63 protein-coding genes (1 of these 63 running past the window's edge) are annotated in these 52544 nt (G+C 65.3%); 31 read left to right on the top strand and 32 right to left on the bottom strand.

Annotation, left to right across the window (positions count from 1 at the left end; translation table 11 throughout):
* Window positions 1–1167, top strand: the 3' portion of a protein-coding gene (gene lpdA, locus QZ186_RS06285) for a dihydrolipoyl dehydrogenase (RefSeq protein WP_010318101.1). The gene continues 276 nt to the left of window position 1, outside the view; the window shows 1167 of its 1443 coding nt (coding positions 277–1443); the start codon falls outside the window, past its left edge; its stop codon occupies window positions 1165–1167.
* Window positions 1168–1177: 10 nt separating this feature from the next.
* A complete protein-coding gene (trpC, locus tag QZ186_RS06280; protein WP_010318099.1) occupies window positions 1178–2062 on the top strand; it encodes an indole-3-glycerol phosphate synthase TrpC in 885 nt (294 codons plus the stop codon).
* Between the two features lie 77 nt (window positions 2063–2139).
* Here the strand turns inward: trpC and rpsD are convergent, their stop codons facing one another.
* Window positions 2140–2748, bottom strand: a complete 609-nt coding sequence (gene rpsD / locus QZ186_RS06275) for a 30S ribosomal protein S4 (RefSeq protein ID WP_010318097.1) — start codon at window positions 2746–2748, stop codon at window positions 2140–2142.
* Between the two features lie 131 nt (window positions 2749–2879).
* On the opposite strand from rpsD, the gene yidD reads away from it, so the two are divergent.
* The 3 genes from yidD (at window position 2880) to QZ186_RS06260 (ending at window position 4976) form a co-directional block, all read left to right on the top strand.
* On the top strand, window positions 2880–3107 hold the full coding sequence (gene yidD / locus QZ186_RS06270) for a membrane protein insertion efficiency factor YidD (RefSeq protein ID WP_010318096.1): 228 nt from the start codon (window positions 2880–2882) through the stop codon (window positions 3105–3107).
* A complete protein-coding gene (locus QZ186_RS06265; protein WP_296416183.1) occupies window positions 3107–3361 on the top strand; it encodes a glutaredoxin family protein in 255 nt (84 codons plus the stop codon). The genes yidD and QZ186_RS06265 overlap by 1 nt, the downstream gene beginning before the upstream one ends.
* 103 nt (window positions 3362–3464) lie before the next feature.
* Window positions 3465–4976, top strand: coding sequence for a UDP-N-acetylmuramoyl-L-alanyl-D-glutamate--2,6-diaminopimelate ligase (locus QZ186_RS06260; protein ID WP_296416182.1), 1512 nt, complete (start codon window positions 3465–3467; stop codon window positions 4974–4976).
* Here the strand turns inward: QZ186_RS06260 and QZ186_RS06255 are convergent.
* The 5 genes from QZ186_RS06255 to QZ186_RS06235 form a co-directional block, all read right to left on the bottom strand.
* A complete protein-coding gene (locus tag QZ186_RS06255) occupies window positions 4973–6139 on the bottom strand; it encodes an aminotransferase class V-fold PLP-dependent enzyme (RefSeq protein ID WP_296416181.1) in 1167 nt (388 codons plus the stop codon). The genes QZ186_RS06260 and QZ186_RS06255 overlap by 4 nt on opposite strands.
* A gap of 12 nt (window positions 6140–6151) precedes the next feature.
* On the bottom strand, window positions 6152–6319 hold the full coding sequence (locus tag QZ186_RS06250; RefSeq protein ID WP_296416180.1) for a hypothetical protein: 168 nt from the start codon (window positions 6317–6319) through the stop codon (window positions 6152–6154).
* A 9-nt stretch (window positions 6320–6328) separates the two neighbouring features.
* Entirely contained in the window at window positions 6329–6529 is a 201-nt protein-coding gene (locus QZ186_RS06245) for a hypothetical protein (protein WP_296416179.1), read from the bottom strand.
* 259 nt (window positions 6530–6788) lie between these two features.
* Window positions 6789–7019, bottom strand: a complete 231-nt coding sequence (locus tag QZ186_RS06240; RefSeq protein WP_010318088.1) for a hypothetical protein — start codon at window positions 7017–7019, stop codon at window positions 6789–6791.
* Between the two features lie 50 nt (window positions 7020–7069).
* Window positions 7070–7279: a hypothetical protein gene (locus tag QZ186_RS06235; RefSeq protein WP_010318087.1), complete on the bottom strand. Its 210-nt coding sequence runs from the start codon at window positions 7277–7279 to the stop codon at window positions 7070–7072.
* A 199-nt stretch (window positions 7280–7478) separates the two neighbouring features.
* Between QZ186_RS06235 and QZ186_RS06230 the strand changes: the two genes are divergently transcribed.
* A complete protein-coding gene (locus tag QZ186_RS06230) occupies window positions 7479–7640 on the top strand; it encodes a hypothetical protein (RefSeq protein ID WP_296416178.1) in 162 nt (53 codons plus the stop codon).
* Here the strand turns inward: QZ186_RS06230 and QZ186_RS06225 are convergent.
* From QZ186_RS06225 to sppA, 11 genes are all read right to left on the bottom strand, one after another.
* Complete coding sequence (locus tag QZ186_RS06225; protein ID WP_247479301.1) at window positions 7637–7861, bottom strand: RNA recognition motif-containing protein; 225 nt, start codon at window positions 7859–7861, stop codon at window positions 7637–7639. The two genes, QZ186_RS06230 and QZ186_RS06225, sit on opposite strands and share 4 nt — an antisense overlap.
* Before the next feature lie 16 nt (window positions 7862–7877).
* Entirely contained in the window at window positions 7878–8039 is a 162-nt protein-coding gene (locus QZ186_RS06220) for a hypothetical protein (protein WP_010318083.1), read from the bottom strand.
* Window positions 8040–8129: 90 nt separating this feature from the next.
* Window positions 8130–9617 carry an AAA family ATPase gene (locus QZ186_RS06215; RefSeq protein WP_010318082.1) on the bottom strand — a complete coding sequence of 496 codons (1488 nt, stop codon included), beginning with the start codon at window positions 9615–9617 and terminating at the stop codon, window positions 8130–8132.
* On the bottom strand, window positions 9614–10156 hold the full coding sequence (locus QZ186_RS06210) for a DUF177 domain-containing protein (RefSeq protein WP_296416177.1): 543 nt from the start codon (window positions 10154–10156) through the stop codon (window positions 9614–9616). Before QZ186_RS06210 ends, QZ186_RS06215 begins: the two co-directional genes overlap by 4 nt.
* Before the next feature lie 3 nt (window positions 10157–10159).
* Window positions 10160–11296, bottom strand: coding sequence for a membrane protein insertase YidC (gene yidC, locus QZ186_RS06205; RefSeq protein ID WP_010318079.1), 1137 nt, complete (start codon window positions 11294–11296; stop codon window positions 10160–10162).
* 41 nt (window positions 11297–11337) lie between these two features.
* Window positions 11338–11790: a PH domain-containing protein gene (locus tag QZ186_RS06200; protein WP_247479299.1), complete on the bottom strand. Its 453-nt coding sequence runs from the start codon at window positions 11788–11790 to the stop codon at window positions 11338–11340.
* On the bottom strand, window positions 11787–12167 hold the full coding sequence (rnpA, locus tag QZ186_RS06195; protein ID WP_296416176.1) for a ribonuclease P protein component: 381 nt from the start codon (window positions 12165–12167) through the stop codon (window positions 11787–11789). Before rnpA ends, QZ186_RS06200 begins: the two co-directional genes overlap by 4 nt.
* Window positions 12168–12240: 73 nt before the next feature.
* Complete coding sequence (gene rpmH / locus QZ186_RS06190; protein ID WP_071778002.1) at window positions 12241–12378, bottom strand: 50S ribosomal protein L34; 138 nt, start codon at window positions 12376–12378, stop codon at window positions 12241–12243.
* Between the two features lie 57 nt (window positions 12379–12435).
* On the bottom strand, window positions 12436–13023 hold the full coding sequence (locus QZ186_RS06185) for a DUF2808 domain-containing protein (protein WP_296416175.1): 588 nt from the start codon (window positions 13021–13023) through the stop codon (window positions 12436–12438).
* 138 nt (window positions 13024–13161) lie between these two features.
* On the bottom strand, window positions 13162–13533 hold the full coding sequence (gene aroH / locus QZ186_RS06180; protein WP_247479295.1) for a chorismate mutase: 372 nt from the start codon (window positions 13531–13533) through the stop codon (window positions 13162–13164).
* Complete coding sequence (gene sppA / locus QZ186_RS06175) at window positions 13530–14342, bottom strand: signal peptide peptidase SppA (protein WP_247479293.1); 813 nt, start codon at window positions 14340–14342, stop codon at window positions 13530–13532. The genes aroH and sppA overlap by 4 nt, the downstream gene beginning before the upstream one ends.
* Before the next feature lie 77 nt (window positions 14343–14419).
* On the opposite strand from sppA, the gene QZ186_RS06170 reads away from it, so the two are divergent.
* From QZ186_RS06170 to QZ186_RS06160, 3 genes are read left to right on the top strand one after another with little or no spacing between them, the layout of a single operon-like run.
* Window positions 14420–15355, top strand: coding sequence for a DMT family transporter (locus tag QZ186_RS06170; protein ID WP_296416185.1), 936 nt, complete (start codon window positions 14420–14422; stop codon window positions 15353–15355).
* Window positions 15352–16440, top strand: a complete 1089-nt coding sequence (locus QZ186_RS06165; protein ID WP_296416174.1) for a glycosyltransferase family 4 protein — start codon at window positions 15352–15354, stop codon at window positions 16438–16440. Before QZ186_RS06170 ends, QZ186_RS06165 begins: the two co-directional genes overlap by 4 nt.
* Window positions 16441–16466: 26 nt before the next feature.
* Entirely contained in the window at window positions 16467–18257 is a 1791-nt protein-coding gene (locus QZ186_RS06160) for a glycosyltransferase family 39 protein (protein WP_296416173.1), read from the top strand.
* Here the strand turns inward: QZ186_RS06160 and QZ186_RS06155 are convergent.
* Complete coding sequence (locus tag QZ186_RS06155) at window positions 18251–18811, bottom strand: DUF721 domain-containing protein (protein ID WP_296416172.1); 561 nt, start codon at window positions 18809–18811, stop codon at window positions 18251–18253. The two genes, QZ186_RS06160 and QZ186_RS06155, sit on opposite strands and share 7 nt — an antisense overlap.
* Before the next feature lie 76 nt (window positions 18812–18887).
* On the opposite strand from QZ186_RS06155, the gene QZ186_RS06150 reads away from it, so the two are divergent.
* From QZ186_RS06150 to QZ186_RS06130, 5 genes are read left to right on the top strand one after another with little or no spacing between them, the layout of a single operon-like run.
* On the top strand, window positions 18888–19655 hold the full coding sequence (locus QZ186_RS06150; protein WP_296416171.1) for a PspA/IM30 family protein: 768 nt from the start codon (window positions 18888–18890) through the stop codon (window positions 19653–19655).
* 24 nt (window positions 19656–19679) lie between these two features.
* Window positions 19680–20012, top strand: a complete 333-nt coding sequence (locus QZ186_RS06145; RefSeq protein ID WP_010318066.1) for a thioredoxin domain-containing protein — start codon at window positions 19680–19682, stop codon at window positions 20010–20012.
* Window positions 19999–21207: an aminotransferase class I/II-fold pyridoxal phosphate-dependent enzyme gene (locus tag QZ186_RS06140; RefSeq protein WP_296416170.1), complete on the top strand. Its 1209-nt coding sequence runs from the start codon at window positions 19999–20001 to the stop codon at window positions 21205–21207. Before QZ186_RS06145 ends, QZ186_RS06140 begins: the two co-directional genes overlap by 14 nt.
* Entirely contained in the window at window positions 21189–21935 is a 747-nt protein-coding gene (locus tag QZ186_RS06135) for a biotin--[acetyl-CoA-carboxylase] ligase (RefSeq protein WP_296416169.1), read from the top strand. Before QZ186_RS06140 ends, QZ186_RS06135 begins: the two co-directional genes overlap by 19 nt.
* A gap of 19 nt (window positions 21936–21954) precedes the next feature.
* Window positions 21955–22914 (top strand): M23 family metallopeptidase, encoded by a 960-nt coding sequence (locus QZ186_RS06130; RefSeq protein WP_247479283.1) that lies wholly within the window; start codon window positions 21955–21957, stop codon window positions 22912–22914.
* On the opposite strand, the gene QZ186_RS06125 is transcribed toward QZ186_RS06130, so the two are convergent.
* Both QZ186_RS06125 and QZ186_RS06120 read right to left on the bottom strand, forming a co-directional pair.
* A complete protein-coding gene (locus QZ186_RS06125; protein ID WP_010318062.1) occupies window positions 22911–23621 on the bottom strand; it encodes an ABC transporter ATP-binding protein in 711 nt (236 codons plus the stop codon). The genes QZ186_RS06130 and QZ186_RS06125 overlap by 4 nt on opposite strands.
* Window positions 23621–25204 (bottom strand): NAD(P)H-quinone oxidoreductase subunit N, encoded by a 1584-nt coding sequence (locus tag QZ186_RS06120; RefSeq protein ID WP_296416168.1) that lies wholly within the window; start codon window positions 25202–25204, stop codon window positions 23621–23623. Before QZ186_RS06120 ends, QZ186_RS06125 begins: the two co-directional genes overlap by 1 nt.
* A 117-nt stretch (window positions 25205–25321) precedes the next feature.
* Here QZ186_RS06120 and topA point away from each other — a divergent pair, with 117 nt between their 5' ends.
* From topA to QZ186_RS06095, 5 genes are read left to right on the top strand one after another with little or no spacing between them, the layout of a single operon-like run.
* Window positions 25322–28039 (top strand): type I DNA topoisomerase, encoded by a 2718-nt coding sequence (gene topA / locus QZ186_RS06115; protein WP_296416167.1) that lies wholly within the window; start codon window positions 25322–25324, stop codon window positions 28037–28039.
* Window positions 28039–28446: a hypothetical protein gene (locus QZ186_RS06110; RefSeq protein ID WP_296416166.1), complete on the top strand. Its 408-nt coding sequence runs from the start codon at window positions 28039–28041 to the stop codon at window positions 28444–28446. The genes topA and QZ186_RS06110 overlap by 1 nt, the downstream gene beginning before the upstream one ends.
* Window positions 28447–28460: 14 nt before the next feature.
* Window positions 28461–29099, top strand: coding sequence for a DUF2232 domain-containing protein (locus QZ186_RS06105; RefSeq protein WP_296416165.1), 639 nt, complete (start codon window positions 28461–28463; stop codon window positions 29097–29099).
* Entirely contained in the window at window positions 29096–30214 is a 1119-nt protein-coding gene (cobT, locus tag QZ186_RS06100; RefSeq protein ID WP_296416164.1) for a nicotinate mononucleotide-dependent phosphoribosyltransferase CobT, read from the top strand. Before QZ186_RS06105 ends, cobT begins: the two co-directional genes overlap by 4 nt.
* 9 nt (window positions 30215–30223) lie before the next feature.
* Entirely contained in the window at window positions 30224–31303 is a 1080-nt protein-coding gene (locus QZ186_RS06095; RefSeq protein ID WP_296416163.1) for a hypothetical protein, read from the top strand.
* On the opposite strand, the gene QZ186_RS06090 is transcribed toward QZ186_RS06095, so the two are convergent.
* Together QZ186_RS06090 and QZ186_RS06085 are read right to left on the bottom strand one after the other, a co-directional pair.
* The gene (locus tag QZ186_RS06090) at window positions 31300–32358 is read right to left on the bottom strand and encodes an aldo/keto reductase (protein WP_296416162.1); all 1059 of its coding nucleotides are present in this window, start codon (window positions 32356–32358) and stop codon (window positions 31300–31302) included. The two genes, QZ186_RS06095 and QZ186_RS06090, sit on opposite strands and share 4 nt — an antisense overlap.
* Before the next feature lie 52 nt (window positions 32359–32410).
* Complete coding sequence (locus QZ186_RS06085; protein WP_296416161.1) at window positions 32411–32932, bottom strand: bifunctional nuclease family protein; 522 nt, start codon at window positions 32930–32932, stop codon at window positions 32411–32413.
* A 55-nt stretch (window positions 32933–32987) separates the two neighbouring features.
* Between QZ186_RS06085 and QZ186_RS06080 the strand changes: the two genes are divergently transcribed.
* Entirely contained in the window at window positions 32988–33641 is a 654-nt protein-coding gene (locus QZ186_RS06080; protein WP_296416160.1) for a riboflavin synthase, read from the top strand.
* Between the two features lie 55 nt (window positions 33642–33696).
* Window positions 33697–34281, top strand: coding sequence for a DUF308 domain-containing protein (locus QZ186_RS06075; RefSeq protein ID WP_010318034.1), 585 nt, complete (start codon window positions 33697–33699; stop codon window positions 34279–34281).
* Between the two features lie 19 nt (window positions 34282–34300).
* Here the strand turns inward: QZ186_RS06075 and QZ186_RS06070 are convergent, their stop codons facing one another.
* The 4 genes from QZ186_RS06070 to QZ186_RS06055 form a co-directional block, all read right to left on the bottom strand.
* Entirely contained in the window at window positions 34301–34672 is a 372-nt protein-coding gene (locus QZ186_RS06070; protein WP_247479751.1) for an AbrB family transcriptional regulator, read from the bottom strand.
* Window positions 34673–34799: 127 nt separating this feature from the next.
* Window positions 34800–35402 carry a cytochrome c oxidase subunit 3 gene (locus QZ186_RS06065; RefSeq protein ID WP_010318030.1) on the bottom strand — a complete coding sequence of 201 codons (603 nt, stop codon included), beginning with the start codon at window positions 35400–35402 and terminating at the stop codon, window positions 34800–34802.
* Window positions 35403–35407: 5 nt separating this feature from the next.
* Window positions 35408–37084 carry a cytochrome c oxidase subunit I gene (gene ctaD, locus QZ186_RS06060; protein WP_296416159.1) on the bottom strand — a complete coding sequence of 559 codons (1677 nt, stop codon included), beginning with the start codon at window positions 37082–37084 and terminating at the stop codon, window positions 35408–35410.
* Window positions 37081–37920 carry a cytochrome c oxidase subunit II gene (locus QZ186_RS06055; protein ID WP_296416158.1) on the bottom strand — a complete coding sequence of 280 codons (840 nt, stop codon included), beginning with the start codon at window positions 37918–37920 and terminating at the stop codon, window positions 37081–37083. The genes ctaD and QZ186_RS06055 overlap by 4 nt, the downstream gene beginning before the upstream one ends.
* A 206-nt stretch (window positions 37921–38126) precedes the next feature.
* Between QZ186_RS06055 and QZ186_RS06050 the strand changes: the two genes are divergently transcribed.
* The 7 genes from QZ186_RS06050 (at window position 38127) to QZ186_RS06020 (ending at window position 43473) form a co-directional block, all read left to right on the top strand.
* Window positions 38127–39008 (top strand): COX15/CtaA family protein, encoded by an 882-nt coding sequence (locus tag QZ186_RS06050; protein ID WP_010318024.1) that lies wholly within the window; start codon window positions 38127–38129, stop codon window positions 39006–39008.
* Between the two features lie 4 nt (window positions 39009–39012).
* Window positions 39013–40017, top strand: coding sequence for a heme o synthase (locus QZ186_RS06045; protein WP_296416157.1), 1005 nt, complete (start codon window positions 39013–39015; stop codon window positions 40015–40017).
* A gap of 37 nt (window positions 40018–40054) precedes the next feature.
* Window positions 40055–41086: an ABC transporter ATP-binding protein gene (locus QZ186_RS06040; protein ID WP_247479258.1), complete on the top strand. Its 1032-nt coding sequence runs from the start codon at window positions 40055–40057 to the stop codon at window positions 41084–41086.
* A 51-nt stretch (window positions 41087–41137) separates the two neighbouring features.
* Window positions 41138–42004 carry an ABC transporter permease gene (locus tag QZ186_RS06035; RefSeq protein WP_029626413.1) on the top strand — a complete coding sequence of 289 codons (867 nt, stop codon included), beginning with the start codon at window positions 41138–41140 and terminating at the stop codon, window positions 42002–42004.
* Between the two features lie 18 nt (window positions 42005–42022).
* Complete coding sequence (locus QZ186_RS06030) at window positions 42023–42511, top strand: hypothetical protein (RefSeq protein ID WP_296416156.1); 489 nt, start codon at window positions 42023–42025, stop codon at window positions 42509–42511.
* Window positions 42501–43190 carry an N-acetylmannosamine-6-phosphate 2-epimerase gene (locus QZ186_RS06025; protein WP_296416155.1) on the top strand — a complete coding sequence of 230 codons (690 nt, stop codon included), beginning with the start codon at window positions 42501–42503 and terminating at the stop codon, window positions 43188–43190. The genes QZ186_RS06030 and QZ186_RS06025 overlap by 11 nt, the downstream gene beginning before the upstream one ends.
* A 91-nt stretch (window positions 43191–43281) precedes the next feature.
* A complete protein-coding gene (locus QZ186_RS06020; RefSeq protein ID WP_296416154.1) occupies window positions 43282–43473 on the top strand; it encodes a hypothetical protein in 192 nt (63 codons plus the stop codon).
* Between the two features lie 13 nt (window positions 43474–43486).
* On the opposite strand, the gene groL is transcribed toward QZ186_RS06020, so the two are convergent.
* Window positions 43487–45157 (bottom strand): chaperonin GroEL, encoded by a 1671-nt coding sequence (gene groL, locus QZ186_RS06015; protein ID WP_247479251.1) that lies wholly within the window; start codon window positions 45155–45157, stop codon window positions 43487–43489.
* 129 nt (window positions 45158–45286) lie between these two features.
* Here groL and QZ186_RS06010 point away from each other — a divergent pair, with 129 nt between their 5' ends.
* Window positions 45287–45511: a hypothetical protein gene (locus tag QZ186_RS06010; RefSeq protein WP_296416186.1), complete on the top strand. Its 225-nt coding sequence runs from the start codon at window positions 45287–45289 to the stop codon at window positions 45509–45511.
* Window positions 45512–45514: 3 nt separating this feature from the next.
* Here the strand turns inward: QZ186_RS06010 and fabG are convergent, their stop codons facing one another.
* From fabG to QZ186_RS05995, 3 genes are read right to left on the bottom strand one after another with little or no spacing between them, the layout of a single operon-like run.
* Window positions 45515–46267, bottom strand: a complete 753-nt coding sequence (gene fabG, locus QZ186_RS06005; RefSeq protein ID WP_247479248.1) for a 3-oxoacyl-[acyl-carrier-protein] reductase — start codon at window positions 46265–46267, stop codon at window positions 45515–45517.
* A gap of 26 nt (window positions 46268–46293) precedes the next feature.
* Window positions 46294–47418 (bottom strand): TrkA family potassium uptake protein, encoded by a 1125-nt coding sequence (locus QZ186_RS06000; protein ID WP_247479245.1) that lies wholly within the window; start codon window positions 47416–47418, stop codon window positions 46294–46296.
* A 5-nt stretch (window positions 47419–47423) separates the two neighbouring features.
* Window positions 47424–48257, bottom strand: coding sequence for a lipopolysaccharide heptosyltransferase family protein (locus QZ186_RS05995; protein WP_296416153.1), 834 nt, complete (start codon window positions 48255–48257; stop codon window positions 47424–47426).
* A 73-nt stretch (window positions 48258–48330) separates the two neighbouring features.
* On the opposite strand from QZ186_RS05995, the gene ispD reads away from it, so the two are divergent.
* Entirely contained in the window at window positions 48331–49008 is a 678-nt protein-coding gene (ispD, locus tag QZ186_RS05990) for a 2-C-methyl-D-erythritol 4-phosphate cytidylyltransferase (protein WP_296416152.1), read from the top strand.
* Here ispD and QZ186_RS05985 read toward each other — a convergent pair.
* Window positions 49005–49898 carry an LD-carboxypeptidase gene (locus QZ186_RS05985; protein WP_296416151.1) on the bottom strand — a complete coding sequence of 298 codons (894 nt, stop codon included), beginning with the start codon at window positions 49896–49898 and terminating at the stop codon, window positions 49005–49007. The two genes, ispD and QZ186_RS05985, sit on opposite strands and share 4 nt — an antisense overlap.
* A complete protein-coding gene (locus tag QZ186_RS05980; protein WP_296416150.1) occupies window positions 49895–50800 on the bottom strand; it encodes a 4-hydroxybenzoate polyprenyltransferase in 906 nt (301 codons plus the stop codon). Before QZ186_RS05980 ends, QZ186_RS05985 begins: the two co-directional genes overlap by 4 nt.
* A gap of 76 nt (window positions 50801–50876) precedes the next feature.
* On the opposite strand from QZ186_RS05980, the gene QZ186_RS05975 reads away from it, so the two are divergent.
* Complete coding sequence (locus QZ186_RS05975; protein ID WP_296416149.1) at window positions 50877–52469, top strand: Ppx/GppA phosphatase family protein; 1593 nt, start codon at window positions 50877–50879, stop codon at window positions 52467–52469.
* The last annotated feature ends 75 nt before the right edge of the window (window positions 52470–52544 follow it).

Genomic DNA, 52544 nt, shown 5'->3' with positions numbered 1-52544 from the left:
GCCAACCAGCTGGTGGCAACGATCCGCACCAATCTCACCAAAACCCTGGAGCGCGCTGGCGTCACGATCATCCGTGGCACGGGCCGCTTGGAAGGCCCCCAGAAGGTCGGCGTGCGCGAGATCAACGGCGTTGATCGGGTGCTGAGCGGCCGTGACGTGATCATCGCCACCGGCTCAGATCCCTTTGTTCCCCCGGGCATCGAAACCGATGGCCGCACGGTCTTCACCAGTGATGAGGCCGTGAACCTCGAGTGGCTGCCCCGCTGGCTGGCCATCGTCGGCAGCGGCTACATCGGCCTGGAGTTCGCTGACGTCTACACGGCCCTGGGCTGTGAGGTGACGATGATCGAAGCCCTGGATCGGGTGATGCCCACCTTCGATCCCGACATCGCCAAGATCGCCGCCCGCAACCTGATCGATGGCCGCGATATCGATGCGCGCTCCGGCGTGTTGGCCAAGTCGATCAAGCCCGGTGCTCCGGTGCAGATCGAGCTGGTGGACATGCAAACCCGCGAGCCCGTTGAGACTCTCGAGGTGGATGCGGTCCTGGTGGCCACCGGCCGGGTTCCCACTAGCAAGGAACTGAACCTTGAGGCCTGCGGCATCGAGACCAACCGCGGCTTCATCCCCGTGGATGACCAGCTGCGGGTTCTGGTGAACGGTGCTCCCGTGCCCCATCTCTGGGCAGTGGGCGATGTGACCGGAAAGATGATGCTGGCCCACACCGCAGCGGCCCAAGGCACGGTGGCCGTCGACAACATCTTGGGCCACCCCCGCACGATTGATTACCGCTCGATCCCTGCGGCGACCTTCACCCACCCCGAGATCAGCTCGGTGGGTCTGAGCGAAGCCGACGCCAAGGAGTTGGCGGCCAAGGAGGGCTTTGAACTGGGCTCGGTTCGCAGTTACTTCAAGGCCAACTCCAAGGCCCTGGCCGAGCTGGAGAGCGACGGCTTGATGAAGCTCCTGTTCAACAAGGCCACCGGTGAGGTGCTGGGCGCCCACATCTATGGACTGCATGCGGCCGATCTGATTCAGGAGATCGCCAACGCCGTGGCCCGCCGCCAGAGCGTGAAGCAACTGGCGAATGAGGTGCACACCCACCCGACCTTGAGCGAGGTGGTGGAAGTGGCCTACAAGCAGGCCGCCATGGCCATCGCCGCCTGAGGAGACGACCATGGAGATCCGCCGCAGGCCCCCGAACCCCAAGGTGAAGGTGGCCCACCTGGAGTACGCCGTTCCCCACGAGGAGGGTGAGCCCCGCAACATCCTCGAGAAGATCGTCTGGGAGAAGGACCGCGAAGTGGCGGCGGCCCGCGAGCGCGTCAGCCTCGAGCAACTCAAAAAACAGGTAGCCGATCTTCCAGCCCCCCGCGATTTTCTGGCGGCCCTGAAGGCCTCCTGCCGCAAGCCCGCGGTGATCGCTGAGGTGAAGAAAGCCAGCCCCAGCAAGGGCGTGATCCGCGAGAACTTCGACCCCGAGGCGATTGCCCAGGGCTATGCCGCTGGGGGCGCCAGCTGCCTGTCGGTGTTGACCGATAAGCCGTTCTTCCAGGGGGGCTTTGAGGTGCTGGTGCAGGTGCGTCAGGTGGTGGACCTGCCGCTGCTCTGCAAGGACTTCATCCTCACGCCCTATCAGCTCTATCAAGCCCGGGCGGCCGGGGCCGATGCGGCGCTACTGATCGCGGCGATCCTCACCGATCAAGACTTCGGTTACCTGCTCAAGGTGGCCAAGAGCCTGGGGCTGACGACCTTGGTGGAGGTGCATGACGCGGCTGAACTCGAGCGGGTGCTGGCCCTCGATGGTGTTGAGCTGATCGGCATCAACAACCGCGACCTCGCCACGTTCCACACCGATCTGGCGACGACCGAGCAGTTGATGGAGCGCTACGGCGAGCAACTGCGTGCCAAGGGCTGCCTGTTGGTCAGCGAATCGGGTCTCTTTAGCCGCGAGGATCTCGACCGCGTCCAGAGCGCCGGAGCGGATGCCGTTTTGGTGGGCGAATCGCTGATGCGCCAGGACGACGTCACCCAAGCGCTGGAGACCTTGATCGGGGGCTGAGGCCTGCTCCTAACAGGTCGGCATAAAAAAGCCCCCGCCGAAGCGGGGGCTGAGCTGTTGAAGGCGTCTGATCGGAATCAGACCTTGCGGGAGTAGTACTCCACCACCAGCAGTTCGTTGATTTCCAGAGCGACCCACTCGCGCTCGCACTTGCTGATCACCTTGGCGACCTGCTTGTTCTTGTCGAGCTCGAGGTGGGGCGGGATGTTGGCCAGGCCCGGGAATTCCAGGTTGGCTTCAGCCAGCTTCTTGCTCTGCTTGCGCTCGCGGATGGCGACCACATCACCGGCCTTGCACTGGTAGCTAGCGATGTCCACGACGCGGCCGTTCACGGTCACGTGGCCATGGTTCACCAGCTGACGGGCACCGGGGACGGTGGGGCCGAAGCCGAGGCGGAAGCAAACATTGTCGAGACGGTTCTCGAGCAGCTTCAGCAGGTTGGTTCCGGTGGAACCCTCCTGGGCGCGCGCTTTCTTCACGTAGCGCACGAGCTGACGCTCGGAGATGCCGTAGTTGAAGCGAAGCTTCTGCTTCTCTTCCAGACGGATGGCGTATTCGGAGCGCTTGCGACGGGCTTGGCCGTGCTGACCGGGGGGATAAGACCGCTTGGCGGACTTACGGGTGAGACCAGGAAGGTCTCCCAAGCGCCGCGTAATCCTCAGGCGAGGGCCGCGGTAGCGAGACATAGGTGCGGATGTTCAGGTTGATCCAGACATGGCTTGCCTGAGAGCATGGAGCTGTGGTCCAGGGACCCCACTCCGCTGCAAGGCTTAACGCCACGCCAGTTGTCGATCCTATCGCTCGGCCCGAAGCACCAATGAACAGCCTGCTTCAACGCCTGCTGCTGGCCCTGATCGGCTTCTATCGCCTGGCGATCTCGCCGCTGCTGGGCCCTCCCCGCTGCCGTTTCATCCCCAGTTGCAGCGCCTATGGCCTGGAGGCGATCGAGCGCCATGGCCCCTGGCGCGGCAGTTGGCTGACGATCAAGCGCCTGCTGCGCTGTCACCCCTGGACGCCCTGTGGGTGTGACCCGGTGCCCGATTGATGACAGCTCTGGTGCTGGTGACCCGTGTGGGCTGCTGCCTCTGCGAGGGGCTTGAGGAGAAGTTGCGTGCTGCTGGGGTGTCCTTCGAGGCGGTGGATGTCGATCGCGACCCCCAATTGCTGGCGCGCTTTGACCTGGAGGTGCCGGTGCTGCTGGATCGAAGTACTGGCGCAGAGAGGGTTTTGCCCCGCGTTTCACCGCGGCTGGGTGCGCCTCAGTTGGCCCTGTGGCTGACTCAACAGGGGGTTCAGTAGCCGGCCCGCCTGGGGTGTCTTGATTGAGGCTCACGGGACTGGTCTCAGCGGCGACGTTTTCAGCGCAGAACCGACTTAAAACAGCGGTAACGCGCGCCCACCCATGGCCCAACGGCTCCACTCCCTGCTGCGAGAGGTCGGGCTGGCTGTCCCCCCAGGGCTGGGCAATGGCGACGTGCAGGGGGTGAGCTGCGATTCGCGTCGTGTGGGCCCTGGGACTGTCTTTGTGGGGCTGCCCGGCGCCACGGTGGATGGGGGAACGTTTTGGCCTGAGGCACTTCAGTTGGGAGCGGCCCTGGCGGTGATTGGGCGCTCAGCAGCGGAGGCCAGGCCCCCGGCCGATGGTGATGCGGTGTTGGTGGTTTCCGATCCCGTCTCCCGTTGGGCCGGCCTGCTGGCGGCGGAGTTCTGGCAGCAACCCAGTCAACGCACGGCTTTGATCGGGGTCACGGGGACCAACGGCAAGACCACCACGACCTACCTGCTGGAGCACCTGGCCAGCGCTTGTGGTTACCCAGCTGCCCTGTTTGGCACCTTGATCAACCGCTGGCCCGGCCACAGCATCACGGCGCAGCACACCACGGCTTTCGCCGATGAGCTGCAGGCGCAGTTGGCCCTGGCGGCCGAATCCGGAGCGCGGATTGCGGCCATGGAGGTGAGCTCCCATGCCCTGGATCAACAGCGGATCAGTGGCTGCCGGTTTGCCGGGGCGATCTTCACGAACCTGACCCAGGACCACCTCGACTACCACCCCTCAATGGAGGCCTACTTCGAGGCCAAGGCCAAGTTGTTTGCAGCGCCCTTGCTGGCCCCTGAGGCCCGGGCCGTGGTCAATGTCGACGACCCCTGGGGCAAGCAATTGGCCGAGCGCCTGGGGGATCGCTGCTGGCGGGCCTCCTTGGAGCCGGACTCTGACGCCGATCTACGGATGGAGGCGCTGCAGATGGGTTCGCAGGGGGTCAGCGGAACTCTGATTACCCCGCTGGGTCGCGGAGCGTTCAGCTCGCCGTTGCTGGGCAAGTTCAACCTGATGAACCTGCTGGAGGCCGTTGGTGTCTTGCTGCAGCAGGGACTCCCCCTGGGGGCGATGTTGGAGGCCCTGGGCAGCTTCAAGGGCGTTCCCGGCCGGATGGAGCGGGTTCAGGTGGCCCGCGCGGACTGCGGCGACGCCGCTGCTCCGGCGGTGCTGGTGGATTACGCCCACACCCCCGACGGTTTGGAGAGTGCCCTGAAGGCCTGCCGCCCCTTTGTGGAAGGGCAGCTGATCTGTGTCTTTGGTTGCGGGGGAGATCGCGACCGAACCAAGCGTCCCCAGATGGCGGCGATCGCTGCCCGCTTGGCCGATCAGGTCTTGGTGACCTCCGATAACCCCCGCACCGAAGACCCCGAGCAAATCCTCAAGGATGTGCTGGCCGGGATCCCTGAGGGGACCCCAGTCCAAGTGGACGTGGATCGGGCCCAGTCCATCGCGGCGGCCATCGCCATGGCTGGTCCCAAGGATCTGGTCTTGATCGCCGGTAAGGGCCACGAGGACTATCAAATCCTGGGGACCAAGAAGGTCCATTTCGACGACCGCGAGGAGGCCGAGAAGGCGCTGCGCAGTCGACCCTGTTAGGGAAGCAGCTCACTCACGGCTGCGCTCAGGGCCTCGACTTCTGTGGGGAGGGTGCAGAGATGGGTGCAGGCCCTGAGGCAATCCGGTGAATCCAGCCGCCGGATCCAGAGCCCCGCTTGACCCAAGGCCTCAACCGCCTGCGCGGTCTCAACTCCCTCCAGGCGAAAGCTGACCAGACCAGCTGGCGGGGGTTCGCTCAAGAGGGTGCGGCAGCCGGGGAGCGCCTGCAGGTTTTGCCAGAGCTGGTGACTGCCCTGGCGAATCCTCTCGAGGCGTTCCGTCTCGCTGCCCTCTGCACTGAGCAACTCCAGGGATTGCCGCAGTCCACTGAAGAGGGGCACACAGGAGGTGGCGACCTCAAAACGTCGACCATCGCGGTGCCAGCTGCTGCCGGCACTGCTCTCCTGCTCGAGGCTGCGCCAACCGATCAAGGTGGGCTGGCCTTGATCTAAGAGCCTCTCGGAGAGGGCCACTCCCCCCAGGCCCTCTGGGCCGCAGCACCACTTGTGACCGGTGAAGGCGTAGATGTCGGCTGCCTGCGCCGCTTCGGCGACGGGAAGGCTGCCCATGGACTGGGCTGCGTCCACCAGCAGCCAGGGTTGTTGGGGGTGCGCCTGCAGGTGTTGGGCCACCGCAGCGATGGGCATCACGGAGCCGGTGTTCCAGAGCAGGTGGGAGAGGACCAGGAGCCGGGTTCTGGGCTTCAGGCAGGTCTGGAGCTGTTCCAGAACGGCTCCCTCAAGGGCCCGCTGGGCGGTGGACTGGCAGAGCTCCAGCACCGGCAGGGTGGCCAGGGTCAGGTTGTGGCGGCGGGCCAATTCTTGGCAGGCCGCGACCACGCCTGGGTGCTCGCAGTCACTGATCAGCAGCTCATCGCCCTCCTCCCAGGGCAAGCCCCAGAGGGGCAAGACGCATCCACTGGTGACGTTCTCTGTGAGGGCAATGCGATGGGGGCCGACCCCACACCAGCTCGCCAGGCTTCGGCGCAGGCGGCTGGTTTCCTGCTCGATGAAGGGCCAGACATCAGTTGTGAAGGGCCCCAGCTCCTGAATGGTGCGCCAACTGGCTGTGATGGCCTCGAGCGATGGGGTGGGCAGAGGCCCCTGACCGCCGTAGTTGAAGTAGGTCTTGTTGGCGAGGGCCGGGCAGAGGTCGCGAAACATTCGGTGTTCTCTTCAGTAGCCCAAGCTGCGGAGTCCGGGCCGGGGAGAGCCCATGCCAGATGCCGGCAGTCCGCTGCCGCCGCTGGGTGTCGGACGCGGTTGTTGCCTCGTTATCCAGACCAAGAGGCCAATGCCCACGATCAAGAGGATGAAACGGAAGGCCCGTCCGCTGGCTGTCATCCCATCAGCCTAGGCAGCCTGATCCCACTCCACGCCCGCGGTTTGTTGTCTGCGATGGAGGCGGAGGAGCCGGAAGCGCTCGCGGCTGCTGAACACCTGGTAGACGAGCTGCCCCTGCGTTCCCGGTGCGGGCTGGCAGTCCACCTCAGAGGGGAGAACCTCGGAGCGCAGCAGATCGCCGTTGTTGAACTGGTACCAGTAACTGCCCATGGCCCCGTTCCCGTTAGGGACGATCCAAGCCAAAGCCGCGGCGATGTCAAGGCCGATGGTTTCATCAGTATTTCTTCCCCTGGTCGAGTCCTGACTTCTGCTGGATAAGGGGGAGGAGCCGACCCCGTTCGATGAAACCCTCCGGTCTTCTGGGACTGACGCTTGGCGTTCTGGTGGCGTGTTTCTTTGTGCCGTCGTTCGCTCAAGTGTTGGTGTTGACCCTGCTCTGTTACCTGGCCTATGCGCGTTTCAGCCGGGTTTAAGCGGGCAGCTTCAACACCGCGATATTCATCCCCACGCCAGCGCTGATGCCGATCAGGTTGGAGAGGCCCAGCACACCGCTGAGGACGGCCCAGGTGGCCCAGAAGGTCCAGGTGGCGGCCAGGCAGAAAAACAACAGCGAGATCAACAGCGCTGGGATCCGCAGGGGATGCCCCACCGTCAGAAAACGAGCCAGGAACTCCGAGACCTTCCGGTAGATCTTGAACATGCGGCGGTTGGCCTGGTCTTTTGGGTTTTAACGGTTGCTGTGGGGGCTTGCTAGCGCCTGCGTTGGAGGCGTTGCCTCAGCCACGGCAATAGCAGGAAATCCATCAGCGCAAAGGTCAGCAGGCAGGGCAGGAAGCCGCGCTCGACGATGTGGCAGATCGGTCTGGTCGCATCAACCTGGCAAATCCACAACTTCCCGAGCCAATAGAGCGCAATCTTGATGGCGAAGTTGCGCCAGGAGCGAGCCGTTGGAGGTTGCATGGCGACCTAGGTGGGAGGCGTGATGCCCTGGGTGACGAAGTACACCGAGACGTACAAGCCAGCGAACACCAGTAAGAGTCCAATGACCACCAATCTCCCGTCCATGGCCGACCGTCCCCTGAGGGTTTGAACACTACTGGTGACAATCCCTTGTGGGCCGCCAACGTGCGAGCTCTAATGGCGCATCGGCATGCATTTGATGGACTTTGAGCCCACAACCGATGGTCTCGGTTACAAGGTTTGCCTGACCAAAGATGGCCATACGGCCTGCGCCTTTGTCAGCAGTGCGCATTTGATTGAAGACAAGCGCCGCCAGCTCGAGGCCTCGATCAAGGCCGATGCTGAGCGCAGCGCCCGCTAGGAGGATTTGCCTTCTTCGATCAGGTCCTTGAGCCAATGGGCCGCCACGGCCCTGGAGATCGAACGGCTGATCAGTAGGTCGCAGATCAATTCCCAGAGCGGTTCACGGCCGGTCTGGGCGTAGTCCTTGGCAAAGGCCAGGCGTTCCTGGGTGCTCCGGCAGGAACGCAGGGCATCGATCAGGCTTTCCCGCTGACTGGTTGAAAGCGTGTCTGCGGGCATGGCCTTGCGCTCGGGTCTAGAGGACCTGGCCCACCAGGACGGCTGCCAGGGCTGAGAACACCGTAATGCTGAGGGCGGTCAGGGGATTCTGTCCCTGGGCGACCGCGTAGCTGGTGATCACGCCGGCCCCAAGACCAGCAACCATCAGTTGTGTAGCCAGGGCGGGGCGTTGATCCATTGCCGCTTGGGTGCGTTCCGTGCAGCTTGGGCCTGTCTTCAAAAAGGGCGAGAGCGAACCGCGGACTTCTTTACCTGCAGTTGATCTTCTTTACCCGCCGCAATGTGTTGAAGCTGGGCGGGCCCTGCCGCTGCTGGCCCACTGTTGCAGTTGCTCCAATTGTTCACGGGCCGTGCGCGAGAGGGGTACGAGTTGTGCCGCGGCGCTGGTGAGGTCGGCCTCTGCGAATTCCCGGGATTCGCTGAAGGCCTGGTGCATCGCTTCAATCACCACCTGCTCGAGTTCTGCCCCAGAGAAACCCTGAGTGCGATCAACCACCACATCCAATGGAATGTGGTGTTGGGGACGTCGTCGGCGGAGTTGCAAATCGAGGATCGTTCGACGCTCTTGGGCATCGGGAAGATCCAAGAGGAAAATTTCATCGAACCGTCCCTTGCGCAGCAGCTCGGCGGGCAGTTTCTCCACCCCATTCGCCGTCGCCACCACGAAGACCGCCGTCGTTTTCTCCGCCATCCAGGTCAACAAACTCGCCAGTACCCGTTGGCTGGTGCCGCCATCGCTGCGGCCATCGGCACTGCCAAAGCCCTTGTCGATCTCATCAATCCAGAGCACGCACGGGGCCATGGCCTCGGCCCGTTGAATCATGTCCCTAGTGCGCGCTTCTGAGGCTCCCACCAGCCCGGCAAACAGCCGGCCGACATCCAAGCGGAGCAGCGGCATGCTCCAGCTGTGGGCAATGGCCTTGGCCGTCAGTGACTTGCCGGTGCCCTGCGGACCCACCAGTAGGACCCCGCGGGGAAGCGGCAGCCCGTAGCGGCGTGCCTCATCGCTGAAGGCCATGTGCCGTTGCTCGAGCCAGCGCTTCAGGGCATCCAACCCGCCGATATCAGCCGGTGTGGCTTCTGTTGGGCAGTACTCCAGCAGTTCGCTGCGGGCGATGGCCTGGCGCTTTTCTTCGAGCACCTCATCGAGGTCCGCGCTGCCGAGTTGTCCCCGACTGGCCAGGCCGCGGGCGGCCACCTGGCGGATCCGCTGCTCACTGAGCCCGCTGCAGCTGTGGGTGAGGAGCTCCAGAAGATCGGCGCCGATGGCCTGGCCGCTGGCCTGGGCAATGTTTCCCAGCAGGGCCTGGATCTCCTGTTGGTTGGGCAGAGGAAGGTCCAGCAGGGTGATGCATTCCTCGAGCTCCCGCGGCAGCTGCCATTCCGCCGCGGTGATCACCAGGGTTTGCGGCCGTTGGCGCAGGCTTGAGGCCAGGTTGCGCAGCTTGCGGCAGATGCTGCTGTCGTCGGCGTAGCGGTGAAAGTCGTGCAGCACCAGCAGGGCTGGCTGCTCAGCGGGGAGGGCGCTGAGGCTTTCCAGGGCTGCCAACGGATTGCGCGCGGCTTCTCCGTCCCGGCCGGGCCAGCCCTTGAGCCCACTGATGAAATCCCAGCGGGCCAGCGCTCGCTGATCGAGGCGCTTGGCGGCATCGCCCAAGAGGTTCGCGATCCTCTCCTCCTCCTGGCTGCGGATCCAGAGGATCGGCGTCCGGGCCCGGATCAAGAGATCAAGGTGATCTGCCCAGGCCTGGCTCATGGCTGCAGGTTCTTCAGGGCAGCCCAGCGGGGATCGACGGGCCCATCGCCCGGTTCTGTCTTCAGGTTGGGGCCAGGACACTCCGCGCCGCAGCGATTCACGACCGGCAGCTGGAGGTTGAGTTGCTCAAACACCCAGTGCTCTGGATCGAAATCCGCCCGGGGGTCCATGCTTTCGGTCAGTTCATCGGGATCGAGTTCCAGCACCTCGCTGCCGGCCTCCAGCACGGTCTCCAGATCCATCCCCTGCTCCCGGGCCTGCTCCCCCAGCCAAAGCACCTCGCGGGTTTGGAAGCTCAGGGGGTGGTTGAACTGCTGCAGGCAGCGGTCACAGCAGAGGGTGACGATGGTGTTGGCCTCGCCGTCCAGTTCGAGGACATTGCCGCGATGCACGGCGAGGAGATGGCCGCGCACCGGGGTCAGGCTGTCGAGTTCGCCGAGCCGTTGGTCGATGGTCCAGTGCTTGCCCTGCTCCAGCAGCTTGAGCTCCTGGAGCGGAACGGGAGTGAGGGGGTCACCGGTCTGGAGACGGTCGCCCATGCCCTATTTCTTGCCCTTCGGTTCGAACGGCATGCGGCTGCTACCCGTGACCGTGGCGGTCACCGTTTTGGCTTCGGCAGCCAATTGCTGATCGAGGATCGACTGCAGGTTGTCGGGCAGCGCCTCGCGGGTCAGCAGGAAGGTCTGAACCGCCTGGAAGACGTTGGCGATCACCATGTAGAGCAGAACCCCAGCGGGCAGGGGGAAGAACAGGAACATCCCGGTGATCATCACGGGGGTGATCTTGTTGGCCGTGGCCTGTTGGGGATTGGCGGGCATGCCCATCCCCGAGAGGATCTGACTCAGGAAGAGGGTGACGCCGAAACCGCCCACCAGGATCGCGATATCCCAGTTGATGGCGCCATCGGTGTAGAAGCCAACCTGTCCCAGGGCTTTGATGAAGAGGAAGCCGCTGCGGGCAGCCAATCCAGGGATCTTGGCTTCGACCGTGACATCACCTGGGGCGATGGCATGGATCGCGCCGTTTTGGTCCACGCTGACCAGGCCTTCGCCCTTGGTCACAGACCAGGTGGGGGCAAAGGCGGAACCGTTCTCGACGCCGCTGAGGACGGAGGCAAAGCTGGCGCCATCCTTGGTGTGCAGGCTGACGGTCTCGGTGTCACCCACTCCGAGCTTGGTTCCCTTCTCCAAGCTGGCGATCACGGGAACGTGATCGGTGCTGGTCACAAAAATGGAGTGGCTTGCACTGTTGAAGGGCTTGGGTTCAACAGCAGCGATCTGATCAGCCGGCAGGACCTTCAGATTGAGGGTGTAGGGAACATCGGCAAACGGTGATCCACGCAGGGTTGCGAACAGCGCAAACAGGATCGGCATCTGCACCAGCAGTGGCAGGCAGCCGGAGAGGGGGCTGCCGAACTCCTTCATCAAGGAGCCCAGTTCCTCCTGTTGCTTTTGCGGGTTGTTGGCGTATTTGGCCTTGATCTCAGCCTGGCGCTTTTGCATCACCGGCTGGGCGATCCGCATGCGGCGGGCATTGCGAATCGAGCCGGCGCTCAAGGGGAAGAGAGCCAGGCGAATCACCACCGTGAGGGCAATGATCGCGAGCCCGTAGCTCGGTACCAATCCGTAGAAGAAATCCAGGATTGGCAGCAGCAGGTTGTCGGAGATGTATCCGATCACGGCGTCGCTAACGGTGGGGTTGGGAGGTGTGAGTCAGTGTCTCAGGCGGCGGCGTCGCCACCGAATCCGGCGGTGCCAGAGCTCTTGGCGGCGGGACCGGATTTCAGCCGTGCCTCGATGAAGGCTTGGGCCTCGCGGTAGCGGGGTACCGCGCGCATCTCCAGCTTCATGCCATCGCTCAGGACGAGCACCATGTCACCCCAGAAGCCGAAGCCGCGGGAGACCGAACGAACCTCGCGAATCTGGCTGTAGACCACCTGGGTGCGGTCCCGGCCGAGCCAGCCGCCGGTGACTTCAACCCGGCGGCTGGTGATCCGGAAGCGCAGCCAGAGGGCGCGCACCAGGGCGCCCACGGCGAAGGGGATGCCGATCAGGGTGAGCCCGAACAGCAGGTTGGTGATCAGATCACCCTTGGCAGGCCCGCCTTCATAGAAGACCTCCTCATTGATGCTGGCCCCCGGGGCGACGGGAGCGGGTTGGGAGGCAGCGCTCATGGTCTCAGTCCTGCCTTGGCAAGGAGTTCGGAACATTCTCCCAGGAGGAGTTGCTCTTCCGTGTCCGCACTACCCGGTTTGAGCGAGATCAACAGCCAGATCCCCTCGCCTTGGTTCGCGATCAGTCGGCTGAGATGGCCATGCAGCAGACGACGCAACCGGTTGCGTTCCACGGAGCGTTTGCTGACCTTGCTGCTGACCACAACGCCGAGGCGGCAGCTCAAGGGGGTGTGGTCCCGTGGATCGGTTTTCAGCAGTTCGGGCTTGGCGGCCATGGTTCTGAGGACCATCCACTGGCCGTGGATCCGCCGACCCTTTTGGTAGATCCGATCAAACACAAAACGCCCCCTCAGCCTGTGTTCCCGAGAGAGCGCCATGGCTTGGGGCTACGCGGGGTTGGCTGAGGGGGCGTTGCTGCCCTCGCTCGTCGAGAGCAAGGGCTTCAGGGGATCAGACCGACAGACGGGCCCGGCCGCGCTTACGGCGGGAGCGGATCACGCGACGGCCGGTGTGGCTCCGCATGCGAACACGGAAACCGGACACCCGTTTGCGCTTACGGCTGGTTCCTTCAAGGGTGCGCTTGGTCATGGCTCCGGCTCGGCTGCGCCTTCAACGTCGATCGCCCAATTTATCAGCTGGGGTGACTCAGAAATCCGAGGTGGCGTCCACCTGGATCAGCCAGCTGCCCAGGTAACCCGAGATCGGCACGGCGCCTGGGGCCTGCGCCAGGGCGTTGAGCTGGAACATGCCTGCGCTGGGCGGATTGATCACCTGCATGTAGACGCCGATGGTCTTGCCGACGGGCACGGGGGTGTCCGGGAAGATCTCAATCGAGCGGCCATCGGTGGTGACCTCCACGGTCGCCGGAATGGTCTCTTCGCAGCGGGTGCGCTTGGTCATGCTGCCCGACTTCATGTAGCAGAGCTTGATCTTTTGCGGATCAATGGTCGTGTCGAAGCTCTGGGGGATCGAGATGGCCAGCTTCAAGATCGCGGTTTTGCGATCCTTCGGCTTGAGCAAAAAATAGTATTCAGCGCGCTGTTGACGAACGGTGTTCGTTGTGAAGTAGTAGAGCTTGCGGTAGTCCTTGGTGTTATCCCAGCGGAACTCCATGATGCTGGGCGTTCCCTGGGCCAGGGCTGCTTTGGGAGCCAGTCCAAGCTGGGCTCCGGCTAGTGCAGCTCCGCAGCCAAAGGCGGCGGCGAGCTTGATCGCTGTCTGTTTGAGGGACATTCGTTTCAAAGAGATCCGCTTGCGATTGATCATTGCGCCTGAAACTTGACCCGTTTGGCCCATTCTCAGGGGGGCAGGGGTTCAGGTCGGGGCCGGTGGGCGGCCAGGCAGCTGGCAGTTGTGACCAGATGCGACTCCCTAGGAGGCGGCGAGGTCGGGCCTGAGCCGTGCGGCCTCCCGCAGATAGGCATGGCGAGCGGGTCGCTCGAGCCAGACGTGGGCCAGGAGGCGAATGCAGCGCTCCAGATCACCGGCCACGGCCATTTGCTGGCAGTCGAGCAGGGCGACCCCATCCCAGCCTGCCCGGTGCCGTGCGATGGCCGCCGGGAAGCAGGCGTCCAGATCCGCGGTGACCGAGAAGGTCAGCGAAAGAATCTGAGCGCCTTCGAGGTTGTTGCGCTCCACCAGAGCGTCGAGCAGCTCGTTAACCGCCTCCTGAATGGCTTCACGGCTGTTGGCCGTCGCGGTGGTGGCGCCCCTCAGGGCGCGGAGCGATTGCTCAGGGCTCATGGGCGATGCAGCCAAAGGGGTTGGCCGCTGCTGCTCAGCTCCAGCTTGAGCCACTGCAGGGCCAGGGAGATCTGGGACCGTCCAGGGATGACCCCGGCGAAGCGCTTTTTCTCCTGCCCAAAGGTGATGGGCTTGGTTTTCTCCAGGTCCAACTCGGCCAGTTCACAGGCCAGGCGCCGGGCCTGTTCTTCATCGCCCAGGGCATCGACGAGACCCAGCTCTTGGGCTTGGGCACCGCTGAAGACGCGTCCATCGGCAAAGCGACGGACCTCGTCTTCGCTGAGTCCCCGGCCTTCGGCGACGGCGCTGACGAACTGCCCGTAACTGGAGTCGATCAACTCCTGCAGCACCTGCCGCTCGCCACTGCTGAGGGCCCGGTCCGGGGAGAGGATGTCCTTATAGAGGCCGCTTTTGACGGTTTCAAATTGGATGCCGATCCGCTCGAGCAGGCGCGAGAGGTTGTTGCCCCGCAGGATCACACCGATGGAGCCGGTGATGGAGCCCGGGTTGGCGACGATCTTGTCGGCGGCCACACCGATGTAGACGCCACCGGAGGCGGAGATGTTGCCGAAGCTGGCAATCACCTTGCACTGCTTCTCCCGCAGGCGCAGCAGGGCCGCATGAATCTCCTGGCTATCTCCCACGGTCCCGCCGGGGCTGTCGATGCGCAGCAGCAGGGCCGGGAATTCGCGTTTTTCGACCTCGCGCAGGGCCTTCAGCACCCGTTTGCGCGTGCCGGAGGCAATGGGCCCTTCAATGGCAATCCGCGCGAGTTTGCGGCGTGACTTGCGTCGCCAGGGCCAGGGCATCGAGTCGATCTGCAGTGGCTGGATCTTAAAAAGGAGCCTGTGGGCGATTGGAGCCGGTGAATCTGCGCTGGCTGGCCATGGTCCTCCCCTTCGCGCTTTGGGGAACCGCGATGGCGGCAATGCGGCCCCTGCTGGATGGGGCGGGCCCCCTCACCTTGGCTTGGATGCGGCTTCTGCCTGCGGGGCTGGTGGTCTTGCTGGCGGCCCAGGTCCTGGGTCGCTCCATGGCGGTCGATCGCCGCGATTGGTTTTGGTTTGCCCTGTTCGCCGTGGTGGATGCCACGGCCTTTCAGGGGTTGCTGGCGCGGGGCTTGGGCGGCACCGGCGCGGGCTTGGGCTCAGTCCTGATCGACTCCCAGCCGCTGCTGGTGGCCCTGCTGGCCCGCAGCCTGTTTGGCGAGGCGATCAATCCTGTGGGTTGGGTGGGCCTGCTGGTGGGCTTGCTCGGCATCCTCTGCCTCGGGCTGCCGGAATCCCTGCTGCGGCAGTGGTGGCTGATGGGCCCGGAGGTCTTCGGTGAGACCGCCTGGAGCCACGGTGAGCTCTGGATGTTGGCCGCGGCGTTGGCCATGGCCCTGGGGACGGTCTTGAGTCGCTATGCCTGCCGCCACAGCGATCCAGTGGCGGTCACCGGCTGGCACCTGGCCTTGGGGGCGCTGCCTCTTTTGGCGGGAGCAGCCCTGGAGCCGCTCTGGAACCCCGCAGCCCTGGGCCCCTGGCCGCAGTGGTCAGGCACCGGCTGGCTGCTGATGGCCTACGCCGCCCTCTTCGGCAGCGCCCTGGCCTACGGACTGTTCTTTTGGTTCGCCAACCACGGAGAGCTGACCAGTTTCACGGCGCTGACCTTTTTGACCCCCGTTTTCGCGCTGCTCTGCGGCGTGGCTCTGCTCGAGGAGAGCCTGAGTGCCTTGCAGTGGCTCGGCGCGGCCTTGGCCCTGTTGAGCGTGGTTTTGATCAACCGCCGCACCCAGTTGTGGCAACCGGACTCGATGGAGCAGGAGGTCACGCCATGAGCGCGCGCGCTTTGTCGATCCTGGTGGTGGCTCCTGCCCTGGGCCCGCTGGGCAGCGGCAAGGCGGGGGGCGTGGAGCTCACCTTGACCAGCTTGGTGAGTGGGCTGCTCGAGCGGGGCCATCAACTGACGGTCCTGGCGGCCGAGGGCTCCCGCTTGCCCCCGAGCTGCGATGGGGCCGCCCTGCTGGCTGAAGCAGGAGCGCCCCAGGAGAGTTGCCAGCACGCCCCAAGGGCTTCGGATGTGCTGATGCCAGCTGAGGGACTGCTGCCGAGGCTTTGGCAACGGGCCCTGCGGGAGCCCTGCGATCTGGTGCTGAACCTGGGCTACGACTGGCTCCCCTTTTGGCTGACCCCTCTGGTTGAGGTGCCGATCTTTCACCTGGTGAGCATGGGCTCGGTGAACCAAGCCATGGATGCGGCCATCGCCGAAGTGGCCCGCTGGGATCAACGCCGGCTGGCCTTCCACACCGCCACCCAGGCCGCTGATTTCGCCCTGCCGCAGCCCCCCGTTGTGGTCGGCAATGGCTTTGATCTCTCCGCCTATGACCTCTGCCTAGAACCCGAGCCCCTGTTGGGCTGGGTCGGCCGGGTGGCGCCTGAAAAAGGCTTGGAGGATGCGGCCGCCGCCGCGGCTCAGCTGGGGCAGCGCCTGGCCGTCTGGGGCCTGGTGGAGGACCCCGCTTACGCCCAGCGGGTTGAAGCCTCCGTTCCCCCGGGCACCCTGGATTGGCGGGGGTTTCTGCCCACGGCTGCCCTTCAGGCGCAATTGGGCCGCTGCCGGGCCTTGCTGAACACCCCGAAGTGGAATGAGGCCTACGGCAATGTTGTGGTCGAGGCCATGGCCTGCGGTGTGCCGGTTGTCGCCTACCGCAGGGGCGGACCTGGTGAATTGATTCAGCCCGGCCTCAATGGTTGGTTGGTGGAACCCGACCAGCCCCGCGCCTTGGCAGAGGCGCTGGAGAGGGTCGATCAGATCGATCGCCGTCAGTGCCGGCACTGGGTGGAGCGCCAGGCCTCCAGGGCCGTTTTGGCAGAACGGCTGGAGCAGTGGTTGGAAGCCGGCCTGATGGGGAAAGGGCGATAGGGTCGGGCCTGCTTCGATCCAGCAACGTGCGCAACCGCAAGCCCTGGTTGGTGCTGTTGCTGGTGGCGGTTGCCGGTCTGCTGCTGTTTGTTTGGCGGCTCGGCATGACGGGTCTGGTGGATGAGACCCCCCCGCTGTTTGCCGCGTCCGCCAAGGCCATGGCGGAGACCGGTGATTGGCTGACGCCGCGGGTCAACGGTTTGCCGCGCTACGACAAGCCGCCCCTGGTCTATTGGCTGATGGGGTTGGGCTATGCCCTGCCCGCTCAGGACCTCTGGAATCCCTTCGGCACCTGGGCCTCGCGGCTCCCATCAGCACTCAGTTCCATCGGTTTGATGCTGCTGATGGCCCTCACCCTGCTGCGCCGCCCCCAGGGCCAGCCTGATGGGGCCCAGCAGGCCGTCACGGCCATGGCGGCGGCCTTGGCCTTTGCCCTCTCGCCACTGGTCCTGCTCTGGAGCCGCATTTCGGTCAGTGATGCGCTCTTCAGTGGCTTGTTGTCGGCGGCACTGCTGCTGTTTTGGTGGCGCTACGCCGGCCTCTGCCGTTGGTGGGTTCCCTGGTTGGTGCTGGGTCTGGCCGTGCTGGCCAAGGGGCCCGTGGCGGTGGTCCTGGCGGGGCTGACTGCGCTGCTGTTTGCCCTGCTGCAGCGTGATCTCCCGGGTTTATGGGCCCTTTGGAGACCCTGGCGTGGCCTGGCCCTGACGGCGGCGGTGGCCTTGCCCTGGTACGTCCTTGAGCTGTTGGTGGAAGGGCAGCCCTACTGGGACAGCTTTTTCGGTTACCACAACCTTCAGCGCTTCACCGGCGTGGTCAACAACCACCTCCAGCCCTGGTGGTTTTTCTTCCCTGTGCTGGTGGTGGCATCGCTGCCCTTCACCCCCTTGCTGCTGGCTGGTCTGGTGGGGGCCCTGCGTCCCCAACCGGCCCCCCCCGAGCAGTCCCTGCAGCGCTTTGCGGCCTGCTGGCTGCTGGCGGTCTTTGTCTTTTTCACCGCAGCGGCCACCAAGCTCCCCAGCTACTGGATCCCCGCGACACCAGCCGCAGGGCTTTTGATTGCCTTGGCTGCGCAAAACCTGCGGCCGGGATGGCGCTCCGCGGTCCTAAGGGGGAGCACCTTGGCCCTGGTGGGGGTGCTGACGGCCGGTCTGGCCGCCGGGAACCTCTGGGTTCCCTTGATTAATGAGCCGGAGATGCCGACCTTGTCCTCGGCCCTGCTGGCCAGTGGAGCGCTGACGCGCGCCTCGCTCTGCTTTGGCGTGGGTGGGGTGGCGGCACTGCTGCTCTGGTGGGGCCCCTCCAGCGCCCGCAGGGGCTGGCTGCTGGTTCAGCAGTTGGGCATGGGGGCGTTTGTCGTGACCGCGCTGGTGCCCATGGTCGAGTTGGGGGACCGCCTACGTCAGCTCCCAATTCGCCGTATGGCCTCCCTGGCGCTGGAGCAGCAGCGGCCTCAGGAGCCCCTGGCGATGGTGGGCATCCTCAAACCGTCGCTGCACTACTACACCCAACAGGTGGTGGTCTACGAGGGGGTGCAGCCCAATGGCCCGCTGAACCTCAATGACCGTTTGGCCAAGGAACAGCGGCGCGGCCAGCAACCGTCTCCGGCGTCTCCAGGGGCCAGCGTTCTGGTGGTGATCGACGGCAATACCGCGACCTTGCCCCACTGGCGTGGGGTGCCGCACCAGCGCCTGGGAACGATCGGTCTCTACGAGCTTTGGCGAGTTCCCCGTCCAGCCCTGAACCAGTGGTCTAAGGACCTGGCGGAACGGGCGGGTTTGGCTCCGGATTGGCAGGAGCCCCGCCCCGAGCGCTACTGATCGGTCTCGCTGGGGGTGCCCATGGCGACCCCTTGATCCATCGTGTCCCGTTGGCAGAAGCTGCAGTGCCCCCAGCGCTGGAGTTCCCCGACGGGTGAGGGGCGTTTGCAGGTGGGACAGGACCCCATGCCAAAGACGTCCACACGGCTGGGGTGCTGCGCCCAAATCTCCTCCTCAAGGCCACTGCCCGCTGGGGGCAAGGGCGTGCTTTGGTGCTGCTGGAACTGCAGGTCCTTGACCGCAAATCCAGCGCCACGCAAGGCGCCGAGCAGTTGGTGCTTGTTAAAGCGAAGGGCCTGGAGCCATTGGGGGTGCTGGGCTCCCACCACAAGTCGTCCGCCCTGCAGGCGCAGCGGCCGGCAGTGGGGTGCGAGCTGGGGGCCGGCGATCCGCGGCCATGCCTGCCAGAGCCCCGCCAAGCTTCCCTCGTCCTTCCACTCCTTCTGCAGGCTGCTCAGGGAGTCCCCCAGCCCTTGAATCGGTGGCCTGGGCGGCGGCACCAAGAGGTTCACCTCCCCTTGGCGTCGCGTTTGGTTGCGGGGGGCGATGCCCATGGGGAGACCCTAGGGGAATTGGCGCTGTGCAGGGCGGCCTGCGCTGGTTAGTCTCGGCCTCAGCTCTGCTTGCTCCATGGGCTTTTTTGATCGCCTCGGCCGGTTGGTTCGTGCCAACGCCAACGCAGCCCTGAGTGCGGCTGAAGATCCCGTCAAGATCCTCGACCAATCGGTTGCGGACATGCAGGCCGATCTGGTCAAACTGCGCCAGGCCGTCGCCACGGCGATCGCCAGCCAGAAGCGGATTCAGAACCAGGCCGATCAGGCCGATGCCCAGGCCAAAACTTGGTACGAGCGTGCCGAGTTGGCCCTCAAAAAAGGCGAAGAGGACCTGGCCCGTGAGGCCCTGGGGCGCCGTAAGACCTGTCAGGACACCGCCACCGCACTGCAGGGCCAGCTGCAGAGCCAGTGCGGCCAGGTGGATCAGCTGAAGAAGAGCTTGGTGCAGCTCGAAAGCAAGATCGCCGAAGCCAAGACCAAAAAAGACATGCTCAAGGCGCGGGCCCAGGCGGCCAAAGCCCAGGAGCAGCTGCAGAGCGCCGTCGGCAGCCTCGGGACAAATTCCGCCATGGCTGCCTTCGAGAAGATGGAGGAGAAGGTCCAAGCCCTGGAGGCCCGCAGTCAGGCCGCCGCTGAACTGGCCGGTGCAGATCTGGAAAGCCAGTTCGCCGCCCTGGAGGGGGCACCTGAGGTCGATTCCGAGCTGGAGGCCCTGAAGGGCAAGCTCTCGGGTTCTTCCGATGCCCCGTCCCTGCCCGCCGGTGCTGAGGGGGTGCAGCCGGTCAAGGTGAGCGAGGTTGATACGGAGCTTGAAGAGCTCAGGCGTTCCATCGACAAGCTCTGAGCTCTCCATACAATCGCCAGACCCATGACAGCCGCCGTGTCCGTTCTTCAGCTCACCGATGCCAACTTCCAGGCCGAGGTGCTGGAGTGCTCGACCCCAGTGCTCGTCGACGTTTGGGCCACCTGGTGCGGCCCCTGCCGTCTGATGGCGCCGATGATGGATTGGGCGGCCCAGGAGTACGCCGGTCGTCTGACCGTGGGCAAGTTGGAGGCTGACCCCAACCCAGCGAGCCGCGATTTGATGCAGGTGCAGGGCCTGCCCGCTCTGGTGCTGTTTAAGGACGGCCAAGAGATCGCCCGCCACGAGGGCGCCATGGCGAAGCCCCAGCTCCAGGCTTTCTTGGATGCCCAGCTCTGATCCGTTCTCGATTTCCGAACGGGTTCGTGGGCTAGGTAGCGGCGTTTTTGCCCGCAATGACCAACGCAAGGTGGCCTATCGGGCCCGGTCAGAGGCCGGGCTGGCCCCCCTACTTGACCTGTCCTTGGGGTCAACCGATCTCCAACCACCGCCGGTGGCGATCGAGGCCATCCGCCAACGCCTCGGCCATCCCGACAGCGCTTCCTACTGCCTGCACGGCGCGACGGCCCCGCTCCGGGAAGCCGTCGCGGCCTGGGCCGAGCGGCGCTTTGGGGTGGCGGTGGACCCCGCCAGCGAGGTCCTGTTCCTGGTGGGATCCCAGGAAGGCACCGCCCACCTGCCCTTGGCGGTGCTCAATCCCGGCGATTCCGCGCTCCTGCTGGATCCCTTCTATCCCTCCCACCTGGGGGGGCTGCGCTTGGCATCCGCGCAGCCGCGCTTCCTGCGTCTGGAGCGGGAGCGGGGCTTTGCCCCCAACTTTGATCAGCTGAGCGCTGCGGAGTGGGATGCGCTCAAGTTGATGGTCCTGGGCTTTCCCCACAACCCAACGGCCACTACGGGAGAGCAGGGCTGGGTGGATGAAGCGGCCGCGCGGGCCGTTCGCCATGGCCTGGTCTTCGCCCACGACAACCCCTATGTCGATTTGGCCCTCGAGGGGGAGGCTCCGTCTCTGCTGCGCTCCCCCCATTGGCGCCAGTGCGGCATTGAGTTTTTCTCCTTCTCCAAAGGTTGGTGTCTGGGTGGATTCCGGATGGCCTTTGCGATTGGTGCTGCACCCCTGATCCAGGCCCTGCGCCAGCTCAAGGGGGTGGTGGATTTCAACCAGTCCTTAGCCCTGCAGGCGGGGGGGATTGCGGCCCTCGAGCAGGCGCCCGATTGGCCAGAGCGGCTCAAACCGGTGTACCGGGAGCGCCGCGACCGAATGATCGCGGCGTTGACGGCGGCCGGTTGGCCCGTGCAGCGCCCGTCGATGGCGCTCTACCTCTGGCTGGCCTTGCCTGAGCAGGCCCGCCAGCGCGGTTGGACCTCCGAGCAGTTCTGCGGCCAGTTGCTGGAGGCGACAGGCGTCTGCCTGACCCCCGGGAACGGCTTCGGGGAGGGGGGCGAGGGGTTCGCGCGCTTGGCCTTGGTCCATGACACGGCGGCCCTGGAGGCCGGCGCCCAGCGCATGGGGGCATGGCTGAGCAGCCTTTAAGCGCCGCGGCTCTGGCGCGGCAGTTGCGCCAAACCCCAGGGGACTATCCGCTGCCTTGGCGGATTCAGGTGCGGCCGATCTGCGCGAGCACGGAACGGGAGCTGGATCAGTGGCTCCGGCGTGATCCCATGGCTTCAGCCGCCCGCGTGGTGCTGGCTCGTCGCCAGGGATTTGGCCAGGGCCAGCAGGGACGCTCTTGGTCTTCTCCCGCCGGTGGGATCTGGTTGAGTGCCGCCTTGCCCTGGCCTTGCGAGGGGGATCGAGCGGCCTCCCTGGCCCTGGCGGTGGCCGTCGGTTTGGCCCTGCAGTTGGAGGGGCTGGGCTTGGCGCCGGCGATCAAATGGCCGAACGATCTGTTGGTCTCGGGCCGCAAGCTCTGTGGATTTTTGCCGCGCCTGGCCTGGCGTTCCGGCGCCGTTCGCCACGCCCGCATTGGTTTGGGCCTCAATGGCTCCAATGCCGTACCGATGGGGGCGATCAGCCTGGGACAACTGCTGGGCAGGCAGCAGCCGGCTGCCTTGGGGGCGCGCGTGCTGCGGGCCTTGGAATGGGCCGTGGCCGCGGCGGACCAGCCCGAGCTGGTGCGGCGGCAGGCCGAGCAACGCCTCTGGGACCCCGGTGGCGTTGAGCATGACGGCCAGCACTGGACGATCACGGGCCTCAGCCAGGACGGTGGTCTGCAGCTGCAGAACGGGTCCGGTTCGCTGGTGCTCAGGCGCCGTTTCTAGGGCTTCCTAGGATGCGGATGTGATGCGCCCTCCACGGCTCCGTTGGCTGCTGTTGACGCCGGTGCTTCTGGCTGGACCGGTGGCGTCTGAGCCCAGTGGACCACTGGAGCCGCCGCCCCTGCCGGCGCAGCAGGCGCCCCTGCGTCCCTCCCTGCCGCAGCTTCAGGCGCTGCCGCCGCCGAAGCGGTTTGATCAGTCCCTGGATGCGCTGGTGCGCCAGGGCATCGTCACCCCCTCGGAGCGTCGGGCCCTGCGGGGGGGCGGAGGGGAGCTCCGGCCCCTGGATGTGGGGGCCTTTCAACAGGCCTGTCGCAGCGGTGCGCTCTCCGCCCGTGAATGCAGCGGTGGCATTGCCTTGCGCTGGGGTCTGCGGCGTGAGGGTTCGCGGCGTCCTCCCCTGTCGGTTCCGGTGTCGGCCTTGCTGGGCGGCCGCTTTGACCTGGCCAAGGTGTTTCGGGTGACGCCTCGGCCGGCACCGGTGGCGGGTAATGGCAACCGCCGGTTGCTGCTGCCGATCATTGGTTCGGCCTTCAAGTCCAGCGGTTTTGGCTGGCGTTTGCATCCCCTGCTTGGGGGCTGGCGTCTTCATGCCGGAGATGACCTGGCGGCCCCGGAGGGCACCCCGGTGGTGGCGGCGTTGGCCGGTCGGGTGGTGAGCAGTGGCTTGGCCGGTGGCTATGGCCTGGCGGTGGAGGTGGAGCACCAACGGCCGCGCCGCCGCAGCCTTTACGGCCACCTCTCCGAGCTCTATGTCCGCGCCGGTGATCGGGTGCTGCAGGGGGAGGTGCTCGGCCGGGTGGGCAGCACCGGCTTGAGCACAGGGCCCCACCTGCATTTCGAGCTGCGTCAACCGGTTTCCGGTGGCTGGGTGGCCGTTGATCCGGGGGAGTTCGATCCCGGTTCAGCCCTGCGCGGCAGCGATGCGGTGGCCCTGTTGATGGGGCAACTGATCAGCAGCCTGGAGCGACCTGGGGGCTAGGGCTGGGATCCAGCGCCTGCACTCACCAGACGTCCATCGTGGAAGTGCACGACCCGCTGGGCCCGCGCCGCCACCTCGTGTTCGTGGGTCACCAGCAGGATGGTCACCCCCTCCCGCTGGTGCAGTTCATCAAACAGATCCAGGACCTCGGAGGTGGTGCGGGAATCGAGGGCCCCGGTGGGTTCGTCCGCCAGCAGCAGGTTGGGTTGGTTGATGATCGCCCTGGCGAGGGCGACACGCTGCTGTTGTCCGCCGGAGAGCTGGTTGGGTTTGTTGTAGAGGCGCTCTCCAAGGCCGATGCGCTCAAGGGCACGGATGCCCCGCTGCTCACGCTCCTCAGCCGGAACGCCCGCATAGACCATGGGCAACATCACGTTCTCCAGGGCCGTCAGCTCCTGGAGCAGGTGAAATTGCTGGAAGACAAAGCCCAGTTCGCGGTTCCTGAGGTCGGCGAGTTGATCGTCGGAGAGTTGCTCAACGGCGGTGCCGTTGAGGCGATAGCTGCCGCTGGTGGGCCGATCGAGGCAGCCCAGGATGTTCATTGCGGTGCTCTTGCCTGAGCCCGAGGTGCCCATGACGGCGACGTACTCACCGCGTCGCACGCTCATGCTCAGGTCATCGAGGGCAATGACTGTGGTGTCACCGCTGCCGTAGGTCTTGCGAATGTGCTCGAGTTCGGCAACGACGGGCCCGGTGCCGCTTGCCATCAACCCACAGGCAGGCCCGCGGCCGAAGCGAGGGCTTTCTGAAGCATCGGGGTGCCGGAGACCGCACCACTGGCCCAGGTGAACAGCGGGTTGGACAGGATGCCGCCCACGGCCGTGACCACGACACAGGACACCAGGGCGGCCCGAAGGGGCTGAAGTCCAGCAAGGTTCCAGTTGAGGTCTGGGTAGGCCTTGACCACCTCAGAGGCCTCTTGGGGCTCCTTGACCACCATCATCTTGATCACCGAGATGTAGTAGTAAATCGAGACCACGGAGGTCAGTAGGCCGACCACGACCAGCAGGTACTGGTGGTCTGCCCAACCGGCGAAGAAGAGATAGATCTTGCCGAAGAAGCCCAGCATCGGAGGGATGCCACCGAGGGAGAGCAGGCAGAGGCTCAGGCCCAGGGTGATCAGTGGATCCTTCTGGTAGAGACCGGCGTAGTCGCTGATGCGATCACTGCCCGTGCGCAGGGAGAACAGGATGATGCAAGCGAAGGCCCCCAGGTTCATGAACAGGTAGGCGGCCATGTAGAGAACCATTGCCGCGTAACCGTCTTCGGTTCCGCAGACCAGGCCGATCATCACGAAGCCGGCCTGACCGATGGAGCTGTAGGCCAGCATCCGCTTCATCGAGGTCTGGGCCAGGGCGACGACGTTGCCCAGGACCATGCTCAAGATGGCCAAGACGGTGAAGAGAAGCTTCCACTGGGCCTCGAAGGGCTCAAAGCAACCCACCAGGATCCTCAGGGCCAGGGCAAAGCCAGCGGCTTTGGAGCCGACCGAGAGAAAGGCCACCACTGGGGTTGGCGAGCCCTCATAGACGTCAGGGGTCCACTGGTGGAAGGGCACCGCCGCGATCTTGAACGCGACGGTGGCCAGAACGAACACCAAGGCCAGGGCTGCCACCGGCGAAGCGCTGGTTTGCAGTGCAATGCCGACGGCCTCCAGGCTGGTGCTGCCGCCGGTCAAGCCGTAGAGCAGGGAGGCGCCATAGAGGAACACCGCAGCAGCGGCGGACCCCACCAGCAGATATTTCAGTGCGGCTTCGGAGCTGCGGGCATCGCGCTTCATGTAGCCCGACAGCAGATAGCTCGCGACCGAGAGGGTCTCGAGGGACACAAAGATGCTGACCAGGTCGGTGGACCCGCAAAGCAGCATCGCGCCAAGGGTGGCCGCCAACAGGATCGAGGCGTATTCACCAACGGGGGTGCCCGCCCGCTCGACGTAGCGCCAGCTGATTAAGAGGGAGACCAGGGTTGAGGCGGCGACCACGGCGCGAAAGGCAATGGCCAGGTTGTCGGCCAGGAAGGAGCCGAGGAAGGAGGGTTCAAGCGGTGCTGCGTCCCATTGCAGGGCGAGCAGGACCAGGGCGCTGCCCAGTCCGAGATAAGAAAAGAGGGGGACCCACCGTGCAGCTGCTTTTTCCCCCGCCAGGTCCACCAGCAGGCAGGCCAGCATCGCGAGCAGGACTGCACCCTCCGGTGCAATGGCTCCTGCATTGAGCTGCAGCGATGTGATGCCACTCACCAGGGGAGCAGCCGCAGTGGAAACGGTCTCGGCGGCAGCCAGGAGAGAGAGCACAGCTGTTGGATCACGCCCGTTGGGCTGGACTGTAGCCGCGCTGGCGTCGTCCTTCGGACTTTCTCGCCGGGGTTGACCGCCGGTGCGATAAAGAGGGAAGCGGTTCACCGCCTGCCTGTGGCGCACACCCTCGTCATCGTTGAAAGCCCCACCAAGGCCCGCACCATCCGCGGGTTCTTGCCGAAGGACTTCAAGGTTGAGGCCTCGATGGGGCACGTGCGCGACTTGCCCAACAACGCGAGCGAGATCCCCGCTGCCCACAAGGGCGAGAAGTGGGCCAATCTCGGCGTGAACACCACCAACGACTTCGAGCCGCTCTACGTGGTGCCGAAGGACAAAAAGAAGGTGGTCAAGGAACTCAAGGACGCCCTCAAGGGCGCCGATCAACTCCTACTGGCGACCGACGAAGACCGGGAAGGGGAATCGATCAGCTGGCACCTGCTGCAGCTGCTCAACCCGAAGGTGCCGGTGAAGCGGATGGTCTTCCACGAGATCACCAAGGAGGCCATCGGTCGCGCCCTGGAGCAGACCCGAGAGCTCGATATGGAGCTCGTCCATGCCCAGGAAACCCGGCGGATCCTCGATCGCCTGGTGGGTTACACCCTCTCCCCGCTGCTCTGGAAGAAGGTCGCCTGGGGCCTGAGCGCCGGACGGGTCCAGTCCGTGGCCGTGCGGCTGCTGGTGCAACGGGAACGGGCCCGCCGCGCCTTCAAGAGCGGCAGCTATTGGGATCTCAAAGCCCAGCTGGCTCAAGGCAGTTCCCCCTTTGACGCCAAGCTCACCCACCTCAAGGGCGAGCGCATTGCCGGTGGTTCCGATTTCGACGAAAACACCGGTGGACTGAAGGCCGGCAGCAAGGTTCGTTTGCTCAGCGAGGCCGATGCCCGCAGCCTGCGCGAGGCCGTCTTGGCTGCGCCCTGGCGGGTGTCGTCCGTGGAGGAAAAGCCCTCCACCCGCAAGCCGGTGGCCCCCTTCACCACCAGCACCCTGCAGCAGGAAGCGAACCGCAAGCTGCGTCTCTCGGCCCGCGAGACCATGCGCACGGCCCAGGGGCTCTACGAGCGGGGCTTCATCACGTACATGCGCACCGACTCGGTGCATCTCAGTGACCAGGCCATCAATGCGGCCCGCAACTGTGTCGCCGATAAATACGGCAAGGACTACCTGAGCGGCTCACCCCGTCAGTTCTCCACCAAGGCCCGCAACGCCCAGGAGGCCCACGAGGCGATTCGCCCCGCCGGTGAGAGCTTCCGTGATCCCTCCACCACTGGCTTGGACGGCCGGGACCTGGCCCTCTACGAGCTGATCTGGAAACGCACCGTCGCCTCCCAGATGGCGGAAGCCCGCCTGACCATGCTCAGCGTTGAGTTGGAGGTGGATGGCGGCAGCCTCGGACCCGCCAGCTTCAAGGCCAATGGCAAACGCATTGATTTCCCCGGTTTCTTCCGCGCCTACGTCGAGGGAAGCGACGACCCCGATGCGGCGCTGGAAGGCCAGGAAGTCCTGCTGCCAAGCCTGAAGAGTGGCGATAGCCCCAGCTGCAAAGGCGTGGAGGCGCTGGGCCACCAAACCCAGCCCCCCGCTCGCTACAGCGAAGCGGCCCTGGTGAAGATGCTCGAGAAGGAGGGCATTGGTCGCCCCTCCACCTACGCCTCGATCATCGGCACGATCGTCGACCGCGGCTACGCGACCCTGCAGAGCAATGCCCTGACCCCGAGCTTCACGGCCTTCGCTGTGACGGCCCTGCTGGAGGAGCATTTCCCCGATTTGGTGGACACCAGCTTCACGGCTCGGATGGAGGGCACCCTCGATGACATCTCCACCGGGAAGGTGCAGTGGCTCCCTTACCTGGAGAGCTTCTACAAGGGTGATCAGGGGCTCGAGACCCAGGTTCAGCAGCGGGAAGGGGATATCGACCCCACCGCCTCCCGCACCATTGCCCTGGAGGGGCTGCCCTGTGTGGTTCGGATTGGTCGCTTTGGGGCCTATCTGGAAACCAAGCGCGTGGCCGACGACGGCAGCGAAGAGCTCCTGAAGGCCACCCTCCCCAACGAGATCACTCCAGCGGATCTCGACGCGGACAAAGCGGAATTGATCCTCAAGCAGAAGGCCGATGGGCCCGAAGCGTTGGGTGAAGATCCCGAGACCGGAGATTTGGTCTATCTGCTGTTTGGCCAGTACGGGCCCTACGTGCAGCGCGGTCAGGTCAGTGACGAGAATCCCAAGCCCAAGCGGGCCTCCCTGCCCAAGGGCACCAAGCCCGAAGACCTGACCCTGGAGGACGCCCTGGGGCTGCTGCGTCTCCCCAGGCACCTGGGCGAACACCCCGATGGCGGCAAGGTCGAGGCCGGTCTGGGTCGGTTTGGCCCCTATGTCGTCCACCACAAGGGCAAGGGCGAGAAGGACTACCGCTCCCTCAAGGCTGAGGACGATGTCCTGATGGTGGGCCTCTCCCGTGCCCTGGAGTTGCTGGCGATGCCCAAGCGGGGTCGCGGCGGCCGCACGGCCCTGAAGGATCTCGGCACCCCTGAGGGCGGCGATGAAGCCATCCAGCTCTTTGATGGTCCCTATGGCCTGTACGTCAAGCAGGGCAAGGTGAACGCCTCGCTGCCGGAAGGAACAACAGCCGACACCATCACCCTTGAGCAGGCGGTGGAGTTGCTGGCCGCGAAGGCGGCCTCGGGCAAAGGCAAGGGCCGCAAGACCGCAGCGAAATCCACCACCGCCAAGAAACCAGCCGCCAAAAAGCCCGCGGCGAAAAAAGCGCCGGCCACCACCAAAACGGGTCGGCTTCGGGCTAGCGCAGTGAGGATCATCAAGGCGGCCGACAGCTGATGGCGCCACTGCGCTGGGGTTCGCTTGTGTTGCTCGCAGCGGCCTTGGCCGGCTGCCAGGGCACCCCCCTTGGCGACCAGCTGTCGCGGAGTTTTTCCAGTCCGCTCCCCGAGGCACCGCCTGCGGCCGCCCCGACTCAGCCCGCCGAGCCCAAGAAGGAGGAGAAGAAACCGGTGGCCCAAAAGCCGGCGCCGAAACCCCCTGAAGCGCCAGCGGCTCCTCGTCCCAGCGCACCGCCGGCCCCCTATCGGGTGACGATCAAATTGCCCGCCGCTGATCCTTCCGCCCCTGCGGAGGTGCTGACCCAGGCCTTGCGCGCCGCTGGCTTGGCCTTTGAAGTGGAGACCATTGAGCGCGTCCCCAACGGGACGACGCCCACACGCACCGCTGCGCCTGAACCGCGCTAGGCCGGCCCGATCCCATGTCCTTGAGTCGCCGTCAGGCCCGACAGCTCACCGATACGGCCTACCTGGCGGCGGCCACAGCCTTGCTCTGGGTGGGCCTCTACTACCTCCCGGTGGGTGGTGCCCTGTTTCGCCTGGCGCTGCCCTTGCCCCTGGCGTTGCTGCAGCTTCGCCATAACGGCCGTTGCGCCGTGGAGGGTGTGGCCGTGGCGGCCCTGCTCTTGGTGGCCTTGATGGGGCCGATTCGCGGTCCGTTGGTGCTCTTCCCCTATGGCTTCCTGGCCCTTTGGCTGGGCTGGTGTTGGAGTCGGGGTCTGAGTTGGTACCTGAGCTGGGGCGTGGGTGTGTTGATCGGCGCCGGTGGCTTCCTGGTGCGGGTGGCGGTGCTCTCGATCCTCCTGGGCGAAAACCTTTGGGTCCTGATCACCTCCGCCGCCTCCCAGGTGCTGGAGCGGCTTCTTGGCTTGGTCCAGATCGGCGGTGGACCGGATCTCTTTCAGGTGCAGCTGATGGCCCTCGCCCTGGTGCTGGTGCAAAACCTGATCTATGTGCTGGCCCTGCATGCGGTGGCCCTCTGGATCTTTCCCCGCCTGAAGAGTCCGATCAGCGAGCCTCCGGCTTTGTTGCGCCCCCTATTGGCCCTGGATCCGCTTTGACACTGGAGCGAATCAGCGGCGAGGCGGCCTGGGCGGAGCAGTGGTGCCAGCGCCTCAGGGCCGCTGCCAGCGAGACCCGAGTGTTGTTGCTGCTGGCTGGCACGGACACGGCGGCGGTGCCGGGGATCTCGGCCGCCGGGGCCACCCCTGAGTCCCGCCGCTTCACGGCCGCCGCCGATGCCGAGTTGCTCTGGCAGGGCCCGGCCGCTCGGCGACCCCATGCCTTGCCGCCCCTGCCGGCGGGGGTCTCTCCCGCCTTGATTGCCTGGGCGGTTCTGGAGGGCTTGGCCCTGGAGCCCTTGGTGCTGAATCTGGGGGCGCCCGTCGCACCGGCCATCCCCCATCTCCAGCTCAACCCGTCGCCCGCGCGCTGCCTCAGCGGCGGGCAGGCGATGGATCCCGAGCGGGTGCAAGCCCTCTGGGGCTGGGGGGAGCGCTGGGGCCGCGGCTTGGCCCGCTCCGGCCAACCGGTGTTGCTCAGCGAGTGTGTGCCTGGGGGGACGACCACCGCCCTGGCGGTCCTGGAGGCCCTGGGGATTCCCTCCATGGGCTTAGTCAGTGGCAGCGTTCGCCAGCCGGATCACCAGCTCAAGGCGCGCTTGGTTCAACGGGGATTGGCGGCTGCTCAATTGGCTGCGGATGCCAGCCCCCAGGCTGTGTTGGCTGCGGTGGGTGACCCGATGCAGGTGGTTGCGGCGGCCCTGCTGAAGCAGGCGGCCTTGGCGGGAACGCCGTTGCTCTTGGCGGGCGGCAGTCAGATGGCGGCTGTCCTGGCCCTGGCCTTGGCGGCGTGTACACCGCCTGAGCGCCAGCAGCTCTGCCAGCAGGCGGCGGTGGTGACCACCGCCTGGGTGGCCCATGAGGTGGCCAGCGATTTCCCGGGGCTGATGCTGCAACTGGCCCAGCGCTTTGCGGTGCAGCCGCTGGCCTTTGCCACGGGCCTGCGCTTCACGGAGAGCCGCCGCCCGGAGTTGCTCGATTACGAGCGCGGCTACGTCAAAGAGGGAGTTGGCGCTGGGGGCTTGGCCGCCCTCTGGCAGCTCAGCGGGCGTTCGCTGCAGGCGCTGCAGGACGCCTGTGAGCAGGCCTGTGACCAGCTGCAGCACCCGGCCTAGCCTGCGCTTGTGACTTCCCGCCGCCACGCTCTGCAACTGATGGCTTCAGTGGCGGCCCTGGGCGCGGCTGCCGGCTGTGCACCGGCGCGCTCTGGCCAGCCGCAGCTGTTGAGCGTGAAAGGGGACTTGCCCAAGGCCTGGCTGCAGGAGCTGCCGTCGCCCTGGCAGCCCCGCGCCCTGGAGAGCCCGGAGCAGCTCCTGAGCCTGGTGGATCGCTCCGCCTTGCAGGAGCAGCCCCTGGCGGGGGCTGCCTTGTTGGCCCTCGGAGACGGCTGGGCCCAGCAGCTCGATCGCGCCCGGCTCCAGCCCCTCGAGGCTCCGGCCCTGCTCGAGCAGCTGGCGCCTATGGCCCAGGCCCCCAGTCGGTTATTTGCGGCTGAGGGCGCTGTTCCCCTGGCTTTCCCGTGGGCCTTTGGCACCTGGTTGTTGGTGCTGCGCAGTCGCCCGGACCTCTGGCGGCAGCGCGAGTTGGGTTGGTCGTTGCTGCTCGATCCCAGCCTTCGCGGCAAGGTCGTGCTGCCCTCCAGTCCGCGGGTGGTGATCGAGCTGGCCCTGCGTCAGTTGGGTCTCTCCAGCGGCGATCCCAAGGCCCTGAGCAACCCAGCGCTGCCGCAGCAGCTGTCCCAGTTGGTGGGGCAGGCGTTGGCGCTGGATGAGCGCGATGGACTGAATCTGCTGTTGGCCGGTGAGGCGGATGCGGCGGTGGTTCCCAGCCATCGGGCGATTCCCCTGCTGAAGAAAGATCCGCGGCTCTCGGCTTTCCTTCCGGAGTCCGGCTCTCCGCTCTGGTGGCAGCTGCTGCTCCGTCTTCCTCCCCAGGACACAGCGGGGGTGGATCCGCCGCTTCCCCTGGAGTGGGTGCGCGATGGCCTCAGCCTGCCCCTGGTGGATCGCCTGTTGGCGGCGGGTTGGGTGCCCCCGCTTCCGCGTCAGCGCTTGGAGCCTGTGCTGCAGCGCTGGCCTGAGCGACTGCGGCCTTTGTTGCTCCCCAGTGAGGCGGTGCTGCAACGCTGCAACAACTTGCCGGTGTTCACGCCCGCGGAGCGCAGCCGCTGGCAGACCCTGTGGGATCAGGCCCTCAGCCGCTAACCCCAGAGCCTGCGCCGGGGTGCGGCCGCCAGGCGTTGATGGGTTTCAGCCAAGAGTTCAGGAATGGGGAGCTGATGGGGACAGCGGGGTAGGCACTCGCCACAGCCTTCGCAGGCGGAGGCATTCACGCTCTCCCACCAGTGCCCGGCTCTTCCGATCAGGTTGTAGCGCTCCTGGGCGAAGGCGCTGAGGCCATGGCCGAGGTCCAGGTTGCGCAGGCGCAGCAGCTCGGGGATTGGTACCTCGTTGGGGCAGGGCAGGCAGGCCCGGCACTGCTGGCAGGCGGTCTCAGCCAGTCGACCCTGGCCGGCCTGCCAGGCCCGCTCCAGGGCTTGGCGATGGCTCGGTTCCAGACCAATCTCCTTGTCGACCATGAGGCGTTGGGCCAGGTCCAGGTCGCTGGCTTGGGCGGCCCCCAGGGTCAAGCAGGAGATGCCCGCATCGAGCAGGAAGCGATAGGCCAACTCCAAGGGCTCAAAGGGATCGCAGTCGGCGCGCAGTTGCTCAGGTGGGGCGTAGAGCCGGCCCCCCTTATCGGCTGGCGAGATGGCCAGGACCCCGATTCCCTCCCGCAGGGCCGCCTGGGCCAGGGGCAGTCGGGTTTGATCGAACCAATGGAGGTGCAGGCTGCAAAAGCTGAAGCGGGCAGAGGCGAGGGCGGCCTCAATCAGCGAGAGCTCGCCATGGCTCGAGAACCCCACCTGGGTGACCAGTCCCTCCCCCAGGGCCCACTGCAGCAGATCCGCTCCGGCCCCCTCGAGGGCCCAATCCAGGTGCTCCCTGCGGTTGAGGCCATGGACCGCAAGGTTGTCGAGCTGTTGCACGCCCAGGCGTTGCAGGATCCCGCGGAGCTGCGTCTGTCCCTCCTCCAGGCTGATCCCCGGCAGCAGCTTGCTGGTGAGCACCAGCTCCCCAGGGGGGCGTGCACGCAGGGCCTGGCCCAGGAAGGCTTCTGCGGGGCCGTAGGCCGGGGCGGTCTCAATGTGATTGATGCCCGCGGCCAGGGCGGCATCGAGCACCTCCGCCATCTGCTGCGGGCTGCTGGTGGCCCGCATCGTGCCCAGGCAGAACGGGGAGACCCGTGGTCCTTGGCCAAAGGGGCGGCGCTCAGCCAGGGTCTTCCTCCGCCTCCGTCTGGGCTTGGTTGATGTGCCTCACAAGCTCGGCGGGACTGATGCCATCGATGAAGCGGCGGAAATCGGCGGCATCTTCCGCATCGGCCTCAGCATCCACGGGGATGGAGGCATCAGCGACGACCTCCTCCAGCATCCAGATCCCACTGCCGGTGCGGACGGCCAGGGCAATGGCGTCGCTGGGTCTGGCGTCGAGCTCCAGCTCCTCGTCGCCCTCGGTGCGCAGTTTCAGCACGGCACGAAAGGTGCTGTCTTCGATGGCGTGGACGATCACCTTGGTCAGCTCCAGCCCCCCGGCCTGCAGCAGTTCCACCATCAGGTCATGGCTCAGGGGCCTGGGCGGGGTCTGGTCGCTGAGCCCGGCCATGATGTTTTGGGCTTGGGCCTGGTCGATCCAGATGGGCACCTGACGCCGCCCGGATGGATCGCGGAGCAGCACGATCGGACTTCGACTGGCGGCGTCGAGGGCAATGCCGGCCACTCGCATTTCGACCATGGCTTGCCCGCTTTCCCTTCTGCCCGATTATGGCCAGTGTTGATCAGGCCACCGCATGTTCACTGGGCTGGTTCAGGCCACCGGAGAGCTGCAGCGCAGCAGCGGCGGTTTGCGGCTGCGCATCCCCCGGGGCTCTGAGCTCGATCCGGCCCAGCTGGCCCTCGGGGACAGCGTGGCGGTTGATGGGGTCTGCCTGACGGTGACCGAGCGCTCCGCCAGTGGGTTCTCAGCCGATGTCAGTGAGGAGACCCTCAGCCGCACCACCCTCTCGGCCAAGGCCGACCGTGGCGGCTGGGTCAACCTGGAGCCGGCCCTACGTCTTCAGGATCGACTGGGCGGCCATTTGGTCAGCGGCCACGTCGACGGCTTGGGCGAGGTGGTGGGGGTGGAGCAGCAAAGCGCCTCTTGGAAGCTCACGCTGCGTTGGCAGGATCCCTCTTTCGGTCGCTACATCTGCGAGAAGGCCAGCGTTGCTGTCGATGGCATCAGCCTGACGGTGGCGGGCTGCAGTCAGGACGGGGCTGAGTTTTGGATCGCCGTGATCCCCCACACCTGGGGCACGACGACCCTGCAGCATCTGCAGCGCGGCACGGCGGTGAATCTGGAGGCAGACCTGCTGGCGAAGTACACCGAACGCTTGTTGCAACACGGGACGGCGTCGACGGCTCCGATTAGTGAGGCCTGGTTGAAGGAGCACGGCTGGAGCTGACAACACCAGATGCCATGCCTACGTTCCGGGGGTTCGTGTTCCTGCTGAACACTTCATGGCTTCTGACGACAATTCCGGTCTGATGGTGGGCGCCCTGCGCAGCTTCACCGTGGCCGAGGGCATCCTGCTGCTGGTGCTGGGTGTCCTTGCCCTGATCTTCCCGATGATTGCCTCCGCCTGGGTGACGGTGGTGGTAGCCCTGGCTTTTTTGGTCGGCGGCATCATCGGCTGGGTGAACAGCCTCAACCGCTCGAGGCAACTGAGCCAATGGCACTGCTTCTGGCGCCTCGTGGTCTCGACCCTGTTTGTGGTCACCGGGGCTTGGATCATCCAGCAGTTCAGTGCTGGGGTTGAACCGGCTGCCGCTCAAGTGGCGGCGTTGGCCTTCGCCATCGGCATCGTCTTTTTGGTGGAGGGTGCGGTGGCCAGCATCGTTTCCCTGTCCCATCGGGAGATGGCCGGGTGGGGCTGGGGTTTGGCCAATGGCATCGTCACCTTGATCCTTGGCCTGATCATCGTGTCGATGAAGGGCCTGGGTCTGCTGAGCGTGATCGGCATCCTGGTGGGGATCAGCTTCCTCTTCAGCGGCATTGACCTTCTGGTCTTCAGTGCCGCGTTCCACGGTCCAGACGAGCGCTGAATCGCGCAGGGGATCTCCCTTAGAGGGCTTCGTTTGCGCTGCCGTCCTGTTCCACGGGCAGTAGCCAAATGGAGCCCGTTTCTTTGTGGACTTCGATCTTGAACTCCTGGCCGGGCTCTAGCCCCATGCGCCTGGTGTAGGCGTTGCCGATCAGGAGGTTGCCGTTGCCATGGACCTTGGTGCGGAATTCCGCTTGCCGCCCCTTGGTGCCGCTGCCACCGCCGCTTTGGCTGGGGAGCTTGTAGCCCTTGGCTTCCACCAGGGCGCGATAGAAGCTTTTTTTGAGAAGACGGCCACTGGGACCGACATAGCCACAGGCCCGAGCGATCTGATCTTCAGGCCGATTGCTGAGCGAACGGGCTTTGTCCAGTAGCGCCTTGCCTTCCAGCATCTGGGTCGGCTTGGTTGTCTTCTCTTCGACGAACACCGCTGCAGTGGGTCGCTGGCGGCCCGATTGTGCCGATCACTTGCAATGCTTCGCAAGGGCAACTTGCAAGAACTGTGATCAAACAGCTGCCCTACAGCAGATAAAGGATTCCGTAGAGCACCACCCAGATCCCATCGACGAAGTGCCAATAAAGCTCGGCGGCCTCCAGGGGAAAGAGGTTGTCAGAGCTGACGCGGCCCCCTTCACGGCACTGCCACCAGACGATCAGGATCATCAAGCCGCCCAAGGTGACGTGCAGGCCGTGGAAGCCCGTGATGGCGTAGAAGGTGCTGGCAAAGAGGTTGTCGGTCAGACCAAAGGGCAGCTCGAAGTACTCCTTCATCTGACCGGCCAGAAAGGCAAAGCCCAGGGCGGCACTGATCAAAAGCCAGCGTTGGCAGAGGGCCTTTTGATTGCGCTTCAACGCTGCGCCAGCCCGGTGGAAGGTGAAGCTGCTGATCAGCAGCAACAGGGTGTTGATGGTGGGTAGCACCATCTCCAATTCGTAGGTCGCCCCGGATGGCAGGGGGTTAACGGCTCGGAAGGTCAGATAGGCGGCAAAGAAACCGGCGAAGGTCATGCCATCGGCCACCAGGAAGGTGGCGAGGCCGAACATCCTGAAGTCGCCGTGGTGCTCCTGGTGCTCGGTGCCCTGTTCTTGGTTCAGGGATTCGCTTGTGCTCAGGCTTGTCATGGCATTCAGGAGCGCTGGTCAGAGTTGCCGAGCTTCCACAGCTCAGAGCCCGAGGTGGCGGCCAATGGCAGTTCGCCGGCGGGGGTGCCATAGCCGTAGGGCTCTTTCACCAAGGGGGCCTCGCCCTTCCAGTTCTCCACCGGTGGAGGGGAGCTGGTGAGCCATTCGGGGGTTAGGGCATTCCAGGGGTTGTCTCCGGCTGGTGCGCCGTTGAAGGCACTCATGACGACGTTCAGCAGGAAGGGCAGGGTGCTGATGGCCATCAGCAGCGCCCCAACACTGCTGAGCTGGTTGATCAACTCAAATTGCGGGTCGTATTCGGCAACGCGGCGCGGCATGCCATTGAGGCCAAGCCAGTGCTGCGGAGCGAAGCAGAGGTTGAAGCCGACAAAGGTCAAGAGAAAGTGCAGCCGTCCCAGGTCCTCGTTGAGCAATCGGCCGGTCACCTTGGGATACCAGTGGTAGATCGAGGCAAAGATCACAAACACCGTGCCGCCGTAGACGATGTAGTGGAAGTGGGCGACGACGAAGTAGGTGTCGTGCACGTGAATGTCGAAGGGGACCTGGGCGAGGGCGACGCCCGTGATTCCCCCGAAGACAAAGTTGATGATGAAGCCGCAGGAGAAGAGCATCGCGCTGTTGAGGGCAATGCGGCCTCCCCACATGGTGGCGAGCCAGTTGAAGAACTTGATCCCTGTCGGGACGGCGATAAAGGAGGTGGCGATGGTGAAGAACAGCCGCATCCAGGGAGGCGTGCCGCTGGTGAACATGTGGTGGGCCCAGACGATCAGGCCCAAGAAGACGATGCCCATGATCGAATACACCATCGTTGTGTATCCGAAGAGCGGCTTGCGGCAGTGGATCGGCAGGATTTCGCTCACCAGGCCAAAGGCCGGCAGCACCATGATGTAAACCGCGGGGTGGGAATAGAACCAAAACAGGTGCTGATAAACCACCGCATTGCCGCCCAGGCTTGGGTTGAAAAAGCCGGTGTGGGCAATGATGTCGAAGCTCAGTAGCACCAGCGTCCCGGCCAGGACGGGGGTGGAGAGCACCACCAAGATGCTGGTGCCGAGCATCGCCCAGCAGTACATCGGGAGCTGCATCAGCTTGAGCCCCGGTCGCCGCAGTTTGAGGATGGTGGCGATGAAGTTGATCCCGCCAAAGATGGAGCTGCCGCCCAGAAGCAGCACGCTCAAGATCCAGATGATCTGACCGGTGGCCGGGGTCGTGATGCTCAGGGGTGGATAGGCGGTCCAGCCCGACTGGGCAGCGCTGGCAATGAAGTAACTGCTGATCAGGAGCAACCCGGCTGGAGGGATCAGCCAAAACGCCACCGCGTTCAGTCTTGGGAACGCCATGTCGCGCGCTCCCACATAGAAGGGAATCAGGTAGTTGCCAAAGGCCCCATTCACCACCGGGACGATCCAGAGAAAGATCATCACCGTCCCGTGCAGGGTCAGGACTTCGTTGTAGGTCTCCCTGGGAAGGAAGTCCGAAATCGGGGTCAGCAGCTCGGTTCGAATCGCTCCAGCGAGGGCGCCACCGATCAGATAAAAAATGAAGCCACAAACCAGATACTGCAGCCCGATCACCTTGTGGTCGGTGCTGAAACTCAGGTAGCGCAGCCAGCCTTGGGGTTGCAGCGGCGTGCGGTGCTCAGGGGTCAGGCTGATGGTCATGACTGCACCGGGGTTTGTGGGGCTGCGCTGGCAATCGGACTGTTCTGGTTGACCCAGGCCTCGAAGGTCTCGGGTTCATCGACGATCACGGTCGAGCGCATTCCGCCGTGGTACGGGCCGCAGAGCTCTGCGCAGACGATCGGATAACGGCCAGCTCTCGTGGCGGTGAAACTCAAGAGTGTGGGCTGACCGGGGATGACGTCTTGCTTCAGGCGGAATTCGGGGACCCAGAAGGCATGGATGACGTCATTGGCCTTCATGCGCAATGCCACCGGCTGCCCCATGGGCACATGCAGCTCGCCGCTCGTGATCTCAGCCCCCGGGTAGTGAAAGATGAACGCGAACTGCATGGCCGTCACGTCGATCGGCAGTGGGGCTAGGGCGTCGTCGCTCTCCAGGCTCACGGGGCTGATACCGCCCCAGGTGCGGGACTCCTCCATCTCCCCGCCCATGGCATGCATGCTGTGGTCATTGAGCGGAGCCATGCCGCCCATCCGGTCGTAGATGTCGTAGCTATAGATGCCGACAAACAAGACCACCACGGCGGGAATGGCGGTCCACAGGATCTCGAGCGGGAGGTTCCCCTCGACGGCTTCGCCATCACCGCTCTCGCCTGGCTTGCGCCGGAACTTCACCAGGCTGTAGAGGATCAGCCCGACAATCCCGACAAACAGGATGGTCCCAATGCTGAAGAGCACCTTGAAGAGCTCGTCATAAACAGGCGCGTTGGCGCTGGCGTCAACCGGCAGGAGGTTGACGTTCTGCCCGATCCAGAGGCCCATCAACACCAGGGCCATTCCGGTGATCAGGGTGAGGATTGCGGCTGGTATCCGCATCGTCCTGAAATCAATCGAGGTCAGCCTATGGAGGCTTGATCGTCGACGCGTTGTTCGTGGTTCTTTGCAGCAATCCGCCGCTTCTTGGTGAGGGAACGCTCACCCATTGATCACTGTTGGTGTCGCTTTTGGGTGGCGCGTGACGGACGTCTGCGAAGCCGGTGTGACGTCATTAGGTTGACGCCAACCGCCCTTCTCCAGCAGAGATGTTCGGCGCCATGCAGCCCAACAAACGAGACGGCCTCGCCGCACTCTGCGCCCACCTGTTGGTCGCACTGATTGCGCTGGTGGTCATCGGCGGGGCGACGCGTGTGATGGAGGCAGGTCTGGCTTGCCCAGACTGGCCCCTTTGCTACGGCTCCCTCTTGCCGGGGCGCCAGATGAACCTGCAGGTCTTCCTGGAGTGGTTCCATCGCCTGGATGCCTTTGTCGTCGGTGTGGGCCTTCTGGTTCTCACCTCGGTCAGTTGGTGGTGGAGGCGGGAGTTGCCCAAGGGCTTCCCCCTCCTGGCCAGCCTGAGCCTGGTGCTGGTGGCTGTTCAGGCGGGCTTGGGTGCACTAACGGTGACCCTGCTGTTGCCATTCCCTGTGGTGACGGCTCACCTGCTCACCGCCCTGGTCTTGGTTGCTCTGCTGAGCGGTTTGAGTGAGTTGCTGAGGGCCGGCTCCCTGGCTTCTTCGTCAGGGCGTTCTCTGTTCTGGGCTGGCCTCACCGCAGTCCTGGCGACTGCGGTGTTGGTGCAGTGCCTCTTGGGCGGACTCATGGCCAGTCAGTGGGCGGCAGGCCGGTGCCTGAGCGCTGGGGAGGGCTGCTCCTGGCTCTTGATGCACCGCCTGGGTGCTCGGCCGGTGGGTCTGCTGGTGCTCCTGGGTTCGGGACTGCTGCTTTGGAAGCGTCCGGCGGAGCGCCCCTTTGCCTTGGCTGCGGCACTGCTGGTTCTGCTGCAGATCGCCCTGGGCGTGCTGAGTTTGCGTCTCAGCCTGTCCGTTCCAGCGGTGACCGTGGCACACCAGCTGGGCGCTGCTCTCTTGGTGGCCGTTCTGGCGGCCTTGACCGTTCGTAGTTGGCCGGAGGTGCTTCGTGGTTAATGCCTTGCCCCTGACCCGTGAGGAGATCGTTCCCTCCAGGAAGCGGCTGAAGTTGCCCCCCTGGCTGGAGATCGCCAAGCCCCGTTTGATCCCCCTGTTGCTGGCGACCACCCTTGGCGGGATGGCGATGTCGGAAGGCTGGCCCCTGCCTCCTCTCCGCCTGGCCTGCACCTTGGGTGGTGGCGCCTTGGCCGCCGCAGCGGCTGGGGTCCTGAATTGCCTTTGGGAGCAGGAGCTCGATGGCCGCATGCAGCGAACCAGCGGCCGTGCACTCCCCTCCGGTCGCCTGTCGATCACGACGGCTTTTGCCATTGCCGTCACCCTCACGCTGACGGCGGCGACGCTGCTGGTGGGCGGGGTGAATTGTCTGGCCGCCAGCTTGTCGCTGCTGGGTCTGTGCAGTTACGTCCTGCTCTACACGGTGCTGCTGAAGCCCCGCACCACCCAGAACATCGTGATCGGTGGTGTGGCTGGAGCCATTCCCCCCCTGGTCGGTGCCGCCGCGGCAACGGGCCATCTGGGCCTGGGGAGTTGGTGGTTGTTTGCCCTGGTGATGCTGTGGACGCCAGCCCATTTCTGGGCCCTCGCTCTGCTGCTGAAGGAGGACTACCGCGCCGTCGGGATCCCCATGCTCCCGGTGGTGAAGGGCAGTGGTGCCACCGCTGAGGCCATTCGTTGGTATGCCCTGGCGACGGTGGTGCTGAGCCTGGTGGGTGTCTGGGCCTTGCCCGGTGGGGGGTTGCTCTACGGGCTCCTGCTGCTCCCCTTCAATGCCCGGCTCTTGCAGATGACCTGGAATTTGCACAAAGACCCGGATGATCTGCAGCGGGCCAAGGGGTTGTTTCGCTGGTCGATCTTCTATCTCTTTGGCGTCTGTCTGCTGCTGCTGATGGCTCGGATGCCGGCAGGGGAGCAGTTTTCGCAGCAGGGCTTTGCCCTGCTGGGTTGGAGTGGGTCCGGCAACGCAGGTTTCACCCTGGTGGCATCGCTGGTGAGCGGCGCTTTCTAGAGTCGATTTCTCTAGTGCTCCAGCGAGGTCGGCGGCGGTGACTCATCCAGTGATTGATCTGGAGAACGTCTCCAAGCGCTACGGAAAAGGTGAGAAGGCCGTTGATGCCTTGAACGGCCTGAATCTTCAGGTCCCTGGTGGCAGTTTGTTCGGCTTGTTGGGTCCCAACGGGGCGGGCAAAACAACGACCCTGCGCATCCTCGCCACCCTGTTGGCCCCGTCCAGCGGCCGTGTCCAGGTGGCGGGTCTCGACGCGCTCACAGACCCCCGCGGTGTCCGCGAGCGTTTGGGTTATGTGGCCCAAGAGGTTGCCCTCGACAAGATTCTCAGCGGCCGTGAGCTGCTCCAGTTGCAGGGCGACCTGTATCACCTGGCCCGTTCAGCCCGGGACCAGCGCATTGCTGAGCTGATTGATCTGCTGGGGATGGCGGACTGGATTGACCGCCGCAGCGGCACCTACTCCGGTGGGATGCGCCGGCGTTTGGATTTGGCCTCCGGTCTGCTGCACCGTCCGGATGTCTTGGTGCTCGATGAGCCCACCGTTGGTCTGGATATCGAGAGTCGCGCTGCCATTTGGACCGTGCTGCGCCAACTGCGCGACCAGGGCACCACGGTGCTGCTGAGCAGTCACTACCTCGAGGAGGTCGATGCCCTGGCGGATCAGCTGGCGATCATTGAGGACGGTCGGGTGATTGCTGCGGGCCCCCCCTCCGAACTCAAGGCGGCCCTCGGCGGTGACCGCGTCACCCTGCGGGTGAGGGAGTTCAGCGATGAACCCGAGGCCCTACGGGTTCAGCAGCTGCTGCAGGCCTGCCCGGGGGTGCGTCAGGTGGTGGTCAACCGAGCCCAGGGCTTCTCCTTGAATTTGGTGGTGGAACACGACGGTGTGGTGGAGCAGTTGCGCCGTCAGCTGGCTGAAGCCCAGCTCCCTGTTTTTGCCCTTGCCCAAAGCCGCCCCAGCCTGGATGACGTCTACCTCCAGGCCACGGGTCGGACCTTGATGGATGCCGAGCTGGCGGTGGCCGGTGTCCGTGATGCCAAGGCGGAGCGCAAGCAGTCCATGCGTTGACCGTGGCTTTGGTTCGGGATTTCCCGTGGATGGACTTTTCTGTTATTTGAGATGACCAGCGCTTCCTCTTCTTTGCTCAGCCCGGCCCCCAGCGCCAGCGCCCCGCGGTCAGCCCTGGCTGACCTGACGCAGGAGACCCTGGCGTTGACCCGCCGTCTGTTCCTGCAGCTGGCGCGCCGTCCGTCGACCCTGGTGGCGGGGGTCCTGCAACCCCTGATTTGGCTGGTTCTCTTTGGGGCCCTCTTCGCCAATGCCCCTGAGGGTCTGCTGCCCGAGGGCATGAGTTACGGCCGCTTCCTCGGTGCCGGCGTGATTGTCTTCACGGCCTTCAGCGCTGCCTTGAATGCGGGCTTGCCGGTGATGTTCGATCGGGAGTTTGGTTTCCTCAATCGCCTGTTGGTGGCCCCGTTGCGCTCCCGCAGCTCGATTGTCCTGGCCTCGGTGCTCTACATCACGGCCCTGAGCCTGGTGCAGAGCGTCGCGATCATGGCCACCGCCTGGGTCTTGGGGTACGGCTGGCCCGGCGGTTCTGGGTTGCTCCTGGTGCTGCTGACCCTGTTGCTGTTGGTCTTCGCTGTGACGGGCCTGAGCTTGGGGTTGGCCTTCGCACTGCCAGGTCACATCGAGCTGATCGCCGTGATCTTTGTGGCCAATTTGCCCCTGCTGTTTGCCAGCACGGCCCTGGCTCCGATTTCCTTTATGCCGGCCTGGTTGGGCTGGCTAGCGGCCGTAAATCCCCTTACCTTCGCGATTGAGCCGATTCGCGCCGCTTACGCCGGTCATTTCTCCCTCTCAGCTGTGGTGTTGCATGCCCCCTATGGGGACCTCAGCGCTGCCGCTTGTTTAGGGGTTCTGGCCGCTTTGGCGTTGGGTTTGTTTCTGCTGATCCGCCCTCTGCTGGATCGCAAGCTCGCCTGATCTTTTCCCGCAGCGATCGTGCCCCAGCGCCCTTCTCCTCCGCCGTCACCGCAAGCCCGCCGCCAGGCCCACGTTTTGGCCCTGCGCCAGGCCTTGTCCGAGCGTGATCGCTCGAGCGTGGATGGGTTGCTCGGCCAGTGGGTCCATCGCCACGGGGTCGATGCTCTTGAGCCCCTGCTTCAGGAGTTGGAAGCCGAGGATTCAGAAGGACTCCACTGGTGGCGAACTCCTCAGGCTGAGCCCGAGCCCCTCGTCGTTGCCGTGCAAGAGGAGATGGCACCTGAACCGCAACCTGAAGTCGAGCCGGAACCCGAACCTGAGCCCGAACCGGTTGTGATGGCTGAGCCTGAACCTGTAGCGGCTCCGGTTCCGATCCCTCAGACCGCGTTCAAGCCCGTCGTGCGTCGTCGAGCCGCTGCGTCACGCCCTGCTCCGGCCCCCAGCCATCCCGCCTTGGCGGAGTTGCGTGCTTGGCTTCCCGGTTCGGAAGACTCCCGTGCTGCCTGATCCCTCGTTGCTCCGTGGCGGGCTGATCGTCTCGGTTCAGGCCCCTGAGGGCTCACCGATGCGGGACCCGCAGGTGATTGCGGCCATGGCTGAGGCCAGCCTCAACAACGGCGCGGTGGGTGTCCGCCTGGAGAGTCCTCAACACATTGGGGCGGTGCGCCGCCGCTGCCCGGAGGCTTTGATTATTGGCCTCTGGAAGCGCACGTTCCCCGATAGTTCCGTCTACATCACCCCCGGCTGGGAAGAGATTCAGGCGGTTTGGGCCGCCGGTGCCGATGTCATTGCCCTGGATGCCACTGATCGGGTTCGCCCCGCTGGGGCCCTCTTGCCCGATTTGGTGCAGCGCGCCAAGCAGGAGCTTGGAGCCTGCTTGATGGCGGATGTCGACAGTCTGGAGAACGGGTTGCGCGCCGCGGAGCTCGGCTGTGATTGGGTTGGCACAACCCTCTACGGCTACACCGAGTCCACCGCCTCCCTCAAGCCTCCTGCTTGGACTCTGTTGCGTCCACTGCGCGAGCAGCTCCCGGGTCCGGCGATGCTGATCTGTGAGGGTGGAATCGCCTCAGCCCAGCAGGCCAGGCAGGCCCTTGATGGGGGTGCCGATGCGGTGGTGGTGGGGACGGCGATTACCGGCGTGGATCTGCAGGTGGCGGCCTATCGCCGGGCCCTGGAGTCCTAGCGGTCCAAAAGCTTTCTGAAGGAGCAGGACCTGCAGCCCAGGCGAGTTCAAACTGAGCGTGTCTCGGTTGTCTCGAATGGGAGGAAAGTCGATGAGCTCCCAGCGTGGGCTGCCGTTTTTTTCAGTGGTGGTGGGCGTGACGCTCTTGGCCACACCCATAGCGGGCTTGCCCTTAGCTGAGCTCGAAGCGCTGAACCGGGAGCTGGGCCGCCTGTGCCGCAACCCACCCCCGGAAGCCCTTGCCGTCTGCCGGATTCACGCCCGCTTGATTCGGGTGATGTAGGCCGAGGCCGGCATCACATCATGCCGGGCATGCCCATGCCGCCCATGCCACCCATACCGCCCATGCCACCCATGGGATCCATGCCGCCACCACCCGGTGCGGCTGCGGCTGCCGGCTCGGGTTTGTCAGCGATCACCGCCTCGGTGGTCAGCAGCAGGGAAGCAATCGAGACGGCGTCCTGAAGGGCCAGGCGGACCACCTTGGCGGCATCAAGAATGCCTGCGGTGAGCAGGTTTTCGTAGGTGCCGGTCGCGGCATTGAAGCCGTTGCCAGTGGAGGCCACTTGGTCCGCCACAACGTTGGGGTCATAGCCCGCGTTGGCTGCGATCTGATGCAGGGGCGCAGAGAGAGCGCGCTGCACGATCTCAACACCGGTGCGCTCGTCGCCCTCCAGCTGGGCAGCTAGGCCATCGAGGTCGGCGGCGAGCTGGACCAGGGTGCTGCCACCGCCGGCGACGATGCCCTCTTCCACCGCGGCGCGGGTGGCGTTGAGGGCGTCTTCGATCCGCAGTTTGCGGTTGCGCAGCTCGGTTTCGGTGGGAGCACCCACCTTGATCACGGCAACGCCACCGGCCAGCTTGGCGATGCGCTCGGTGAGCTTCTCGCGGTCGTACTCAGAGTCGGTGTTCTCGAGCTCGCGCTTGATGGCGGCGACACGGTCGCGGACGGCAGCCTGGTGAGCGTCACTGGCCACGATGGTGGTGTCGTCCTTGCTGATCGTGATCCGGCGCATGCTGCCGAGATCCTCCAGACCCACTTGATCGAGGGCCATGGCACGGTCCTCGCTGATCAAGGTGGCACCCGTGAGGATGGCGATGTCCTGGAGCATGGCCTTGCGGCGATCGCCAAAGCCAGGGGCGCGGACGGCGGCCACCTGCAGAACCCCGCGGTTCTTGTTGACCACCAGGGTGGCCAGGGCTTCACCCTCGACTTCCTCCGAGAGGATCACCAGGGGCTTGCCAGCTTTCGACACGGCCTCCAGAACGGGCACGAGGTCGTTGATGGCACTGATCTTGCGGTCGGTGACCAGCAGCAGCGCATCTTCGAATTCGCAGACGCGACGGTCGTTGTCGGTGACGAAGTAGGGGGAGCTGTAGCCCCGATCGAAGGCCATGCCTTCGGTGATTTCCAGTTCGGTGGCGAGGCTCTTGCTCTCCTCGACGGTGATCACGCCATCGACGCTCACCTTCTCCATCGCCTCGCTGACCATCCGGCCGACTTCCTCATCGCCGCCGGAGCTGACGGTGGCCACCTGGCCGATGGACTCGCCGGCAACGGGGGTGGAACGCTGCTGGATGCCCGCCACGACTTGAGCGGTGGCCTTCTCCATGCCGCGGCGCAGGCTCACGGGGCTGGCGCCAGCGGCGACGTTGCGTAGACCTTCGCGGGTCATGGCCTGGGCCAGGACGGTGGCGGTGGTGGTGCCATCACCGGCCTGGTCCTTGGTTTTGGTCGCGACCTGCAGCAGGAGCTTGGCGCCGAGGTTCTCGAAGGGGTCTTCCAGTTCGATGTCCCGGGCGATGGTCACGCCGTCGTTGACGACATCGGGAGCCCCGAACTTCTTCTCGAGAACGACGTTGCGGCCCTTGGGTCCGATGGTGACCTTGACCGCATCGGCGAGGGCATTGACGCCGCGCTCGAGATAGGCGCGGGATTCATCGGAGAAGGAGAGCAGCTTGGCCATCGCGGAGGCTGATCGCGCTGTAGTGGCCACAGGCTCCCATGCAGAGGTGGCCCTTGGCTTGTGGGGAAAGCCGAATGGATCGCAGCTCACCCCTATCGCCCGCTCGATCTGCTCGATAGGGTTCGCGCCATGGAGGAGAGCATCAGCGACACCCTGGTCCAGGGCCTGGCCGATCCAACGGCCGGCAGCAACGTGATGGCGTTTCTGATCGTGGCCGGCCTGGGCTTGGGAATGGCCTTGATCTATGTGCCCCTGCGGGTCTTTTTGACTGTGACCGCCCGCAGTCGCCGGCTACGCCTGCTGCAGCGCATCCGACGACTGCGGGAGGAACTCACGCAACCGGTGGAGGGCTAGACCTCAGCGCATCACCATGCCGCCATCCACCTGCAGGACCTGGCCGGTCATGTAGGCAGCGGCGGGATCGGCCGCGAGGAAGCGAACGGCGCTGGCGACCTCGGTGGGTTGCCCCATCCGTCCCAGGGGAATGGCCTTGAGGATCGGCTCCTTGTCGAGCTCCGCGGTCATGTCGCTCTCGATGAAGCCAGGGGCCACAGCGTTCACGGTGACCCCGCGGCTCGCGAATTCCGCAGCGCTGCTGCGGGTCAGGCCAATCACACCAGCTTTGGCGGCGCTGTAGTTGGCCTGGCCGGGGTTGCCCATCAGTCCCACCACCGAGGTGATGTTGATGATCCGGCCGCTTCTGGCCTTCAACATCGCCCGGCTGACGGCTCGGGTGCAGAGGAAGACGCCGCTGAGGTTCAGGTCGATCACGCTCTGCCAATCGGCGCTCTTCATGCGCATCAGCAGGCCGTCACGGGTGATGCCCGCGTTGTTGACCAGCACGTCCAGGCGTCCTTCCTTCTCCAGGACGGCTTTGACCATGGTCTCCACCTGCTCTTCCTCGGCCACGTTGGCCTGGTGGGACCAGGCTTGGCCGCCTGCCGCCTGAATCTCAGCGACCACAGCCTCAGCCGCGGCGGGGGAGCTGGCGTAGTTCACCACCACCGTTGCGCCAGCCTGGGCCAGCTCGCGGGCAATGGAGGCCCCGATGCCTCGGCTGGCTCCGGTCACCAGAGCAACCTGACCGGCCAGGGGGGTGCTGTCCGCCATGGAGAACGCTGAAAAGTCGGACCAGGCTAGGCGGGCATGATTTTGACTTCAGCCAAGGCGGGGCCAAGCAGTTCCCCAAAGCGCTGCAACTGGCGTTTGCTGCCCATGACCACCAGCAACTGACCGGGACCCAGGCGGACATCACCGCCGGGGTTGGCGATGAGTGGCTCCGGCGCTCCGGTGCTGAGTTGGCTGGCCGCGGGGTTTCGGATCGCCAGGACCAGGGCACCACTGCGGCGTCCCAACTGCAGTTCCGAGAGACTGGCCCCGTTGAGGTCGCCGAGATCCTCGGGATGCTCGCTCAGCAGAAATTCGTCCACCTCACACTCGCTGCCGGCCAGCAGGTCCATGAAGGTCACCGCCAGGGGCCTCAGGGCGGTGGCGGCCATGGCACGACCGCCGGCCACATAGGGGCTCACCACCTGGTCAGCTCCGGCTAAACGCAGTTTCCCTTCCGCTTCTTCGCTGTCGGAGCGGGCAATCAGCCGGGCGCTCGGCGCCAATCCCCGGGCGCTGAGGATCACGTAGAGGTTGGCCGCGTTGCTCGGCAGGGCGGCGACCAGTGCTCGGCAGCGGTGGATGCCGGCCTCCTCCAGGGTTTCATCGAGGGTGGCGTCTCCCTGAAGGACCGTCAGGCCTCGCTGCTGTGCTTCCTCAATGCGGTCGCTGTCGTTTTCAACCACCAACAGTTGGACGTTTTCTCCATTCAGTTGATCCGCGATTTCGCGGCCCATCCGGCCGTAGCCGCAGAGGATGACGTGCTGATTCATCGATCGCTGCAGCTGTTGGCGGTAGCGCCGCTGGCGGATGCGGCGAAAGTAGCCGGAGTTGGTTAATTCCAGCAGTTTCTGGATGGTTTGCTGGACCACCACCAGGCCGCCCACCAACAGCAGCGCCGTGACGATGCGGCCGCCGGTGTGGATCAGTTGGGTGTGCTCATCGCTAAACCCCAGGGTGCTGAGGGTGATCAGCACCATCCAGTAGCAATCACCCCAGTCCCAGCCCTCCGCCAGTCGGTAGCCAACGGCGCCGGCATTGACGACCGTGGCCAGGGCCAGGATCGGGCCTGCCCAGGGGCGCCTGGCCACTTGCGTGCGAATGGGGCTGAGGAGGCCGCGGCGGCGCGGCAGTGAACGGGGTCGCTGCCGCATCGGTGTCATCCCAAGCCGAGGGCTTTTAAGACCTCAGGGGTGCCCAGCTGCTCAAGGGCTCCGGCCTGACCCACCGCTTGCACGCCCTCCCGTTGTGGCAGGGAGGCGGGGTCCTGGCCGAGGGCCACCAGAGGCATGCCACTGAGCAGGGCCAGTTGGCTGGTGATGGGATCACTGCTGAGGACCACATCACAGCTGGCCAGTTGCGCGGCCCGCTGCAGCAGATTGGCGCCACCGGCCTGGATGACCCGCAGGTCCGGCAGCTTGCTGCGGATGGCCTCGGGCAGTGCTCGCCAGTGTTCGGCGGGCCAGTCCTGACGGTTCCCTGACGGGGCAAGCAACAGGGCGGGTCCCTGGCCACTGGGCATGGACGCTGCGGCTTGCTCCAGTGCTCCTTTGGGCAAGGACAGGCGGAATTGGCTGGCGTCGAGGGTGACGCCGAGTGGGCGCAGGAAGGCGGACAGCGCTTGTGCCCCCCAGCCGGCTTCAGGGGTGACGGTTGACGTGGCCGAGAACCCAGCGGCGGCGACGCGATTGGGGATGTGACTCATCGACAGCATCAGATCAACCTGGCGGCCGCTGGCGAGGTTGATGCAGGCCTGAAAGTCGGGCTCGCGCACGTTGCCCAGGAGGTTGGCCCAGTCGGCGAGGCTCGGCCCGTCATCAAAGGCGAAGGGAATCACCTTCTCCACCGCCGGCAGCAGGGACCAGGCGGCTGCCGCCGCGGGGGAGCAGGCCACCTGCACCTGGGCCTTGAGGTCTTGCGCGACCTGCGCTGCGGCCGGAATGGCCTGCAGCTGTGCACTGACACCACCCGGCACCAAAAAGAGGACTCGCATGGTTGCGGGGGTGTGCAGCAGATCGCTGGCTGATTGTATGTAGGTCGGATTACTTAGTCCTCAGGAGCGCGCGATGCATCTGCTGATTGCCTGTGCCGGTAGCGGTCGGCGGATGGGGGCGGAGCGCAACAAGCTGCTCCTGGAGGTCAGCGGCCGGCCTGTGTTGGCCTGGACTCTCGATGCGGCCCTGGCCTCCGAGAGCGTGCGCTGGATCGGTCTGGTCGGCCAGGAGATCGACCGGCCGGACATCGAAGCCCTGCTGAAGGCGGCCAACCCAGGGATCCCGGTCCAGTGGATTCAGGGTGGGGACACCCGCCAGGATTCGGTCTGCAACGGCCTGGCTGCGCTGCCGCCGGAGGCCCAATCGGTTCTGATCCATGACGGAGCCCGCTGCTTGGTCGATCCAGCTCTGATCGATCGCTGTTCCGCGGCTGTTGACGCTGGCGCTGCGGTGATTGCTGCCGCACCGGTCACCGACACGATCAAGCGGGTCGATGGCGACGGCGTGATCCAAGACACCCCGGATCGCTCCGTTCTCTGGGGCGCCCAAACCCCCCAGGGGTTTCCGGTCGAGCAGTTGCGCCAGGCCCATGCCCAGGCGCGCGGGGAGGGTTGGAGTGTCACCGATGACGCCTCCCTGTTTGAACGGCTGGGTTGGCCCGTGCGGGTGATGGAGTCCTCCCCCTCCAACATCAAGATCACGACGCCCTTCGATCTGACGATTGCTGAGGCGGTGCTCTCGGGTCGCTAGAGCAGCAGCAGTTGGCCGCGCTCGCCGTCCAGACGGGCCCTGCGGCCGATGGGAATGGCGGCGTTGCCGCAGCGATGGCCAAAAGGCAGGTCGGCAATCACCGGAATGCCGAGGTCGCCGCAGCGCTCCTGAAGCACCGCCTGCAGACCAAAGGAGTGCTGGGGATCACGGGCGTCATCCTCATCCCCCTCGCAGTCGCTGAAGCTGCCAAAGCCCAGCCCCGCGATCTGCTGGAGGGCCCCACTGAGGCGCCAGTGGGAGAGCATCCGATCGATTCGATAGGGGGCCTCGCCGATGTCTTCGAACAGCAGGATCGCTCCACTCAGGTCGGGGAGGTGAGGCGTCCCCAGCAGGTGCGTCGCCACCGTGAGATTGCCGGCGAGGCAGGGGCCCTCGGCTTGGCCCGGGTTCCAGACCGTCCCTTGCAGGGGCGGTAGAGCCTCGCCAAAGAGCAGAGCCCGTAGCCGCTCTTGGCTCCACTCCGGTTCGGCCCCCAGGGTGGTGACCATGGGCCCATGGATGCCCCCGGGTAGGCCAGCGGCCTGCCGCGCCCAGAGCAGGGAGGTGACATCGGAGAAGCCCAGCAGCCAGTGCTCCTCAGCCGCAAGGGGCCGCTCCAGCAGTCGTGCAGAGCCCCAGCCACCGCGCATGCACGCCACCAATGGCGCATTGGGTTGGAGGTCCTCCAGGCGTTCGGGGTCCGTGCCGGCGTAGTAGCCCCAGTGCCGCTGCAGGTTGCGATGGGGTTCCACCTCCAGTCCCCAGCGCTCAAGGACAACGATTCCCGCTTCCAGGCGGCTGATGGCATCGCCCTGGAGCGCGGAGCTGGCGGCGGCCAGTTGGACGCGATCGCCGGCTTGGAGCGGGCGGGGCCAGGGGCGCGCGTTCATGCCCAGATCCGTCCGATGGCTAGGCCGAGCAGCAGGAGCGCACCGAGCAGCACCTGATGTTTGAAGTGGCGGCCATAGGCCGAGCGCGGCAGCTGCGGCTGCCGTAAGGCCAAGGCTTCCTTGAGCTGCCCAAGGACGACCACCAGCCAGATCAGCCAGAACACGGGCTGAACCCCCTGCAGGGCCGAGGCAACCGCCAGCAACACTCCAGCGCTGGCGTAGCAGAGGGCCACGGCCAGGGGGGCCTGCTCCCCAAGGCTCAGCGCGCTGCTGCGCACGCCCACCAGGCGGTCATCCTCCCGGTCGGACATGGCGTAAACCGTGTCAAAGCCAAAGGTCCACAGCAGGGTCGCCAGCCAGAGGCAGAGCAGGGGCCATCCCCCCTGGAGGCTGCCGCGGGAGGCCGCCCAGGGGATCAGCACAGCAAAGCCCCAGCAGAGGGCCAGGACCGCCTGCGGGTAGGCAAACCAGCGCTTCGCTGAGGGGTAGAGCAGCACCGGCGGCAGGGCGGCGATGGCCAGTTGGAGGCAAAGGGTTCTGTTGGCTTCTGGCAGCCCCCAGAGCACAACGGCAAGAGCAGCGATCAGGCAGAACAGCAGCAGCACAACGGCCCCCGGAACACCGATCTGGCCGCTGGCAAGCGGCCGTTGGCGGGTTCGCTCCACCTGGGGATCAATCCGCCGATCCCAGAGGTCATTGGCGACACAGCCCGCACCGCTGACGGCCAGGCCGCCGATGACGATGGCCGCCAGCAGGTGGAGGCTGGGGGGAGCCTGGCCCTCCAGGAAGAGACTCCAGCCGGCGGGGATCAACAAGATCAGGCGTCCGCTGGGCTTGTCCCAGCGCAGTAGACCCAGCCAAGCCCGGAGCAGCGATCCAAGGCCCTTGCTGTCGGCAGCCACGTTCAGCAGGGGAAAAGTGCCCGCACCCTAGGGCTGAGGGGCGGTGCCAAAGTGGCTCAGCTCCAGGGATTGGACCGTGAGTGAGCCCCGCAGTGGTGCCCTACGGCCGGTGGCCGGCATCGACATCGGCACCAACTCGATTCACCTCTTGATCGCCAGCGTCGATCCGGAGCTGCGCAGCTTCTCGGTGCTGCTCACTGAAAAATCAACGACCCGCCTGGGGGAGCGCGATCCCGTCAGTGGCGATCTCTCGCCTGAGGCGATTGAGCGGGCCTTCACGACCCTGCGCCACTGCCGTGAGCTGGCGGCCAGCCATGGCGTGGATCCCGGGGACGTCGTCACGGCGGCCACCAGTGCCGTTCGTGAAGCACCCAATGGTCGGGAGTTTCTGCAATCGATCCAAGAGCAGCTGGGCCTCGCGGTTGATCTGGTGAGCGGCCCTGAAGAGGCGCGCTTGATCTATCTGGGTGTCCTCTCGGGGATGTCCTTTGGCGAGAAGCCCCACGTGATCATCGACATCGGTGGTGGCTCCACCGAGTTGGTGCTGGCCGATGCTTCGGACTCCCATGCCCTCACCAGCACCCGGATTGGTGCGGTCAGGCTGCAGCGGGATTTCGTCCAGGACGACCCGATCCCGGCTAAGCGGGTCACCTTCCTGCGGGCCTTCATCCAGGGGGCGCTGGAGCCTGCGGTGCTCAAGGTCCGCCAAGGTTTGAAGCGGCTCGGTGATCAGCCGGTGATGGTCGCCACCAGTGGAACGGCGATGGCGATCGCCGCGATGGCCGCCGCGGATGAGGCGCGTCCGCCCCTGCGCATGCAGGGCTACCGGGTCTCGCGGCAAAAACTCGATCAGATCGTCGAACGCCTCTTGGGGATGACGCCTGCGGAGCGCAAGGCTCACCCGGCCCTGAATGAACGCCGGGCGGAAATCATCGTTCCTGGCGCCCTGATTTTGCAGACGGCGATGGGGATGATCGGGGCGGAGGAGCTGGTGATCAGCGAACGGGCCCTGCGGGAGGGCTTGATTGTTGATTGGATGCTGCGCAACGACTTGATCGTTGATCGCTTTGCCTTTCAAAGCAGCATTCGTCAACGCACGGTGCTGCATCAGGCCCAGCGTTATGGGGTGGATGTGCCCCGCTCTGAGCGGGTCGCTGCGCTAGCCATGCGTCTCTACGACCAAAGCCACGGCCTGCTGCATCAAGACGATGGCCAGGGGCGTCAGTTGCTGTGGGCCGCGGCGATGCTGCACAGCTGCGGACAGCACATCAATGTCGGTGCGTATCACAAACACACCTGGTATCTGATTCGCCACGGTGACCTCCTGGGCTATTCCGAGAGCGAGCAGCTCATGGTGGCGGCGATTGCCCGTTACCACCGCCGCTCCCTGCCGAAAAAACGCCATGAGTCCTGGCAACTCATAGAAGGGAGGGAGCAACGCCGCACGGTTTCAGCGATGGCCTTGCTGCTGCGTCTGGCGGTGGCGATGGATCGCCGTCCCCAGAAGGTGATTGCCGATTGTGTTCTGCAGGCCAACGCCGAGAACGGCATTGCGATCCAGTTGTTGCCGCTGACGGCTGAGGTGGATCTCAACCTGGAGCGCTGGAGTCTGCGGTCCTGCGAGAGCTATGTCGAAGAAGCGCTCGGCATGACCTTGCGGGTGAGTTAGCTCCAACACTGCAGCGCCCCCCCAACAAAAAGCCCCCTCTTGCGAGGGGGCTTCTGGTTCAACCGAGATTGAACC

Source organism: Vulcanococcus sp. DEBay_Sum29NL08_54, from assembly GCF_017859255.1.
In the GTDB taxonomy this organism is placed as follows: Bacteria; Cyanobacteriota; Cyanobacteriia; order PCC-6307; family Cyanobiaceae; genus Vulcanococcus.
Note: the sequence above shows the minus strand (reverse complement) of the source record. Positions and strands in the feature narration are given on the sequence as shown.

Excerpts from the sequence above, each read along its gene's own strand:
- ispD (WP_296416152.1), top strand. The coding sequence starts at position 48,331 with ATGCATCTGCTGATTGCCTGTGCCGGTAGCGGTCGGCGGATGGGGGCG.
- QZ186_RS06000 (WP_247479245.1), bottom strand. The coding sequence starts at position 47,418 with ATGCGGCAGCGACCCCGTTCACTGCCGCGCCGCCGCGGCCTCCTCAGC.
- QZ186_RS06155 (WP_296416172.1), bottom strand. The coding sequence starts at position 18,811 with ATGGGCATCGCCCCCCGCAACCAAACGCGACGCCAAGGGGAGGTGAAC.
- QZ186_RS06215 (WP_010318082.1), bottom strand. The coding sequence starts at position 9,617 with ATGAGCCAGGCCTGGGCAGATCACCTTGATCTCTTGATCCGGGCCCGG.
- rpmH (WP_071778002.1), bottom strand. The coding sequence starts at position 12,378 with ATGACCAAGCGCACCCTTGAAGGAACCAGCCGTAAGCGCAAACGGGTG.
- QZ186_RS06250 (WP_296416180.1), bottom strand. The coding sequence starts at position 6,319 with ATGACAGCCAGCGGACGGGCCTTCCGTTTCATCCTCTTGATCGTGGGC.
- sppA (WP_247479293.1), bottom strand. The coding sequence starts at position 14,342 with ATGCCCTGGCCCTGGCGACGCAAGTCACGCCGCAAACTCGCGCGGATT.
- QZ186_RS06185 (WP_296416175.1), bottom strand. The coding sequence starts at position 13,023 with ATGTCCCTCAAACAGACAGCGATCAAGCTCGCCGCCGCCTTTGGCTGC.
- QZ186_RS06230 (WP_296416178.1), top strand. The coding sequence starts at position 7,479 with ATGGACTTTGAGCCCACAACCGATGGTCTCGGTTACAAGGTTTGCCTG.
- QZ186_RS06165 (WP_296416174.1), top strand. The coding sequence starts at position 15,352 with ATGAGCGCGCGCGCTTTGTCGATCCTGGTGGTGGCTCCTGCCCTGGGC.
- yidD (WP_010318096.1), top strand. The coding sequence starts at position 2,880 with ATGAACAGCCTGCTTCAACGCCTGCTGCTGGCCCTGATCGGCTTCTAT.
- QZ186_RS06225 (WP_247479301.1), bottom strand. The coding sequence starts at position 7,861 with ATGCCCGCAGACACGCTTTCAACCAGTCAGCGGGAAAGCCTGATCGAT.
- QZ186_RS06020 (WP_296416154.1), top strand. The coding sequence starts at position 43,282 with ATGAGCTCCCAGCGTGGGCTGCCGTTTTTTTCAGTGGTGGTGGGCGTG.
- groL (WP_247479251.1), bottom strand. The coding sequence starts at position 45,157 with ATGGCCAAGCTGCTCTCCTTCTCCGATGAATCCCGCGCCTATCTCGAG.
- QZ186_RS06065 (WP_010318030.1), bottom strand. The coding sequence starts at position 35,402 with ATGACAAGCCTGAGCACAAGCGAATCCCTGAACCAAGAACAGGGCACC.
- ctaD (WP_296416159.1), bottom strand. The coding sequence starts at position 37,084 with ATGACCATCAGCCTGACCCCTGAGCACCGCACGCCGCTGCAACCCCAA.
- trpC (WP_010318099.1), top strand. The coding sequence starts at position 1,178 with ATGGAGATCCGCCGCAGGCCCCCGAACCCCAAGGTGAAGGTGGCCCAC.
- QZ186_RS06220 (WP_010318083.1), bottom strand. The coding sequence starts at position 8,039 with ATGGATCAACGCCCCGCCCTGGCTACACAACTGATGGTTGCTGGTCTT.
- QZ186_RS06135 (WP_296416169.1), top strand. The coding sequence starts at position 21,189 with ATGGCTGAGCAGCCTTTAAGCGCCGCGGCTCTGGCGCGGCAGTTGCGC.
- QZ186_RS05995 (WP_296416153.1), bottom strand. The coding sequence starts at position 48,257 with ATGCGAGTCCTCTTTTTGGTGCCGGGTGGTGTCAGTGCACAGCTGCAG.
- QZ186_RS06140 (WP_296416170.1), top strand. The coding sequence starts at position 19,999 with ATGCCCAGCTCTGATCCGTTCTCGATTTCCGAACGGGTTCGTGGGCTA.
- QZ186_RS06105 (WP_296416165.1), top strand. The coding sequence starts at position 28,461 with ATGTCCTTGAGTCGCCGTCAGGCCCGACAGCTCACCGATACGGCCTAC.
- rpsD (WP_010318097.1), bottom strand. The coding sequence starts at position 2,748 with ATGTCTCGCTACCGCGGCCCTCGCCTGAGGATTACGCGGCGCTTGGGA.
- QZ186_RS06035 (WP_029626413.1), top strand. The coding sequence starts at position 41,138 with ATGACCAGCGCTTCCTCTTCTTTGCTCAGCCCGGCCCCCAGCGCCAGC.
- QZ186_RS06240 (WP_010318088.1), bottom strand. The coding sequence starts at position 7,019 with ATGTTCAAGATCTACCGGAAGGTCTCGGAGTTCCTGGCTCGTTTTCTG.
- QZ186_RS06145 (WP_010318066.1), top strand. The coding sequence starts at position 19,680 with ATGACAGCCGCCGTGTCCGTTCTTCAGCTCACCGATGCCAACTTCCAG.
- QZ186_RS06075 (WP_010318034.1), top strand. The coding sequence starts at position 33,697 with ATGGCTTCTGACGACAATTCCGGTCTGATGGTGGGCGCCCTGCGCAGC.
- QZ186_RS06085 (WP_296416161.1), bottom strand. The coding sequence starts at position 32,932 with ATGGTCGAAATGCGAGTGGCCGGCATTGCCCTCGACGCCGCCAGTCGA.
- QZ186_RS06080 (WP_296416160.1), top strand. The coding sequence starts at position 32,988 with ATGTTCACTGGGCTGGTTCAGGCCACCGGAGAGCTGCAGCGCAGCAGC.
- QZ186_RS06070 (WP_247479751.1), bottom strand. The coding sequence starts at position 34,672 with ATGCTGGAAGGCAAGGCGCTACTGGACAAAGCCCGTTCGCTCAGCAAT.
- aroH (WP_247479295.1), bottom strand. The coding sequence starts at position 13,533 with ATGAGCCCTGAGCAATCGCTCCGCGCCCTGAGGGGCGCCACCACCGCG.
- QZ186_RS06055 (WP_296416158.1), bottom strand. The coding sequence starts at position 37,920 with ATGCGGATACCAGCCGCAATCCTCACCCTGATCACCGGAATGGCCCTG.
- QZ186_RS06125 (WP_010318062.1), bottom strand. The coding sequence starts at position 23,621 with ATGGCAAGCGGCACCGGGCCCGTCGTTGCCGAACTCGAGCACATTCGC.
- rnpA (WP_296416176.1), bottom strand. The coding sequence starts at position 12,167 with ATGGCGCTCTCTCGGGAACACAGGCTGAGGGGGCGTTTTGTGTTTGAT.
- QZ186_RS05985 (WP_296416151.1), bottom strand. The coding sequence starts at position 49,898 with ATGAACGCGCGCCCCTGGCCCCGCCCGCTCCAAGCCGGCGATCGCGTC.
- QZ186_RS06245 (WP_296416179.1), bottom strand. The coding sequence starts at position 6,529 with ATGGGCAGTTACTGGTACCAGTTCAACAACGGCGATCTGCTGCGCTCC.
- QZ186_RS06110 (WP_296416166.1), top strand. The coding sequence starts at position 28,039 with ATGGCGCCACTGCGCTGGGGTTCGCTTGTGTTGCTCGCAGCGGCCTTG.
- QZ186_RS06150 (WP_296416171.1), top strand. The coding sequence starts at position 18,888 with ATGGGCTTTTTTGATCGCCTCGGCCGGTTGGTTCGTGCCAACGCCAAC.
- QZ186_RS06235 (WP_010318087.1), bottom strand. The coding sequence starts at position 7,279 with ATGCAACCTCCAACGGCTCGCTCCTGGCGCAACTTCGCCATCAAGATT.
- QZ186_RS06010 (WP_296416186.1), top strand. The coding sequence starts at position 45,287 with ATGGAGGAGAGCATCAGCGACACCCTGGTCCAGGGCCTGGCCGATCCA.
- QZ186_RS06260 (WP_296416182.1), top strand. The coding sequence starts at position 3,465 with ATGGCCCAACGGCTCCACTCCCTGCTGCGAGAGGTCGGGCTGGCTGTC.
- QZ186_RS06255 (WP_296416181.1), bottom strand. The coding sequence starts at position 6,139 with ATGTTTCGCGACCTCTGCCCGGCCCTCGCCAACAAGACCTACTTCAAC.
- QZ186_RS06210 (WP_296416177.1), bottom strand. The coding sequence starts at position 10,156 with ATGGGCGACCGTCTCCAGACCGGTGACCCCCTCACTCCCGTTCCGCTC.
- fabG (WP_247479248.1), bottom strand. The coding sequence starts at position 46,267 with ATGGCGGACAGCACCCCCCTGGCCGGTCAGGTTGCTCTGGTGACCGGA.
- QZ186_RS06265 (WP_296416183.1), top strand. The coding sequence starts at position 3,107 with ATGACAGCTCTGGTGCTGGTGACCCGTGTGGGCTGCTGCCTCTGCGAG.
- QZ186_RS06090 (WP_296416162.1), bottom strand. The coding sequence starts at position 32,358 with ATGCGGGCCACCAGCAGCCCGCAGCAGATGGCGGAGGTGCTCGATGCC.
- QZ186_RS06050 (WP_010318024.1), top strand. The coding sequence starts at position 38,127 with ATGTTCGGCGCCATGCAGCCCAACAAACGAGACGGCCTCGCCGCACTC.
- QZ186_RS06170 (WP_296416185.1), top strand. The coding sequence starts at position 14,420 with ATGGTCCTCCCCTTCGCGCTTTGGGGAACCGCGATGGCGGCAATGCGG.
- QZ186_RS06200 (WP_247479299.1), bottom strand. The coding sequence starts at position 11,790 with ATGAGCGCTGCCTCCCAACCCGCTCCCGTCGCCCCGGGGGCCAGCATC.